Raw genomic sequence first — 57,671 nt, 5'->3', positions numbered from 1 at the left:
CATTCTTTGTGACAACGTCCGCTGCAAACACCCGATTTCCACTCTCGGTTGGGCGCCAATATCGGTCGCGTATCCAACTGTCGTTTTTCTTCGGATGCCTGCGCATGGCCCAGCGACGAAGCCGCCAGTACAGCAGCGACTCCATCGTCGAAAACGCCTCCTTGGCGACTACAGGGCTGTGATATTGCGCCCAGCCCCGCAGCATGGGGTTTAGCAATCGAATGAGATTCTCCTGCTTCGCCCCGATGTTTTCGCTGATCGTCTTCCTCAGCTTTTCATAGAACGTTTTCATGTTCTTCTTACTTGGCTTGATGAGTAGTGTCCCGGAATATTTTCGGAAGTTCCACCCCAGGAAGTCGAAGCCCTCATCGATGTGCACGAGCTTGGTTTTGGCACTGGACAGTCGCAATCCCCTGACTGCAAGGAATGCTTCGATCCATGGCCTAATTTCCGTTTCCAGCAATTCCTTCGATCCACTGGTAACGACAAAATCGTCCGCATATCGCACGACACCGACTTTGAGCTTGCCTGCCTTTGACTTGCCGAATTTCGCACCGAGGTGCGCAATCAGTTGAGTCTCCAGCCCGTTCAACGTCCAATTCGCAAGGGCAGGGCTGATGATGCCGCCCTGTGGCGTTCCAGCTGTGGTTGCCATCAATTGCTTCCGGTCAATTACCCCGGATTTCAGCCATTTAGACAGGATCGACTTATCAATGAAGACATTGTCGACCAGCCATTGATGGTTGATATTGTCGAAAAAACCTTCGATATCCGCATCCAACACCCAGGTTGCCGAGACTTTCCGGCAGGTCTGGAGAAAAATTTGCGACATCGCATCGGCCGTTGAGCGATTTCTGCGAAACCCGTATGAGTTGGGATCACTCAGCGTTTCCAAGACCGGATCCAATGCCAGCAGGTGAAGCGCCTGCATCGCCCGGTCCCGCATGGTAGGGATGCCCAGTGGGCGCATCTTTCCATTTGACTTGGGAATAAAGACCCTCCGTAATGGCAGGGGCCGATAGCCTTGTTTCTTCAACTGCGCAATGGCAGCGAACTTCTGCGTTGCTGAGTCCCACAACTGCTGGTCCACGCCTGCGGTTCGTTTGCCTTGATTCTCTGTCACTCGTTTGACTGCCAGCGCTTTCGCGCTGAACGAGTGGGTTAGCCACCTTTGCAGCGCTTTCGCCCTGCGCCAGTCGCCTTCCTGTGTAGCCTTCGTTAATCGATGCTGCATGGCTCTCACGTTGCGTTGTACGAGCCGCCAGTTGATGGCGACCCATTCAGTTGGCACGTGCGAGGACGCAGAACCGGCAAGACTGCTAGCGGTTACTTTCATGCTGAACCTCGTGTAGTTGTTCCGACGAGACACAGCGCATCCCCGAAGGGTGAGCTGCATCCCTTCGGGGTGGTTGAAAATGATGACTGCCTGGAGCCAGTACAGTCGTATGACGACTATTACACCAGATGGAAGTGGGCACCCTTTCAGGCCGGGACAAATCTTGAATCCCTATCCGGACCATTACAGCCCGGCATTCGCTTTCTCCATCCTCCTCTACCCGCTCCCCCAAGGGCGTGCCTTGCGGTTTGCTTGCCGCTATCTCGGTTCTTTGATCGAGCGGCAGGGAATCGGGCTTACCACGTTCCCAACGATATCGACGCGACAGCTACATCGCGACTGGCTGTTTAGGGCCCATCTTTCCCCCGGTGGCTGAATGACGACGTATCCCCAGAATCCACGGAGATAACCAGCCACGTACCGTTTGGTTTAGGCCTGCCAGCAGCTTTGGCCTATTAATATTTACGAGGGTTCAAACGATGGTTCACATAACATTGCCCTTGCAGCACTCACCTAGCCCCTGGACCGCATCGCTGCTCGCAGTCTCCAGCCAAGCGTTCGCACGCCTGGCTGCCGAAAAAGAATGGGGGTACGTTGTCCCTGAGGCTTTGCACCCCGCCGTTACCGGCGACGCACACTCAAGTAGGTGACAGATGGTCGTACATCCGGTCATGGCAGCAGTTGCAACACTGAAGCATGACAAGATATCGAAGAGTTTCACTCGGGTATGACTCGGTTGAGAGAAAACCGAGTCTTGCAGAAAACTGTTGAAATATAGAAAATTGTAAGCAAATGTAAAATATCCACAAGCTTTGCAAATAAACTACAGTTCCAATGTTTTGTGTAAACAAAAACAGGCAAAGGGATAGCTACTCGCCGGTGATACGGCGGGCGTATAAGACTGACAAGCCACGTTCTCGCAGCGTGTCTTGTCTTGCCAAGAATGGGTACTCCGGGGAGCCCCTCACTGTTTTATCACTGGTAAACCAGTGATTTGCCTGCGCAGTTCCTGCGCTGCTAGCCGTTACTGCTACGTTGCGACCGGGGCCAGCTACCCGAGCTTTAAGGCGTGTCGCACAGATTCCCATATAATAAGGGATTCAAATCAAAAAATCGCCTGTCAATGGTGCTTGCCCCTTCCAATTCATGAGCTGGTTTTCGGCCTCCCCCCCTTCGCAGCGCTGGGCTTTCGCCATCAGCGCGCTCGTCGCCGCCACGACGGTGCCTGTCCACGCCCAGAAAGCGCCGCGTCCGGTTCATGTGGAAGATCCCGACGCGCCCACCGTCATGACGGCAAACAGCATGAAGGGACGCCCCGAAAGGGAGCTCAATCTCGATCAGAATGTCGTGATTGAGCGCGGAAAAACCACAAAAATGACGGCCGATACAGCTTGTTACAAACAAGTTGAAGATGAGTTCGACGCCGAGGGCCATATCAAGATGTGGCGTTTCGGCGATTACTACACGGGCGACGTCCTGAAGCTGAACATGGAGACCGGCAAGGGTTTCCTGCTCAACCCGACATACCGCTTCGAAGTGGGCGGCGGCCAGGGCAAGGCCGAGCGCGTCGACTTCATCAACCCCGATGAAGCCAATGTCATCGACGGTACCTACAGTACCTGCGAAGGGCCGAATCCGGACTGGTACCTGAAATCGAGCACCTTGAACCTCGATACGGGCCGCGACGTGGGTACCGGCAGCAAAACCATCATCTATTTCAAGGACGTGCCGATCCTGGGCACGCCGGGCATCTCGTTTTCGCTGTCGGGCGCGCGCCGCTCGGGCTGGCTGGCGCCCACGCCGGGCTTTGCCTCGAAGAACGGTTTCGAGCTGCTGATGCCGTATTACCTGAATATCGCGCCGAACCGCGACCTGACCCTGTACCCGCGCTACATCCAGCGGCGCGGCATCCAGCTCGGTGCGACGGGTCGCTACATGGGCGAAACGGATGCCGGCCTGTACCAGGGCGAAACGTCGTTTGAATTCTTGCCTAACGACAAGCAAACCAAGACCAACCGCTACATGATCAAGTCCAAGCATGAGCAGGCGCTGGCCAAGGGCTGGAGTTACAGCTGGGATTTGCGCGAGGCGTCCGACAATAATTACCCGAACGATTTTTCGAAAACCGTCGCCACCGCCACCGAGCGCCAGTTGCTGCGCGAATTGCGCACCGATTACCGCACCGAGGACTGGAGTCTGACGGCGCGCGTGCAGAATTACCAAGTGCTGCAGGATCCCGATCCCACGGCGACCGTGCCGCGCCCGTATGACCGCTTGCCGGCGGTGAACTTCCACGCTGGAAAATATGACGTCTGGGGCGGCTTCGACTGGACCTTCGACGCGGAAGCGACGCGTTTCGCCCATCCGACCCAGGTGCAAGGGTCGCGCCTCGTGGCCGTGCCGCAGGTGAGTTTCCCCATCGTGCGCCCTGGCTACTTCGTCACGCCCAAGCTGATGCTCAATGCCAGCGCATATCAGCTTGATAACGATGCCAGGACCAAGGCGCTGCTGTTCAATACGACCTCGTTTACGCGCGCCGTGCCCACTTTCTCGGTCGACAGCGGCCTGGTGTTCGAACGCGACACGAATCTGTTTGGCGCCAAGGGCGGCACGCAAACTCTGGAACCGCGCCTGTTCTATGTCTATACGCCGTACCGCGACCAGTCGCAGTTCCCGAAATTCGATACGGCCGACGGCACCTTCAACCTGACGCAAATCTTCACGGAAAACCGGTTTGTCGGCAGCGACCGCATCGGCGACGCCAACCAGGTCACGGCCGCCCTGGTATCGCGCTTCCTGCAGGCGGACGGTACGGAACGCATGCGCCTGACCTTCGGCCAGCGTTTCTATTTTGCCGACCAGCGCGTGCAACTCAATTCGACCACGCCCGTCAACCAGTCGCGTTCGGACATCCTGCTGGCCGCGACGGGCCGCGTGTCCGAGACTTGGACCGCCGACAGCCTGGTGCAGTACAATCCCAGCGATCGCCAGTTGATGAACTACAACTACACCTTGCAATATCAGCCAGGTGCCAAGAAAGTATTGAATTTCAGCAATCGTTTCCAGCGTGGGGATGCTGGTTGGCGCAATGCGGAAGTATCGACGCAATGGCCGTTGACGGACCGCCTGTATGGCGTGGGCCGCATCAGTTACTCCTTGAAGAACCGCAGCATGCTGGAAAGCCTGGTCGGCCTGGAATACAAGGGCGATTGCTGGGTGTTCCGCATGGGCGCCCAGCGTTTCGTGACGACGTCCAATACCGTTTCGACGCCGATCTTCTTCCAGCTGGAATTGACGGGCTTGTCGAATGGCCTGGGCCTGGGCGCGAATGGCTTGGAAACTTTTACAAAAACCATCCCTGGTTACCAGACACTGAGCCAGCCACTCCGTTAAGATAGGCACCGTTGCCGCCGCCGGTGTTCCCGGCGCTGGCACAAACCGGTTTTTTTATTCACCTGAACTCATGAGCGCTCTACACATTATGCGTAATGCCAGTATGCACCAACTCAAAATTGCAACGGTTTTGCTGTGCGCCATTTCCGGCGCCACGACCAGTAGTGTCTGGGCGCAACAGGCTGCGTCAGCGCCTGTCGCCACGCCCGCCGCCGCGGCACCGGCCAAGGGGTTCACGCCACCGGCCTCGAGCAGTGGCCAGACCATCGACTCCATCGCCGTCGTCGTCAATGACGAGGTGATTACGCGTAATGAAGTGGCGGCCCGCATCACGAGCGTGGAGCAGCGCATGAAGGCGCAGAACGTGCCCTTGCCCGATCCTGCCGACCTGCGTCGTCAATTGCTGGAGCGCATGATTGTCGAGCGCGCCCAAATGCAGCTGGCCAAGGAAATGGGCGTGCGCGTGGATGACCTGACCCTGGACCGCGCGATTAGCCGTATTGCTGAACAGCAAAAAATGACGGTACAGGAACTGCGCAACCAGATGGAAAAGGAAGGCACGCCGTTTGCGACTTTCCGCGAACAAATCCGCGATGAAATCATCATGCAGCGCCTGCGCGAGCATGAAGTCGATGCCAAGATCCAGATTTCCGATTCCGAAGTGGATAACTTCCTGGAAGCGGAAAAAGCGGCCGCCAGCGAACAGGTGGAACTGAACCTGGCGCAGATTCTCGTGCGCATTCCGGAAAATTCCAGCCCCGAACAGATCGCCGCGCGCCGCGCGCGCGCCGAAGAAGTCAGCCGCCAGCTGCGCACGGGCGCCGATTTCGCCAAGATGGCCGCCACCTATTCCGATGCCAGCGATGCGCTGAGCGGCGGCGATATCGGCTGGCGCCATAGCGACCGCGTGCCGCCCCTGTTCACGGAACAGCTGCTGAAACTGAAGCCGGGCCAGATCACGCCTATCATCAAGAGCAACACCGGTTTCCACATCCTCAAGCTGGTGGACCGCCGCAGCGCGGCCGAAGCGCAAGCCGTCGCTGCCGTGCAGCAGACGCATGCCCGCCATATCTTGCTGAAAGTAACCCCGACCTTGTCGGCTGCCGAAGCCAAGCGCAAATTGCTGGAATTGAAAGAGCGTCTCGATAACAAGGCCGCCAAGTTCGAAGACCTGGCCCGCTTGTTCTCGAACGACGGTTCCGCGGCCAAGGGCGGCGACCTGGGCTGGCTGTATCCAGGCGACACCGTGCCGGAATTTGAAACGGCGATGAATGCGCTGAAACCGGGCGAAGTGAGCCAGCCGATCGAGTCGAGCTTTGGCTTCCACCTGATCGAAGTGCTGGAACGCAAGAGCGATGACGTTTCGAAAGAGAAACAGCGCGCCGCCGCGCGCAATGCCTTGCGCGAACGCAAGCTGGAAGAAGCGACGGAAAACTGGGCGCGCGAAGTGCGCGACCGTGCCTACGTCGAATTCCGCGCGGACGACCAGTAATGCTGCTGATTCATTGCGCATGAGTAACTTGCCCCTTGCACGCCGCCCGGCCATCGCCATCACTTGTGGCGAACCGGCCGGTGTCGGCCCGGAAATCTCCATACGCGCGGCCTGGGCCATGCGCAATGAAGTCAACTGCATCCTGCTGGGCGACGCCGCCTTCCTGGCGCTGACGGCCAGCCTGATCGACCCGGACATCCGCCTGGCGGCGCTGTCGCTGCAAGCCGTGCGCAACAGCGGCCTGCCGCAGTTCGGACCGGGCCGCCTGGCCGTGATCGATATTCCCACTGTGAACAATGTCATCCCCGGCGTGCTGGACAAGGAAAACGGGCGCTCCGTGCTCGCCACCCTGGACGCAGCCGTGGAAGGTATCCAGGCCGGCTGGTTTGGCGCCATGGTCACGGCACCCTTGCAAAAGAGCACGATCAACGACGCCGGCGTGGCTTTTTCCGGCCATACGGAATACCTGGCAGAAAAAACCGATACGCCGCAGGTGGTGATGATGCTGGCCGGCGAACCCGGCCATGGCGAACCGACCCTGCGCGTGGCGCTGGCCACCACGCATCTGCCCTTGAAGGACGTGTCCGCCGCCATCACGATGGACAGCCTGGCCGTCATCCTGGACATTCTCCAGCGCGACCTGCAACAGAAATTCGGCATCGCCGCGCCACGCATCCTGGTGACCGGCCTGAACCCGCACGCGGGCGAGGGCGGCTACTTGGGACGCGAGGAAATCGATGTCATCGCTCCGGCGATTGCCGCGGCGCAAGCGCGTGGCATCGATGCGCGCGGACCGTATCCGGCCGACACCTTGTTCCAGCACAAATACCTGGCCGATGCCGATTGCGTGCTGGCCATGTACCACGACCAGGGCTTGCCCGTGCTGAAATACGCGACCTTCGGGCGCGGCATCAATGTCACGCTGGGCTTGCCGCTGATCCGCACCTCGGTCGACCATGGCACGGCGCTGGACCTGGCCGCGCAAGGGCTGGGGCTGGCTGATTGCCACAGCATGGAGCAAGCCCTGCAAACGGCGCTCGCCATGCTGCGCGCCAGCACCCGCGCCTGACCGCCCACCGGTTTTACCCCGCTACACCGCCTCTAGAATAGAAAAACAGAATATGAAACACGTTGCCCGCAAACGCTTTGGCCAGAACTTCCTGCATGACCGCTTCGTCCTCGACGACATCACGGCCGCCATCGCGCCGCAGGCGGACGATGCCATGGTCGAGATCGGCCCCGGCCTGGGCGCCATGACGGAGCAGCTGCTGCGCCATTTGAAACAGATGCATGTGGTCGAGCTGGACCGCGACCTGATCGTGCGCCTGGAAAAGACCTTCAATCCGGCCAAGCTGACGATCCACTCGGGCGATGCGCTGAAGTTTGATTTCGCGCAAATTCCCGTGCCGGCCGGCCAGAAGCTGCGTATCGTGGGCAACTTGCCGTACAACATCTCCAGCCCGCTGCTGTTCCACCTGGCGGACTTCGCGCCGCTGGTGCAGGACCAGCATTTCATGCTGCAAAAGGAAGTCGTCGAGCGCATGGTGGCCGAACCGGGCAGCAAGGCGTATGGCCGTTTGTCCGTGATGCTGCAATGGCGCTATGACATGTCGCTGCTGTTCATCGTGCCGCCGACGGCGTTCGACCCGCCGCCGAAAGTGGAATCGGCCATCGTGCGCATGATTCCCGTGGCCGAGCGCCTGGTGTGCGACCAGGCCACTCTGGAAGCGGTGGTCATGAAGGCCTTCTCGCAGCGCCGCAAGGTGATCCGCAACTGCCTGGCCGGGATGTTTACGGAAGAACAGATCAAGGCGGCCGGCATCGACCCGACCCTGCGTCCGGAAACCGTGGGCCTGGAGCAATATGTTGCTTTGGCGAACTTGCTGAAGGCGCCAGCCTAAGCCCCCGGTTTAACTTAAAACCACTGGTCGACCTGTTGCAGATCTTGCCGCAACGCTGAAAAGCAGTCGTCGACATGGTGGTTGCGGCTGATTTCATTGCGCCGCATCAAGGCGATCTTGCGCTTGCAGGTGGGCTGGCGCAGCGGCGCCACGTGCAAGTCCTCGTCATTGAGGAAAGTCGTGTACAGGCTGGGCATGATGCCCACGGCGATGCCGGCGCGCACCACGCCATACAGCGACTCGCTGTGGATCATCTGGTACAGGCTCGACGGACTCAAGCCATGCTGGCGCAGGGCGCTCGAGGCGAACTCCCAGATGCTGCCCTTGGTAAACACGACGATTTCCTGCCCCGCAAGCTGTTCCCAGCGCACTTCCTTGAGCGGCGCCAGCGCATGGCGTCCCGCCGTCACCAGCACCAGCTCGTCCTCGAACAGGCCCACGCTTTCCAGCGACACGGAGCCGGGCACCTCGATGCCCACGCAAAAGTCCAGCTGGCCCGAATGCAGCGCGTGCAGCAAGCCATCGTTGGGCATGTCCGACAGGACGATTTCCACTTCATCGCCATGTTGCTCGCAGTAGCGCGCCACCACCACGGCCGTCATCGCCATGGCCGAGGGGATGGCGCCGATGCGGATGCGGTGGCGGCCGCTGCCGATGGCGCGCTGGATGTCGGCAAAGGTATTGCTCGCCGTATTCAATAAATGCGTGGCGTAATCGAGCGCCAGCTTGCCTTCGCGCGTCAGTTCCAGCTGGTGGGTTGTGCGGTTAAACAACTTTTTTCCCAGTTGATTTTCCAGCAGCTTGATCGAGGCGCTGAGGGCCGGCTGGGTCACGCACAATTCCTGTGCAGCCTTGCTGAAGCTGTTTACCCGGGCTAAGGTGGCAAACGCTTGCAAATGTCGTAAGGAAATCTTCTTGCTCAACTCATGCATGGTTTTGCTTATTAGAAAAAGTAATGGATTTATAAAAATAAACAAATTTTCTTATCCCGCAATTTACCATATTCTGGACTGGTCTTTACTTGTCTTGAATGCAACAATATTCGGGAGAAGAGCCTGGAATGCGGCGCCGGCACTTGCGGCGGTGCGCCAGGCAAGGGACGCATCAATAAAATAATTCCAAAAAAACTCAGGGTTTATTCTTTTTAGGGCGGCGGCGATGAACAAATGGATGACTGGAACGATGGTAGTTGGGGGCTTGCTGGCGGCGCAGGGCGCGGCGCAGGCGCAAAGCAGCGTGCAAGTGTATGGCTTGCTGTCGGCCGGTATCGGCTATGTATCGGATGAGGGTAACGGCAGCCGCACGCATGCGCTGAGCGGCACGAACCAGAATCCCCGCATCGGTTTCCGCGGCCAGGAAGACCTGGGCAACGGCACCAAGGCCATCTTCGCGCTGGAAAACGGTTTTAACGTGATGACGGGCACGGCCTCGCAAAGCGGCCGTCTGTTCGGCCGCCAGTCGTATGTGGGCCTGTCGAGCAACGACAAGGGCACCCTGACCCTGGGCCGCCAGTATGAAGCCGTCAAGGACCTGCTGGGTCCGGTGGTCATCGCCAGTAACGGCGTGCACATCGGCGACAACGACAATGGCTACAACAACCTGCGCGTGCAAAATGCCGTCAAGTATGTCAGCCCGAACATCAGCAACCTGTCGTTTACGGGTTTGTACGGTTTCAGCGAAAATCCGGCAGATTCCAACCGCAACCGCGTCTACAGCATGGGCGCCGGCTACAAAGTCGATGCCTTCAGCTGGGCCGTCGCCTACACCAAGATGGATCGCCCGAACAGCCCGGACGCGCCGAATGGCGCCATTGGCAATGACTACGGCAGCTCCCTGTTGATCTTCAACAAAAGCGCCGTCAAGGGCGCGGGCGTGGACAGCCAGGCCATCGCCGGCACAGGAGGCTTTTATAATGTGGGCAGGACCAAGTTTGGCGCGCTGTACACCAACGTGCGCTACCACTACCTGGATCAAAGCAATCTGACCCTGCAAAACGTGGACTTGAACGTGAACCACAAGCTGACGGAAGCGTTGAACCTGGGCGCGTCGTATTTCTTTACCACCGGAAAATATGATGTGATCAACAAGACGCCGAAATGGCATCAGGTCAACTTCCAGGCCGATTACTTCCTGTCCAAGCGCACCGATGTCGCCATCACCTGGAGCTACCAGAAAGCGGCCGGCGATGCGACGTTCGCGCGCGTGTTCGGCTTCGGCGCCTCGGGCGGCAAGACGCAAAGCGTGCTGATCGTCGGCATGCGACATTATTTCTGAGTCTGATTCATCTTTACAGGCGCTGTCCCGCAGCGCCGTCCCCTGAAAGGAAGCATCTTGAAAAAGCACCTCATGTTGGCGTTGAGCCTAGGCTTGCTGGCCAACGCCGCCCACGCGGAAAAACGCGAGCTGGTCATTTCGGCCTACCCGATTGCCCAGCCCTTGTTCATGAAGTATGTGTACGAGCCGTTCAAGGCCAAATGCGGTTGCGATATCAAGGTGGAAACGGGGAATAATGCGGACCGCATCGCCAAGCTGGTGGTGCACGCCAAGAATCCGGTGATCGACCTGGTGCTGCTGTCCGATTCCGGCATGCTGGAAGCGGCGCAAAAGGGCGTGATCCAGCCCATGGATTACTCCAAACTGAGCAATTACAAGGCCCTGTACGACGTGGCGAAAAACCCCGTCGGCGGCAATTTCGCCGTCGGCTACACCCTGTATTCGGTCGGCCTGGTGTACCGCAGCGACAAGATCGCCCCGCTGACGTCCTGGAAGGACCTGTGGCGCCCCGAACTGAAGGGCCGCGTGGCCTTCCCCGACGTGAGCACCACGCAGGGCCCGTTGATGCTGCGCATGGCCGATGCGGCCTGGGGCGGCAAGACGGACGATTACGCCACCGGCTTTGCGAAAATCGTCGGCATGAAGGGCAACGTCGTCACGTTCTCGAAAAACAGCGCGCAGCTGGCCGCCCTGTTTGCCCAAGATGAAATCTGGGCCGCGCCCGTGGCGCGCTTCACCTGGTCGCAAATGCTCAAGACGGGCCTGCCCCTGAAATGGAGCATTCCGACCGAAGGCCAGGCGGCAGGCATGAACGTGATGGGCATCGTTGCCGGCTCGAAGAATGCGGACCTGGCGTACCAGCTGATGGATTTCTGGCTGTCCAAGGAAGTGCAGACGCAGCTGGCGACCAACCTGGTCGATTCGCCCGTCAACAAGGACGTGCGCCTGTCGGTGGCCGCCGCCCAATTCAACACCTATGGCGCCGACCAGATCAATTCGCTGAAATTCGTCAAACCGGAAACCATCATCAAGCAGCGCAGCAACTGGATGACGCAGTGGAACAAGGCCATGAGCAAATAGTGGTGACGAGGAGAAAACACCATGTTTGCTGATCCAAAAAAGCGCCTGGGACTGCTGCTGGTCCTGCCGGCGCTGATCTTTATCGTTGTCTGCTTCCTGCTGCCCGTGCTGGCCTTGCTGGTCGACGCCTTCCGCGTCGGCGACGGCATGCAGTGGGGCTTCGACCGCTTCATCGAATTCTTTTCGCAAGAGTTCAACCGCACCATCTTCTGGCGCACGCTGCGCATCGCCGCGTTGGTGACGCTCGCTTCCATCATCCTCGGCTACCCGGCCGCGCAAGCCGTGGCGCGCGTGTCGCCGAAGTGGCGCGGCCTGGTGGTGGGCATGATGATCCTGCCGCTGATGGTCTCGCCGATTGCGCGTACCTACGCCTGGATCGTGCTGCTGGGCCGCAATGGCGCCGTCAACGCGGCGCTCGTCAACATGGGCTTGACGGAAGAGCCCCTGCGCCTGCTGTTCAGCGAGTTCGCCGTGTTTGTCGGCCTGCTGCAACTGCTGCTGCCGCTGATGCTGATGTCGCTGGCGGGCGCGCTGGAAAACCTGCCGCGCGACGTGGAACCGGCCGCCGCCACCCTGGGCGCCAATCCATGGCAAGTGTTTTGCAAGGTCACCCTGCCGCTGACGCAGGAAGGCCTGGTCGTCGGCGGCACCCTGGTGTTTACGGGCTGCGTGACGGCCTATGTGACGCCGGCCCTGCTGGGCGGCACCAAGGTGCTGATGCTGGAGACCCTGCTGTACCAAAAGGTCAGCGTGGAGAGCGATTTCGGCGCGGCGAACGTCATCGCCGTCATCCTCGTCTGCATGACCTTGCTGGTGAATGCCGGCCTTAAACGTATTTCCTCGAGCCGGAGTTCCGTATGAAAGAAAGCCTGTTTTCACGTGCCGTTTTATGGCTGGTATTCCTGTTCCTGCTGGGGCCTTTCGCCATCGTCGTGCTGGCCGGTTTTTCCGGCGGCGAAACCCTGGCGTTCCCGCCCGAGTCGTATTCGCTGCGCTGGATTCTTGAAGTGTGGTCGGCGCCCGAGTTCCGCCGCGCCTTCCAGACCAGTCTGGAAATCGGCCTGATCGCCACGGTCATCGCGCTGTTGCTGGGCATTCCCGTCGCGTACGCGTTTTCGCGCATGCCGCCGCCGGGCATCGGCGCCATCCGGCAGATACTGACGTCGCCGCTGATCATTCCCGCCATCCTCGTGGGCCTGGGCTTGCTGCACCACCTGGTCCTGACGATCAATGCGCCCGTCTACGTGGGCCTCTTGATCGGCCATATCGCGCTGCTGATTCCGTACTCGGTGCGCGTCGTGTACGCCAGCCTGGTGAACCTGCGCGTCGATATCGAGGATGCCGCCATTACGCTGGGCGCGTCGCGCCTGCGCGCGTTCTTCATGATCGTGCTGCCGAATATCCGCAACGCCGTGATCGCCGCCTTCTTCCTCGCCTTCGTCACCTCGTTCAACCAGGTGCCCGTCTCGCTGTTCTTGACGGGCCCGGGCATCAGCACCTTGCCGATCGAGATGCTGGGGCATATGGAAAACAGCTTCGACCCGTCGATCGCTGCCCTGTCGACCTTGCTGGTCTTGTTCACCATGGCCTTCGTGATGGTGACCGAGAAGGTGCTGGGCATTTCTAAATACATGTAAGAGGCAACACACCATGAGTTATCTGGAACTGCACAAGCTGAACCTCGGCTACGCCAAGAACACGACGTCCGTGAAAGACCTGGACCTGCACGTCGAGCAGGGCGAGCTGATTTCCCTGCTGGGCCCCAGCGGCTGCGGCAAGACCACCACCATGCGCGCCATCGCCGGCCTGATGCCGCTGCAGTCGGGCCGCATCGTGCTCGACGGCCGCGAAATCGGCAAGCTGGCGCCGAACAAGCGCAATATCGGCATGGTCTTCCAGTCGTATGCGCTGTTCCCGCACTTGAATGTATACGACAACATCGCGTTCGGTTTGCGCTTGCGCAAGGTCGCGCCAGCTTTGCTGAAAACGAAGGTGGAAGCGGTGATCGCCGCCGTCGGCCTGACGGGTTTTGAAACGCGCCTGCCGGCGCAGATGTCCGGTGGCCAGCAGCAGCGCGTGGCGCTGGCGCGCGCCATCGTCGTCGAACCGGCCCTGCTGCTGCTCGACGAGCCGCTGTCGAACCTGGACGCCAAGCTGCGCGTGCAGATGCGCGCCGAACTGCGCCGCATCCAGCGCGAGCTGGGCATCACCATGCTGTATGTCACGCACGATCAGGAAGAAGCGCTGGCCCTGTCCGACCGCATCGTCGTCATGAATGGCGGGCGCATCGAGCAATTGGCCGCGCCGGAAGCCGTCTTCAATACACCGTCGACGCGCTTCGTGGCCAACTTCATGGGCTTCGAGAACCTGTTCGACTACCGCGACGGCGCGCTGCACCACGCAGGCGCCAGCCTGCCGTACACGTCGCCCGTCGCGGCCGGCACCACGGTGCTGGGCTGGCGTCCGGATAAGGTGCGCGTCTGCGCGCCCGACGACGCGGCGGGCCAGTATCCGGGTACCGTGCTGGCGCGTGGCTTCCTCGGCGACACCGTCGAATACCTGCTGCAAACGCCGCTGGGCCAGGTCAAGGGCATTTGCGCGGCCGGCGGCGCCGCCTGGCGCGAAGGCACGGCCGTCTCCTTCGTGCTGCCGTCCGACAGCGCCCTGTGGCTGGGCGCGTAATTTCTTAATGGAAAGCATCATGACCCAACCCTTGAAAAAGATCTGGCTCGATACCGATCCCGGTTTCGACGACTGGCTGACGATGTTGCTCTTGGGCAGCAATCCCGATATCGAGTGGCTGGGTGTGAGCGTGGTGGCGGGCAATGCGCCCGTCGACATCACCTACGACAACGCCTTGCGCATCAAGGCCCATGATGGCTTGACGGTGCCGATCTACCGCGGCTGCGAAGAGCCGCTGGCCGGCGTCATCGAAACGGCGCAGCGCATCCTCGGCGACAGCGGCATGCCGACGACGGGCGAGATCCTGCCGCCCGGCGCCGCCACGGATGCTGCCGGCCACGCCGTCGACGCGCTGATCGCCGCCGTGCGCAAGTATCCTGGCCAGATCACCATCATGGCGATTGCGCCGATGACGAACCTGGCCACGGCCTTGAGCCGCGCGCCCGACATCGCGGAAAAAATCGTCGAAATTATCCTGATGGGCGGCTCGACCGACCAGGGCAACCACACGGCGGCGGCGGAATTCAATATCTATGCGGATCCGGAAGCGGCCGCCCAGGTCTTCCAGGCCGGCATCCCGCTGCGCATGTTCGGCTTGAACCTGTGCCGCCAGTTGCTGGTGACAAACGTGGAAGTGGAGCAGCTGCGCGCCATCGGCACGCCGCGCGCGCAGCGTCTGGCCGGCTACCTGGAAGCGTATGTGCGCATCCGTAGTGCCGACGGTTCCGTGCCCATGCCCATGTACGACCCCGTGGTGGCCCTGTACCTGGAAGCGCCGCAGCTGTTCCAGTTCCAGAGCGCCCACGTGGCCATCGAATTGACGGGCGAACTGACGCGCGGCATGACGGTGTGCGAATTCCGCGTGCCGCGCCGCGCACCCATCAACACGCAAGTGGCGATGCTGGCCGACGGCCCGGCCGCCATCGAGCGCTTGATGCGCCGCCTGGCCGCCATTCTCGTCTGACCCTTTTTCCACTAACGAAGCGAGCTTCATGAGTCATCCTGCCGACACCCTGCCTGCCCTGAGCATCGAACAGTTTTTACGCGCCATGCCGAAAGTGGAGCTGCATTGCCACCTGTTCGGCACGGTGCGGCAAGCCACTTTCCGTGCGCTGGCCGCCAAGACGGGCAATGTCGTCACTCCCGAGGAAATCGACGCGTTTTACACGCGCGGCGACAAGCCCGTCGGCGTGCTGCGCGTGCTGCGCGCGCTCGACGCGCACCTGATCGTCTCGCCGACGGACCTGTATTGCCTCGCCTACGAATACCTGGAAGACGTGCATGGCCACGGCGTGCGCTACGCGGAATTCTTTTGGAACCCCACCGGCACCGTGCGCGTGTCGGGCATCCGCTATGACGCGGCGCAAGACGCCATCGTGGCCGCCATCCGCGACGCGCAGCGCGATTTCGGCGTGATCGGCCGTCTGATCCCCAGCATCGACCGCGAAGCGAGTCCCGCCGAAGCCGTGCAGATGGTGGAATGGATGAAGGCTTACCGCGCGCCGGAAGTCATCGGCATCGGCATCGATTACCGCGAAAACGACCGCCCGCCAGAACTCTTCATCGAAGCCTACCGCGCCGCGCGCGAGGCCGGCTTCAAGTGCACGGCGCACGCGGGCGAATTCGGCATGCCGTGGATGAACGTGGAGACGGCCATCGAGCAGTTGCAGGTGGACCGGGTCGACCATGGCTACACGATTGTTGATAATCCTCAATTGGCGCAGCGCTGCGTGGAGCGCGGCCTCGTATTTACGGTCGTGCCGACCAATTCCTACTATCTGCGCACCCTGGCGCCCGAGCGCTGGGCATTGGACCACCCGATCCGCGCCATGGCCAAGCTGGGCCTGAAACTGCATCCGAACACGGACGACCCGACCCTGCACCACGTGACGCCGACGGGTGCCTGGATGATGATGCGCGAATTCGGTTTCGGCCTCGATGACATGCGCGGCTTCATGCTCAATGGCCTGGACGCGGCCTGGATAGCCGAATCCACGCGGCGCGACTGGCGCGCGCAATTTGCGCGCGAGTTCGACGCGCTGCGCGCCCGGGTCGTCGAGTAAGTCAGGCGGACGGTGGCGGCGGTGCCAGCAGCGATGGAAACGCCCGCTGCGGGCAGCTTTGGCGCTCGCACACCTTGCAGCCCGTGCCGATGGGCGTGGCGCTGGTGGGGTCGTGCAAATCGAGTCCCTTCGAATAGATCAGCCGGTGCGCCTGCGAGATATCGCAGCCCAGCGCCACGGCAAAGGTCTTGCCCGGCGCCCGGAAGCCCGGCGACGCCGTGCTGACCTGGCGCGCGATCCACAGATAGGTGCAGCCGTCGGGCATGCTGGCCACCTGCGTCAGTACCTGTCCCGGATGGCTGAAGGCGTCGTAGACGATCCACAGCGGACACGTGCCGCCCACCCTGGAAAAATGGAAGTCCGTGGCCGACTGGCGCTTCGAGACATTGCCGGCGCGGTCGACGCGCACGAAGAAAAACGGCAGTCCCGCCGCCTCGGGACGCTGCATGGTGCTCAGGCGGTGGCATACGGCTTCGAAACCCACGCCGAACTGGTGCGCCAGCCGCTCGATATCGTAGGCGCGCGTTTCCGCCGCCTGCAGGAAGCGCTGGTAAGGCATCAGCAGGGCGCCGGCGAAATAATTGGAAAAGGCCAGGCGCGCGCTCGTTTGCGCGGCCGCGCCGGAGAATCCCGCCGTCAGCACGAGGGCGTCGATCAGCTCGCTGTGCTCGAGCAGGCTGATCTGCGCCGCCATCTGGAAGGCGCGCTGGCCGCCCGTCAGGGTGTCGGGCAGCCACAATATGTGTTGCTGGGCATCATAGCGGTGCTTGCGCACCATGCCCGCGTCGCCATCGGACAGTTGCACCCGGATGCCGTGGCGCTCCAGCAAGCGGCCTTGCAGCGCGTCGAGCGTGCGCAGGGATGGATCGAGTTCGCCCGCCACGCTTTCCGCCGCCCGGTCCAGTTCATCGATGTAATTTTGCCGCCGGTTCAGGTATTCGCGCACTTCCTCGTCCGTGGACGGCGCCGCCGAACTGGCGCCGCGGCTGCCATCGTCGAGGCGCGCGGCCAGCGTGTCGGCCCGCTCCGCCATCACCCGGTAGCGCCGCTGCAGCAGCAAAATCGAGCGGGCCAGTTCCGGCATGTTTTCCACCAGCATTTTGAGTTCCGCCATCGAGGTGGGCGGCGCGTCGGGCAATTCGCCGAACACGTCGCGCACGTCGGCCACCAGGCTGGCGCTGTCGTGTTCGGAAAAGATTTGCGGATCGACCCCCAGCACGCTGCCGATGCGCAGCAAAATGGGCACCGTCAGCGGGCGCTGGTTGCGCTCCATCTGATTCAGGTAGCTGGGTGAAATGCCCAGGGACTTGGCCAGCGCCACCTGCGTCATGCGCCGTTCCTCGCGCAGGCGCTGCAGGCGCACGCCCATGAAAACCTTCGCCATCGCGCTTCTCCTTCCCCGGTTTGTGGAGTCTGCAAATTTACAATCTTTGCAGATTAACAGATTCATCTTTGCATTATCTCGCATTTTCACGCCTTGTTTGCGGCCCGTATTGTGCGAATAATGCAAACAGACCTATACCCCCAATGAGGAGACACCGAGTGACCACGCAAACTTCCATCCCTACCGTTCCACTGCTGATCAACGGCGAGTGGGTTGAATCGACCACCACCGTCTGGCGCGACGTCGTCAACCCTGCCACGCAGGAAGTCCTGGCCCGTGTGCCGTTCGCCACGCCGGAGGAAGTCAATGCCGCCATCGCCTCGGCCCAGCGCGCCTTCAAGACCTGGCGCAAGACGCCGATCGGCGCCCGTGCCCGCATCTTCCTCAAATTGCAGCAATTGATCCGTGAAAACATGGCCGATCTGGCCGCCACCCTGACGATGGAACAGGGCAAGACCCTGCTCGACGCGGAAGGCGACGTCTTCCGCGGCCTGGAAGTGGTGGAACATGCCGCCAATATCGGCACCCTGCAAATGGGTGAATACGCGCAAAACGTGGCCGGCGGCGTCGATACCTACAGCGTGATGCAGCCGCTGGGCGTGTGCGCGGGCATTACCCCGTTCAATTTCCCCGCCATGATCCCCCTGTGGATGTTCCCGATGGCAATTGCCTGCGGCAATACTTTCGTGCTGAAACCGTCGGAGCAAGACCCGCTGGTGACGGAAAAACTCGTGCGCCTGGCCTTGCAGGCGGGCATCCCGGCCGGCGTGCTGAACGTGATTCATGGCGGCGAAGACGTGGTCAACGCCCTGTGCGACCATCCGGACATCAAGGCGATTTCGTTCGTGGGTTCGAGCAAGGTGGGCACGCATGTGTACCAGCGCGCCAGCCTGAACGGCAAGCGCGCGCAATGCATGATGGGCGCCAAGAACCACGCCGTCGTCTTGCCTGACGCAAACAAGGAACAGACCCTGAACCAGTTGCTGGGCGCGGGCTTCGGCGCGGCCGGCCAGCGCTGCATGGCCGCGTCCGTCGCCGTGCTGGTGGGCGAAGCGCGCGACTGGCTGCCGGAACTGGCGGCCAAGGCGCAAACCCTGACCGTGGGCGCGGGCAAGGACAATCCGGACCTGGGCCCTGTCATTTCCTGCGCAGCCAAGGATCGCGTCCACAGCCTGGTCGCCAAGGGCATCGAGCAGGGCGCCGTGCTGACCCTGGACGGCCGCGACGTGAAGGTCGATGGCTATCCGAACGGCAACTTCGTCGGACCGACGATTCTGTCCGGCGTGAAACCCGGCATGGTCGTATATGACCAGGAAATCTTTGGCCCCGTCCTGATCGTCGTCGAAGTCGATACCCTGGATGAAGCGATTGCCCTGGTGAACGCAAATCCGAATGGCAACGGCACGGCCCTGTTTACGCAAAGCGGCGCGGCCGCGCGTTATTTCCAAGAAGAAATCGACGTGGGCCAGGTGGGCATCAACGTGCCCATCCCCGTGCCCGTTCCCCTGTTCAGCTTTACGGGGTCGCGCGGCTCGAAACTGGGCGACCTGGGCCCGTTCGGCAAGCAGGTCGTGCTGTTCTACACGCAGACGCAGACGATCACCCAGCGCTGGTTCACGGACGCGGCCTCGGTGGGCAAGGTCAACACCACCATCAGCCTCAAATAAGGAGCTAGCATGGACTTTGAACTGAGCGACGAGCAGCGCGAGTTCCAGCAGGCGGCGCGCGCGTTTGCCGAAGGCGAACTGGCGCCGCACGCGGCGCATTGGGATGCGGAATCGATTTTCCCGGTGGAAACCATCGCCAAGGCGGGCGAGATGGGCTTTTGCGGCCTGTACACGCCGCAGCGCTGGGGCGGCCTGGGCCTGTCGCGCCAGGATGCGGCCATCGTCTTCGAGGAGCTGGCCGGCGGCTGCACCTCGACCACGGCCTACATCACGATCCACAACATGGCCACCTGGATGCTGTCGCGCTGGGGGCAGGAAGCCCTGTGCGACGAGTGGGTGCCGGCCCTGGCGGCCGGCCAGAAGCTGGCCAGCTATTGCCTGACGGAACCGCAATCGGGCTCCGACGCGGCCTCCCTGCGCACCAAGGCAGTGAAGGAGGGCGATTTTTATGTGCTCGACGGCACGAAGGCCTTCATTTCCGGCGCGGGCCAGACGGACATGCTGATCGTCATGGCGCGCACGGGCGGCGAGGGCGCGGCCGGCATTTCCGCGTTTGCCGTGCCGGCGAACCTGCCCGGCATCGTGTATGGCAAGAAAGAAGAAAAGATGGGCTGGAACAGCCAGCCCACGCGCATCATCAGCTTCGACCAGGTGAAAGTGCCTGTTGGCAACTTGCTGGGCGCGGAAGGCGAAGGCTTTGCCATCGCCATGAAGGGCATCGATGGCGGACGTATCAATATCGCCGTGTGCTCGGTGGGCACGGCGCAGGCGGCCCTGACGCGGGCGCAGGCGTACATGAAGGAGCGCACGCAGTTCGGCCGCGAGCTGGCCCAGTTCCAGGCCCTGCAATTCAAGCTGGCCGACATGCTGACGGAGCTGGTGGCGGCGCGCCAGATGGTGCGCCTGGCGGCCTGGAAACTGGACCAGGAAAGCCCGGACGCCACGGCATATTGCGCTATGGCAAAACGTTTCGCCACGGATGTAGGTTTCAATGTGGCCAACGATGCGCTGCAATTGCATGGCGGCTACGGCTACATCCGCGAGTATCCGCTCGAGCGCCACGTGCGCGACACGCGGGTGCACCAGATCCTGGAAGGGACGAATGAAATCATGCGCCTGATCGTCGCGCGAGCGATTTTGAAAGACGGCGCTACGGAGACCTTACGATGACCAAAGTGTATACCAATCTGCTGCTGGAACGCCGTGGCCATACGGCCCTGGTGACCCTCGACAACCCGCCCGCCCACACGTGGACCCTGGCCAGCCTGAACGCGCTGAGGGACCTGGTGGCCGACCTGAATCTTGATCCGGACGTGTATGCGCTGGTGATCACGGGCGGCGGCGCCAAGTTCTTTTCGGCCGGCGCCGATTTGAAAGTGTTTGCCGACGGCAACAAGGACACGGCGTTCGCCATGGCCGCCGCGTTTGGCGAGGCGTTCGAGGCGCTGTCCGCGTTTCGCGGCGTCAGCATCGCCGCCATCAATGGCTACGCCATGGGCGGCGGCCTGGAATGCGCGCTGGCGTGCGATATCCGCATTGCCGAGGAACATGCGCAGATGGCCCTGCCTGAAGCGTCCGTCGGCTTGCTGCCGTGCGCGGGCGGCACGCAGCATTTGCCGTGGCTGGTGGGCGAAGGCTGGGCCAAGCGCATGATTCTGTGCGGCGAGCGGGTCGATGCGGCCAAGGCCCTGGCCATCGGCCTCGTCGAGGAAGTCGTGCCAACCGGCAAGGCTGCCGCCACGGCGCTGGCGCTGGCCGCCAAGGTGGCCCGCCAAAGCCCCAGCAGCGTGACGGCGTGCAAGACCCTGATCCAGGGCGCGCGCAGCCATCCGCTGGTCGCGTCCCTGCCCGATGAACGCACCCTGTTCCTCGGCCTGTTCGATACGCAAGACCAGAAAGAAGGCGTGCAAGCGTTCCTGGAAAAACGTCCGGCGGAGTGGAAGAATGGCTGAAAATACTGTGGCTGAAACCTTGGTTGAGACCGTCAAGATAGAAGAGCGGGAATGTCCCGGCGGCATGAAGCTGGGCGTCATCACCCTCGATGCGCCAAAGTCCTTGCACGCGCTGACCCTGGACATGATACGCGCCATCGATGGCGCCCTCGTGCGCTGGGCCGGTGACGAGGCCATCGCCTGCGTGGTGCTGCAATCGTCGACCGACAAGGCCTTCTGCGCGGGCGGCGACGTGCGCAGCCTGCGTTCGGCCGTCGTCGAGCAAGCGGGTGTCGTGCCGAACCCGCAGGCGCTGGCCTTTTTTGCCGAGGAATACCGGCTCGACCACCGCATCCACACGTATGCGAAACCGCTGCTGGTGTGGGGCGGCGGCATCGTCATGGGCGGCGGCCTGGGGCTGATGGCGGGCGCCAGCCACCGCGTCGTGACGGAAGGCACGCGCATCGCCATGCCGGAAATCACGATCGGCTTGTTCCCGGACGTGGGCGGCAGCTGGTTCCTGGGCCGCATGCCGGGTCGCAGCGGCCTGTTCCTGGGGCTGACGGGCGCGCCGATGAACGCGGCTGACGCCTTGTTTGCGGGCCTGGGCGACTATTTCCTGCGCCAGGAAGAGCGGAACATGGTGCTGGACGCGCTGGCGCTGGCGCAATGGCAAGCCAGCCCGCAGGCGAACAGCGAGCAGCTGGACCGCCTGCTGCGCGGCTTCTCGGCTCCCGCGTCCTTGCTGCCCGTGTCCGAAGTGCGCGCCAACTTCGACGCCATCGCCGCGCTGACGCAAGCGCCCACCTTGCCCGAAGTGGTGGCCGCCATCGCCGCGTATGACGGCGATTCGGCCTGGCTGCAAAAGGCGGCCCACTCGCTGCACAAGGGCGCGCCCAGTTCCGCCGCTCTGGTCTGGGCCATGCGCGAACGCACGCGCCATATGAGTTTGGCGCAAGTGTTCCAGCTGGAATTGATCGTTGCCGTGCAGTGCTGCGCCCATGCGGACTTCAGCGAAGGCGTGCGCGCCTTGCTGATCGACAAGGACAACGCGCCGCAGTGGCAGCCGGCCAGCCTGGCCGACGTCGGCGACGCGTATCTCAATGGATATTTCACGGCGCCGTGGGATAGCCATCCTTTGCGCGACCTACATTAAAAGAACAACAGGAGACTTTAAAAATGCAACATATCGCTTTCATCGGCTTGGGCAACATGGGCGCGCCGATGGCCCGCAACCTGGTGGCCGCCGGCTTCCACGTATCCGTATTCGACCTGACGCCGGCGGCCGTGGCGTCGCTCGTCGAGGCGGGCGCCACGGCGGCAGCGTCCGCCAGCGCGGCCGTGCAGACGGCTGACGCCGTCATCACCATGTTGCCAGCCAACAAGCACGTGCAGGAGCTGTACCTGGCGGCGGGCGGCGTGCTGGACTCGGCCAAGCCGGGCGCCCTGTTCATCGATTGCAGCACCATCGCCGCCGATGTGGCGCGGCAAGTGGCGCAGGCGGCCAGCGAGCGGGGCTTTACCATGATCGATGCGCCCGTCTCGGGCGGCACGGCGGGCGCGGCGGCCGGCACCCTGACCTTTATCGTCGGCGGCAGCGAAGCAGGCTTGCAGCAGGCGCGTCCCTTGCTGGAAAAGATGGGCAAGAACATCTTCCATGCGGGCGAGGCGGGCGCGGGCCAGGTGGCGAAGATTTGTAACAACATGCTGCTAGGCATCTTGATGGCCGGGACGGCCGAAGCGCTGAACCTGGGCGTGGCGCATGGCCTGGACCCGAAAGTGTTGTCCGACATCATGGCCAAGAGTTCGGGCCGCAACTGGACTCTGGAAGTGTACAACCCGTGGCCAGGCGTCATGGACGGTACGCCCGCGTCGCGCAATTACACGGGCGGCTTTGGCACGGCGCTGATGCTGAAAGACCTGGGCCTGGCGCAGCAATCGGCCCTGTCGGCGAACGCGCCCACGCCCTTGGGCGGCCTGGTGCGGCAGATGTACCAGATGCATGCACAAGCCGGGTATGCGCAGCAGGATTTCTCCAGCATCGTGCAGATGTTGCAGCCGGGCTTGAATAAACCCGCGTGAGAAATTCTGGGCAAAAAAAAGCCCGCTGGTAAAAGCGGGCTAAATCCAATTCTTGGAAGAGTTGGAGGAGACAGATGCATTATGCTGCATCGCCACATATAACTCCAATTTATCTTTGGAATATCAACTATAGATTTCCATGATATCTCTTCCCGGTAGCCGCCTGGCGGCTACCGTTGCCGCAACTCAGACGGGTTTGCAGGCGATCTTCACCGCCGTTACATTCCCTTCGCCCATGGTGCCTTTTTCGGTACCTGGGGCCAGGTCGCACTGCAGACCCTTCGGCTGAACGGAGACGCTGACGGCGTAGGTGTCGCCATAGTCGACAGGGCCGGCCATGGTAAACGTCGTGGTGTCCTTGGCCACTGTTGTTATTGTACTACCGTTAATCAGCACCAGGCCATCCACGGTCAGGCCGGAAATCGTGCCGCCCACGGTATATTTGTTTTGCAAGCAAGTAACAGCGGCGCTGATATTGATGTAATGACCAGCCGAGCCGGAACCGCCGCTGATGCTGCAAGTCATGTGGGCCGGTTGTTTGTTGAAGGTGATGTTGTAGTCGGTGCCATAGTCGATGCGCTTGATAAAAGTGAACGACGTTTTGCCCGCAGGAACCGGGAGGGTGTCGCTGCCATTTGCCAGGATCAGCCCTTCATTGGTCAAGCCAAAGATCGTTCCGCCGACCTCATACGAGGCCTTGCCGCCGCAAGCGGCCAGTCCCAGGGTCAGCAGCAGCGCGGCGAGTGGGCGCAAGCAGGATAACTTCATGTATTTCTCCAAAAAATAGGTGACGGATCGCAAGGATTACTGCGGCGTGCAGTCAAGTGTGGCCGCGGTCGTGGCGGCAGAGCCCATCGTGCCGACCGTATCGCTGGCGTCGGTACTCTTTGAACCCTGGAAGCGGCACGTCAGGCCCGTTGGCTGAGCCAGTATGGAAATACCGTACGGGGCGCCGTCAGCTACCGAAGTGAATGTGTAGGCGGTGGCGCCAGCCGACAGGGTGATGCCTTTGGGGCCCATCACCAGGCGCAAGCCATCGGCGGTCAGGCCTGTGATCGTGCCATTCAGCGGGTAGCTGTTGGTTGTGCAGCTCACCAAGGCCGTGTTCACGGAATAGCTCGATGCCTTGCCGGCGCCATTGGCGATGGTGCAAACGGCGCCCTTGGGCTGTTCCGCGATGGTAATATTGTAGCGGTCATCGTTCTTGACCAGCTTGGTGAAGACGACGGTGCCCTGGCCCACAGGAACCGGCAAGCGTTCCCCGTCATTCAGGAGAATCAGGCCATCCTTGGCCAGGCCGCTGACTGAGACTTGCAGATACAGGTTGCCGCCGCTGCCGCCGCAGGCTGCCAGGGTGACGGCGCAAGCCGCCGCCAGCATCGAGCGCAGGTACAAATTTTTCATACATTCTCCAAAACGAATTAAGTTGGGTAGCGCAACGCGGACGCTGGCGCCGCATTGGAATGGCGCCTATTTTAGTCTATCTGGCAAGCTGGATGACCTTGCCTTGTATCACCCTGTAACAATTTTTCGCCGGGAAGCGCTGGCCCGGCCCCATTTCACGGGGGCGCAGCCATGCCGGCGGCGTCGATCGGTGCGACAATAGACGCATCCTGCGCAGCGTGACGCAGCATCCCATTGTGAGTCCCATGTCCCTTGCCCCCGTAAAACCCGCCGTGCCGCCCAAGGCCATCCTGTTCGACCTCGACGATACCTTGTGGCCCATCGCGCCCGTGATCGCCGCCGCGGAAACCCTGCTGCACGACTGGCTGGCCACGCATGCGCCCAAGGTGGCGCGGCAGTTTTCCATCGAGGTGCTGCGCCAGCACCGCCTGGCCATGCTCAAGGAACAACCGCATTTCCATGGCAACCTGATCGAGTTGCGCCGCGCGGGCTTGCTGGCCGCCTTCGAGGCTGCCGGCGAGGATCCCGCCCTGGTCGACGGCGCCATCCTGCAATTCCTGGCCGCGCGCAACCGCGTCCAGCCGTATGACGACGTCTTGCCGGGCCTGGCCTGGATGCGCCAGCGCATGCTGGTCGGTTCGATCTCGAATGGCAATGCGGACCTTGACATTATCGGCCTGGCGCAGCATTTCAAGGTATCGATCGCCGCCAGCGATTTTGGCGTGGCCAAGCCCGACGCCAGCATCTTCCTGGCAGCTTGCGCCGCGCTGGACGTCGCGCCCCATGAAGCCGTGTATGTCGGCGACGACCTGTATTTCGACGTGACGGGAGCGCAGGGGGCGGGCATGCGCGCCGTCTGGATGAACCGCAAGGGCAGCGATGCGCACCTGGCGGCCGGCGTGCAGCCCGACGCCATCTGCGCCAACTTTGATGAATTGTTGCTGTGGCTGCAAGGGCAACTGGAAGATTGATCGCCGCAGGCCGGGCGAACGTGCATAATAGGCGCTGTTGACGCACGTTCGGCCGCTTTCGTTGCCGCTTGCTTAACAAAATACTTGCCTAAATAAAACACCATGCAACTCGATACACGTGCCCAAACACTGCTGAAAGCCCTGGTCGAGCGATATATCGCCGACGGCCTGCCGGTCGGTTCGCGCGCCTTGTCGAAAATTTCCGGCCTGGACCTGTCGCCGGCCACGATCCGCAACATCATGGCCGACCTGGAAGAGCTCGGTTATGTGTCCAGTCCGCACACCTCGGCCGGACGCATCCCCACGCCGCGCGGCTACCGCATCTTTGTCGACACCTTGCTGACCGTGCGGCACCTGGACGAGCACCTGGTGGAATCGCGCATGCGCCTGCAGACGCCGCAACCGCAAAAAACCATCGCCAACGCGGCGCAGATGCTGTCGTCGCTGTCGCAGTTTGCCGGCGTCGTGCTCAGTCCGCGCCGCGAATCCGTGTTCCAGCAAATCGAATTCCTGCGCCTGTCGGAAAAACGCATCCTGCTCGTCATCGTTGCGCCCGGCGGCGACGTGCAGAACCGTTTATTGCTGACGGAGGCCGACTATACGCCGGCGCAACTGGTGCAATCGGCCAATTACATCAATCAGAATTATGGCGGCCTGTCCTTCGATGCCGTGCGCGTGCGCCTGCAGGGCGAATTGCGCCAGTTGCGCGACGATATGGGCAGTTTGATGCAGGCGGCCGTGGAAGCGGGCAGCGAAGCGATGGCCGACCATAGCGACGACATGGTGATTTCCGGCGAGCGCAACTTGCTCAGCGTGAGCGATCTGTCGTCGAACATGCATTCGCTGCGCCAGATGTTCGACATGTTCGAGCAAAAAACGGGCTTGATGCAGCTGCTCGACGTGTCGAGCAAGGCGACGGGCGTGCAGATTTTTATCGGCGGCGAATCGAACCTGGTGCCGATGGATGAGATGAGCGTGGTGACGGCGCCGTATGAAGTCAACGGCAAGATCGTGGGAACGTTGGGAGTGATCGGGCCGACGCGCATGGCTTACGAGCGCGTCATCCCGATCGTCGATATCACGGCCAAGCTGCTGTCAAGCGCACTGAGCCATCATTGATCGTACTGCCTGGCGCGCCGGCCGTTCCCTTGCGGAAACGGCCGGCTTGGGTCAGGCTGTTTTGTGCGGGCAAGCCGTCTTGATGCAGTTGCCGTAGATGGCCAAAGCGTGTTCGGCGATCTTGAAGCCGCGTTCTTCGGCCACTTTTTGCTGGCGTACTTCGATGTCTTCGTCGAAGAATTCTTCGACCCGGCCACAGTCGAGGCACACCAGGTGGTCATGGTGGGAGCCTTCGTTGAGCTCGAAAATCGCCTTGCCGGTTTCAAAATGGTTGCGATTGAGCAAGCCGGCCTGTTCGAATTGCGTGAGGACGCGGTAGACAGTTGCCAAACCGACATCCATATTGTCGGCCAGCAGAATCTTGTAGACGTCTTCCGCGGTCAGGTGGCGTACCGGGCTACTCTGGAAGATATCGAGTATCTTCAGCCGTGGCAGGGTGGCTTTCAGGCCGCTTGCCTTGAGATCACTAGGATTGTTACTCATGTTTGTTGCTCGTATGTGGGTCAGGTGCTTTATCATATAGCGTTTTGTCGGGGAGTGCCAAAATATGCTTTTTTTTGGCGGGCCGGTCACTCCTGGCGTTTTGTTCATCCAATTGAGGTCATTTATGCGCGTAACACCGGCTGTATTGCCATCTCTCTGGCACCGTATTCCATTTCGAGCACCAGTCTTGGCAGGCATGGTCTGTGTCGCGCTGGCCATGTCCGGCTGCGCCAACCGTGGCATCCTGGGCGAAAAGCCGGCAGCTGCTCAAAAAGAAGGCAAGGAACTGGTTCCCGAACAGGGCGCACAAACGACCACCATTACGCCGCTGCAAAAATTCATGTGGTTTTTCTCGCCCTACCGTCCTGACATTCAACAAGGCAACTTTGTCTCCGAAGAGATGCTGGCCCAGTTGAAAGTGGGCATGACGCGCGACCAGGTGCGTTTCGTCCTCGGCACCTCGCTGCTGACCGATATCTTCCATGCCGACCGCTGGGATTATCCATTCCGCCTGGCACGGGGCAGTGGCGAAACCACCAGCAGCCGCGTGGTCGTGTACTTCGGCAAGGATGGCAAGGTTGAACGTTTCGAAGGCGGTAACTTGCCGACGGAGAAAGAATACATCGACCGCATCGCCGGCCCGTCGCCGTTCGCCAAGGTCGCCAAGGCCGATGCGCCAGCCGCCGCCGTGCCGTCGCCCGTGGCGCCGAGCGCCGTGCCCGTGCCGGCCGATGCCGCCCCTGCCATTCCTGTGAGCAAGCCGGAAGTGACGCCTGCACCTGCCGCCGAGCCTGCACCTGCACCTGCTGCCGAACCCACCAAATAAGTTGCTGTAAGAGAATAAAATGACTGAACTGAAAATTGCCATCGCTGGCGCCAGCGGCCGCATGGGCCATATCCTGATCGAAGCGGTCAGCAATGCGCCCGACGCCGTGCTGGCCGGCGCGCTCGACCGTGCCAGTTCGCCGTCGATCGGACAGGATGCGGCCGCCTTCCTCGGCAAGCCTGCCGGCGTGTTGACGCAGTCCGACCTGGCGAAGGGCCTGGCGAACGCCGACTTCCTGATCGATTTCACGCGTCCGGAAGGCACTTTGCAGCACCTGGCGTATTGCGCCGAGCACGGCATCAAGATGATCATCGGCACCACCGGTTTCGATGACGCTGGCAAGGCCGCCATTGCCGCCGCCGCCGAAAAGACGGCCATCATGTTCGCGCCGAACATGAGCGTGGGCGTGAATGTCACCATGAAATTGCTGGAACTGGCCGCGAAAAGCCTGTCCGAAGGCTACGACATTGAAATTATCGAAGCCCATCACCGCTTCAAGGTCGATGCGCCGTCGGGCACGGCCCTGCAAATGGGTGAAGTGGTGGCCGGTGCCCTGGGGCGCGACTTGAAGGAATGCGCCGTGTACGGCCGCGAAGGCGTGACGGGCGAACGCGACCCGTCGACCATCGGCTTTGCCACCATCCGCGGCGGCGATATCGTGGGCGACCATACGGTGTTGTTTGCCGGTATCGGCGAGCGCATCGAGATCAGCCACAAGTCGAGCAGCCGCGTCACTTACGCCCACGGCGCCCTGCGCGCCGCGCGTTTCCTGGCCGACAAGCCCACCGGCCTGTTCGACATGCAGGATGTGCTGTCGCTGAAGAACTGAGGAAGACCATGGCCACTGCCATCCTGAATGGAAAAGACATCACCGACGCAGCGAGCTTCCACACGCAATGCGTGCAAGCCTTCGGTTTCCCCGAGTTTTACGGCAACAGCATGGATGCCTGGGTCGATTGCCTCAGCTATCTGCGCGATGACGAAAACATGACGCAGTTCCGTTTGAAGCCGAACGAAGTGCTCGACATCGTCGTGCAGGACGCCGAAAGCATGAAGGCGCAAGTGCCTGATTTACTGGAAGAAATCACGTTCTGTATCGCCGGCATCAACGAGCGCTATGAAGATTACGGTGAAAAGCCGGCGTTGAAACTGGTGCTGAAATAAGGCTGAATCGATAAAAAACGCCGGACAGTGTTGCCACTGCCCGGCGTTTTTCTTTAGACGACCTTGCGTTCGCGCAAGCCGTCGATCTGGCCGCCATCAAGGCCCAGCCATTGCTGCAGCACCTCCTGGGTATGCTGTCCCAGCAATGGCGGCGGCAAGCGGTACTGCACCGGCGAGCCCGACAGGCGCACGGGATTGGCCACCAGCGCCACCGTGCCCGCCGTCGGATGCGGCATCTCCACTTTCAAGCCGCGCGCCACCACTTGCGGGTCGGCAAAGACCTGGTCGATGCGGTTGACGGGGCCGCACGGCACGGCTTGCGCCTCGAAGGCGCTGATCCACTCGGCCGTCGTGCGCATGACCGTGGCCTGGCGCATCAGCGGAATCAGGATCGCCCGGTGCGCCACGCGCTGCGGATTGGTGGCGAAACGTTCGTCCTGCGCCCATTCCGGATGGCCAGCGACGGCGCAGAAGCGCGAGAATTGTCCATCGTTGCCGATCGCCAGAATCATGTCGCCGTCGGCCGTGGGGAAGTCTTGATATGGAACAATGTTCGGATGCGCATTGCCCATGCGTTGGGGCACCTTGCCGCCGCACAGGTAATTGGCGGCCTGGTTGCCTAGCGCCGCCACTTGCACGTCGAGCAAGGCCAGGTCGATATGCTGGCCCAGGCCCGAGCGTTCGCGTTCGGCCAGCGCCGCCTGCACGGCGATGGTGGCGTACAGGCCCGTCAGGATGTCCGTCTGCGCCACGCCCACTTTTTGCGGCCCGGCGCCCGGCTGGCCGTCGGGCACGCCCGTGATGCTCATCAAGCCGCCCATGCCCTGGATCAAAAAGTCATAGCCGGCGCGCGCCGCGTACGGCCCATCCTGGCCGAAACCTGTGATGGAGCAGTAGACGAGGCGCGGGTTGAGTTCCAGCAAGCTGGCCGCATCCAGGCCGTATTGCTTCAAGCCATCCAGCTTGAAATTTTCCAGCAAGACATCCGCCTCGGCCGCCAGCCGGCGCACCAGGGCTTGCCCTTCCGGGGCGGCCAGGTCGATGCACAGGGAGCGCTTGTTGCGGTTGGCGCACTGGAAATAGGCGGCCTCGGCGGTGTCGCGGCCATCCTCGTCTTTCAGATACGGCGGCCCCCAGGAGCGCGTGTCGTCGCCGCGGCCCGGCTGTTCAACCTTGACCACGTCGGCGCCCAGGTCGGCCAGCATTTGCCCGGCCCACGGGCCGGCCAGCACGCGCGACAGGTCGAGCACGCGCAAGCCGCTCAAAGGCGCGGGCCGCAGGGTGGAAGCCAAGGCGTCCATTAGTTGAACGCGGCGATGCCGGTGATGGCGCGGCCGATGATCAGCGCGTGCACATCGTGCGTGCCTTCGTAGGTGTTGACCACTTCCAGGTTGACCAGGTGGCGGATGACGCCGAACTCGTCGGAAATGCCATTGCCACCCATCATGTCGCGCGCCACGCGGGCGATGTCCAGCGCCTTGCCGCAGCTGTTGCGTTTCATGATGGAGGTGATTTCCACGGCGGGCGAGCCTTCATCCTTCATGCGACCGAGGCGCAAACAGCCTTGCAAGCCCATGGTGATTTCCGTCAACATGTCGGCCAGTTTCTTTTGCACCAGTTGATTTGCAGCAAGAGGGCGGCCGAATTGCTGGCGGTCCATCGTGTACTGGCGTGCTTTCAGGTAGCAGTCTTCTGCCGCGCCCAGTGCGCCCCAGGCGATGCCGTAGCGGGCGCTGTTCAGGCAAGTGAACGGGCCTTTCAAGCCGCGCACGTCCGGGAAGGCGTTTTCTTCCGGGCAAAATACTTCATCCATGACGATTTCGCCCGTGATGCTGGTGCGCAAGCCGACCTTGCCGTGGATTTCCGGCGCCGACAGGCCTTTCCAGCCTTTTTCCAGTACGAAGCCGCGGATCGCGCCTTCATCGTCCTTGGCCCAGACGACGAACACGTCGGCAATCGGGCTGTTGGTGATCCACATCTTCGCGCCGGAGAGACTGTAGCCGCCCGGCACCTTGCGCGCGCGCGTGACCATGCTGCCTGGGTCGGAGCCGTGGTTCGGTTCCGTCAGGCCGAAGCAGCCGATGTATTCGCCCGTGGCCAGTTTCGGCAGGTATTTCTGTTTGGTTTCTTCGTTGCCGAAAGCGTTGATCGGCACCATCACCAAGGAGGATTGCACGCTCATCATCGAGCGGTAGCCCGAATCGACGCGCTCGACTTCGCGCGCGGCCAGGCCGTAGCAGACGTAGTTCAGGCCGGCGCCGCCGTATTCTTCGGGAATGGTGGTGCCCAGCAAGCCCAGCTCTCCCATTTCGCGGAAGATGGCGGCGTCCGTGCGGCCATGGCGGAACGATTCGAGCACGCGCGGCACCAGGCTGCCCTGGCAATAGTCGCGGGCCGCTTCCAGCACGGCGCGTTCGTCGCCCGTCAGTTGTTCTTCCAGCAGCAGGGGGGAATTCCAGTCGAATACAGTTTTGCTCATCACAGGCCTCGCAGGTGAGCGCCGGTGATCGGCGCAAGATTGAATATGGCTCATGGTAGGTTTTTGCCTAGCCTTGCGCAAACGATTTATTTGCACCCAGACATGCGTGTCACGCATATCTTGCGGCATACTGGGGTCTTTACTCCTTTGCTGGTGTACCGATGACACGCAAGATTCCCATGCTGCAAGCGCTGAACTGCTTCGAGGCGGCCGCGCGGCACCAGAGCTACACGCACGCGGCGCGCGAACTGTCGCTGACGCAAAGCGCCGTGTCGCGCCAGATTTCATCCTTGGAAACTTTTCTTGGCGTGCAACTGTTCCAGCGCACGCGCCACGGCGTGCTGCTGACCAGCGCCGGCGCCGCGTATGCGCGGCAGATCGCCGCCCGCCTCGATGGCCTGGAGCGCGACACGCTCGACACCATGGCGCGCCAGGGCGGCGGCGGTGCCTTGCAGCTCGCTTCCGTGCCCACGTTTGCCACGCGCTGGCTGATGCCGCGGCTGTCTTCGCTGGCAGGCTTGCATCCGGACATCGTCGTGCATATCGACGCGTATACAAAACCGTTCATGTTTGCCGATACGGAATACGACGGCGCCCTGTACGCGGGCACGCCCGAGCAACTGGCGCGCTGGCCGGGCACGCGCGCCACCTTGCTCATGCACGAAGAAATCGTGCCCGTCGCCAGCCCCCGCCTTCTGGCGGCGCGCAGCGACTGGCAGCCGCAGGATTTATTGGAATTGACCTTGTTGCAACAAAGTACGCGCCCGGGCGCCTGGCGCCAGTGGTTTGATGCCATGCAGGTCGAGGGCGAGGGGCGCGACGGGGTGCACTACGGCGCCCGCTACGAACTGTTTTCCATGCTGGCCATGGCGGCCGTGCAAGGGCAGGGCGTGGTCTTGCTGCCACGCATGCTGGTCGAAGCGGAACTGGCGCGTGGCGAATTGCAGATCGCATGCGAGCGCCCACTGCGCGGTCAGCGCGCGTATTACCTGATCACGCCTGAAACGGCGCATGAAAAGACGGCCTTGCAGCAGTTCCGGCTATGGCTGCAGGGCGAAGCGGCCTAGAGCACCTTGGCCGTATCGAAATGCGGATTGTCGATCAGGCCGATCTGGTTGCCGTACGGGTCGAGCAATTCCACCGTGCGGATGCCGTCGCCCACGTCCGTGATCGGGTGGTGCAGGGTGCCGCCCAGCGCAACGATGCGCTCGACTTCCTGTTCGATGCCGTCCACGCCCCAATACGTCACGCTGCCCTGCGTGCCCGCTTCGCCGCCCGGCAGCAAGCCCAGCTCGAAGCCGCCGATGGCAAAGCCGACATAGAACGGCTGGTCGAAATACGGCGCCGTGCCAAATACCTGGCTGTACCAGGCCTTGGCCTTGTCCAGGTCGGGGACGGGATAGGTGACGGTGCGCAAGCCCTTGATCATGTTCTGCTCCTGTTGGTTGAAATAGTCGGCGAAGTACCTGGCACCATGATGCCACCGGTGCGCGCCGCGCGATTGGAAAAATGGAAGGTGGTCACGCGCGCCGGCCCGTCAGCCACGCCTCGGGTGAGCTGCGGGCGAAATCCTGGAAGTCGTGGATCAGGTGCGACTGGTCGAAATAACCATATTGCAAGGCCACTTGCGCCCAGTCCGGCTGTCCCGCCAGGCTTGTCAGGCCCTGGCTGGCGGCACGGAAGCGGCAGATGCGGGCAAACAGCTTCGGGCTGATGCCGACTTGCTGGCGAAATTGCAGCGCCAGGTGCTGGCGCGACACGCCCAGTTGCTGCGCCAGACCCTCCACGCGCACCTGGCCGGATGCGCGCTCGATGGCCGCGATGGCATGTTCGGCCGCGCCGGCCTGGCGCCGTGGCGGCGCGGTGCGCAGGCGCAGCAGCAGATAATCTTGCAAAATAGAAATTCTTTGCGCATTGGACAAGGGCTCGCTCCACAACGCGTCACCGAGGCGCGCCGCCAGCTCGCGGCCCCACAGTTGCTGCAAGCCCGTGCGGCCATCGTTGAGTTCGCACAAGGGCAGCTGGAAAAAGTGTGCCGCCGCGCCCGGCTTGAAGCGGGCAGCCACCGTCTGCACGAGACCCTGGCTGAGGACGGCAATCGGCGCCGTCATCATGCCTACGGCAAAGCTGGCGTCCTGCTGGTCCTGGCACAGGATGTCGATGCAATTGTCTGGCAAGACCTGGTGCGTCAGGGGCGTGGCGCCCGTTTGCACGCGACACGTCCAGACGCAGTCCAGCCATGGCCACAGGGCGGGGATGGGCGGATATTCCTGGTAGACGATCATGGTCGGCGTTGATGCAAAGAACAAGATTGTGGCATATGTATTGTTGCATACGGCATAGCATAATTGTGCGCCGGCCGAAATATGCGAGACCGGGCCGCCGGCGCGCCGCGCTATCGGGCGGCGACAACCAGTATAATGCTCGGTTCATATCCACTATTGGCCGCACATCATGCAAGATAAATATAGTCCCGCCGACGTCGAACAAGCCGCCCAATCGCACTGGAAGGCGATCGACGCCTATAAAGCCGTCGAACACGACCCGCGTTTCCCAAAAGGCAAGTATTTTGCCTGCTCGATGCTGCCTTACCCTTCGGGCAAGCTGCACATGGGTCACGTGCGCAACTATACGATCAATGACGTGATGTACCGCTACCTGCGCATGAATGGCTACAACGTGCTCATGCCGATGGGCTGGGATGCGTTCGGCATGCCGGCGGAAAACGCGGCCATGGCCAACAACGTGCCGCCCGCGCAATGGACGTATTCGAACATCGCCCACATGAAGCAGCAGATGGAATCGATGGGCCTGGCCATCGACTGGTCGCGCGAAATGACCGCCTGCAAGCCTGAATACTACAAATGGAACCAGTGGATGTTCCTGAAGATGCTGGAAAAAGGCATCATCTACAAGAAAACCGGTACCGTGAACTGGGACCCGATCGACCAGACCGTGCTGGCCAACGAACAAGTCGTCGACGGCCGCGGCTGGCGTTCGGGCGCGCTGATCGAAAAGCGCGAAATCCCCATGTACTACGCGCGCATCACCGATTACGCGGAAGAGTTGCTGGCATATGTGGATGACAAGCTGCCGGGCTGGCCCGAGCGCGTGCGCACCATGCAGACCAACTGGATCGGCAAGTCGACGGGCGTGCGCTTCGCCTTCCCGCATGACATCAAGGACGCGAATGGCGCCCTGATCGGCGACGGCAAGCTGTATGTGTTTACCACCCGTCCGGACACCGTCATGGGCGTGACCTTCTGCGCCGTGGCCGCCGAGCACCCGCTGGCCATCCACGCCGCGCAAAGCAATCCTGCGCTGGCCGCCTTCAACGCCGAATGCAAGCTCGGTTCCGTGATCGAAGCGGACATGGCAACGATGGAGAAGAAGGGCATGCCGACCGGCCTGTTCGTCACCCATCCGCTGACGGGCGCGCAAGTGGAGGTCTGGGTCGGCAACTACGTGCTGATCACCTACGGCGATGGCGCCGTGATGGGTGTGCCGGCGCACGACGAACGCGATTTCGGCTTTGCCAAGAAATACGACCTGCCGATCAAGCAAGTCATCGAAGTCAAGGGCCAGGAATTCTCGACGGACGCCTGGCAGGAATCGTATGGCAGCAAGGACGGCGTTTGCGTCGCTTCCGGCAAATACGACGGCCTGCATTTCGCGTCCGCCGTCGATGCGGTGGCCGCCGACTTGGCCGAACTGGGCCTGGGTGAAAAGAAAACCACGTTCCGCCTGCGCGACTGGGGCATTTCGCGTCAGCGCTACTGGGGTACGCCGATCCCGATGATCCATTGCGCCGATTGCGGCGTGGTGCCGGTGCCGGAAAAAGACTTGCCGGTGGTGCTGCCGGAAGACTGCGTGCCGGACGGCACGGGCAATCCGCTGAACAAATACGAAGCCTTCCTGCAGTGCGACTGCCCGCAGTGCGGCAAGCCGGCGCGCCGCGAGACGGACACTATGGATACCTTCGTCGATTCGTCGTGGTATTACATGCGCTATACCTCGCCAGGCTCGAACGACGCGATGGTCGACGCGCGCAACGATTACTGGATGCCGATGGACCAGTACATCGGCGGCATCGAACACGCCGTCATGCACTTGCTGTACGCGCGCTTCTGGACCAAGATCATGCGCGACTTCGGCCTGGTCAAGTTCGACGAGCCATTCGTCAACCTGCTGACGCAAGGCATGGTGCTCAACGAAACATATTATCGCAAGGACGCGGTGGGCAAGACCACCTGGTTCAACCCGGACGACGTGCGCCTGTCGCTCGATGACAAGGGCCGTCCGCAAAGCGCCGTCCTGGTGGCCGACGGCCAGCCGGTAGAAATCGGCGGCACGGAAAAAATGTCGAAGTCGAAGAACAACGGCATCGACCCGCAAGCGCAGATCGAGCAGTACGGCGCCGACACGGCCCGCCTGTTCACCATGTTCGCTTCGCCGCCGGAACAGACGCTGGAATGGTCGGGCAGCGGCGTCGAAGGCGCGAACCGCTTCCTGCGCCGCGTGTGGAACTTCGGCTACGCCCAGTCGGCGACGATTCAAGCCGCGCTGGCCGGCGGCGCCGCACCGGCCACGGGCGACGCGCAGAAAAACCTGCGCCGCGAATTGCACAAGCTGCTGCAGCAAGCCGATTACGACTTGAAGCGCATCCAGTACAACACCGTGGTATCGGCCTGCATGAAGATGCTCAACACGCTGGAATCGGCCAAGCTGGACGATAGCGCGCAGTCGAAGGCGCTGATCGCCGAAGGCTTCTCCATCTTCCTGCGCCTGCTCAACCCCGTCGCGCCGCACATCACCCACGTGCTGTGGCAGGAACTGGGCTACGCGGGCGTGCACGGCGACCTGCTCAACGTCGCCTGGCCGCAGGTCGACCCGCAAGCATTGGAACAGTCCGAGATCGAGATGATGATCCAGGTGAACGGCAAGCTGCGCGGCTCGATCACCGTGTCCAAGGATGCGGACAAGGCCAGCATCGAAGCGGCTGCGCTGGCGTGCGAAAGTGTGCAGAAGTACGTCGAGACCACGCCGAAGAAGATCATCGTCGTGCCAGGCAAGTTAATCAGCATCGTGGTGTAATCATGACGACTTCCTCTTCTGTATCGCTGTTGGGCCGCCGCGCCGTGCTGGCCTTGGGCCTGACTGTTTTGCTGTCGGCCTGCGGCTTCCATTTGCGCGGTTCGAATGGCAGTTTCATGCTGCCGTTCGCGACGATGTACATCGGCTTGCCCGACACGTCGCCGCTGGCGATCGGCCTGAAGCGCTATATCCGCGCCATTGGCAGCACGGAAGTGGTGAATACCAGGGATGGCGCCGACGCCGTCCTTGAAGTGCTCAGCGACCCGGAGAGGAATCAGACCAAGACCATTTTGTCGCTGAACAAAAATGGCCGGGTACAAGAGTATCAACTCGGCTACTCGATCAATTTCCGCGTGGTGGACAAGGCCGGCAACCAGTTGCTGGCGCCGACGACCATCAGCCTGGTGCGTCCGATCACCTTCGACGACTCGCAGGTACTGGCCAAGGAAACGGAAGAAGCGGCGCTGTACCGCGACATGCGCAATGACCTGGTGCAGCAGATCATGCGCCGCCTGGCCGCCATCAAGCCGGTGCTGCCGGCCATGTCGGTGGCGCCAGTGGCGCCCGTGACGCCGGTTGCGCCGGCAGCCCCGCAGCAGTAACGGGGACGCCATGCAATTGCGGATAGACGCGCTCGATGGGCATGTGGCCAAGCCGCTGGCGCAGCTGTATGTGATCACCAGCGACGAACACCTGCTGGCGCTGGAAGCGGCCGACAAGATCCGCCGCGCGGCGCGTGCGCAGGGATACTCCGAGCGCGACGTGCTGACGGTGGAGCGCAGCTTCAAGTGGGGCGAGCTGCTGGCGGCGAACCAGGAGCTGTCGCTATTCGGTGACAAGAAAATGATCGAGTTGCGCATCCCCACCGGCAAGCCGGGCAAGGATGGCGGCGCGGCGCTGCAAAGCTACGCGAAAAACCTCAGTCCCGACAACCTGACCCTGATTACCTTGCCCAAGCTGGATTGGGCCACGCAGAAGGCGGCCTGGGTCGCCAGCCTGCAGCAGGCGGCCGTGTATATCGACATTCCGAATGTGGAACGGGCGCAGTTGCCGGCGTGGATAGGCCAGCGCCTGGCCGCGCAGGGACAAAGCGCCGAACGGGCCAGCATCGACTTCATCGCCGAACGGGTGGAAGGTAACTTGCTGGCGGCGCACCAGGAAATCCAGAAACTGGGCTTGCTGCACGCCGCGGGCAAGCTGACGTATGAACAAGTGCAGGACGCGGTGTTGAACGTGGCCCGCTATGATGTCTTCAAGCTGTCCGAAGCCATGCTGGCCGGCGACCCGGCGCGCCTGGTGCGCATGCTCGAGGGCTTGAAAGGCGAGGGCGAGGCGCTGCCGCTGGTCTTGTGGGCCGTCTCCGAAGAAATCCGCACGCTGTTAAAATTGAAGGCGGGCATGGCGCAAGGGCGTCCATTGGGCGCGCTGCTGAAGGAATACCGCATCTGGGGGCCGCGCGAGCGGATGATGGAACCGGCCCTGCGGCGCATTTCGCTACCCGTGCTGGAAGCGGCGCTGCAGCAGGCGGCGCAGGTGGACAAGATGATCAAGGGCTTGCGCGCCAAGGGCTACGCGGGCGATGCCTGGGATGCCATGCTGCAGTTGGGCCTGAAGATCGCCCGAGGCTAGTTTTTTACTATATGGATACGAGCATGGACATCACAGAATATATGCAGGACGTGGGCACGCGCGCGCGCGCCGCCTCGCGCGCCATGGCGCGTGCCGACAGCGCCACGCGTAACCGCGCCTTGAGCCTGATTGCCGCCGCCATCGTGCGCGATGCCGACCTGCTGCGCGCGGCGAACCAGCGCGACCTCGATGCGGCTGCCGCCGCCGGCCTGGCGCCGGCCATGCTCGACCGCCTGACGCTATCCGACGCTGCCATTGCCACCATGGTCGAAGGCTTGACGCAGATCGTGTCGCTGGCCGATCCGATCGGCGAAATCTCGAACATGAAGTTCCGCCCGACGGGCATCCAGGTGGGGCAGATGCGCGTGCCGCTGGGCGTCATCGGCATCATCTATGAAGCGCGTCCGAACGTGACGGTGGATGCCGCCGGCCTGTGCATCAAGAGCGGCAACGCGACGATCTTGCGCGGCGGCTCGGAAGCGATTCACTGCAACCGCGCGCTGGCCAAGCTGGTGGCCGAGGGCTTGCAGGGAGCCGGCTTGCCGGCCGATGCCGTGCAAGTCATCGACACCACCGACCGCGCCGCCGTCGGCGCCTTGATCACCATGCCGCAGTACGTGGACGTCATCGTGCCGCGCGGCGGCAAGGGCCTGATCGCGCGCCTGATGGACGAGGCCACCGTGCCGATGATCAAGCACCTCGATGGCATTTGCCACGTCTATATCGACGCCAAGGCCGATATCAGGAAGGCGATCGATATCGGCTTCAACGCGAAGTGCCACCGCTACGGCACCTGCAACACCATGGAAACGCTGCTGGTGTCGCGCGCCGTCGCCGCGACCGTGCTGCCGCAGCTGGCCGAACTGTACCTGACCAAGCAGGTGGAACTGCGCGCCGATCCGGAAAGCCATGCGATCCTGGCCGCCGCTGCCTATCCTCACCTGGTGGCCGCCACAGAGGAAGACTGGCGCACCGAATACCTGGCGGCGATCCTGTCGGTGAAGGTCGTCGACGGCATCGACGAAGCGATGGATCACATCAACCAGTATTCGTCCAAGCATACGGAATCGATCATCACGGAAGACTACAGCGATGCGCTGCGCTTCCTGCGCGAAGTCGATTCCGCTTCCGTGATGGTGAACGCGTCGACGCGTTTCGCCGACGGCTTCGAATATGGCCTGGGCGCCGAGATCGGCATCTCGAACGACAAGCTGCATGCACGCGGCCCGGTGGGACTGGAAGGCCTGACCTCGCTCAAGTACGTGGTCTTTGGCCATGGCGAAGTACGCAAATAGTCTCTTTCGCGGGCTGCCCACAAGGCGGCCCGTGCTCTCGTTTCTCTCCACTTCTGACACTGGGAACCCCATGCTCTTTCTCTGGACCAAAGCCTTCCACATCATCTTCGTCATGTCCTGGTTTGCCGGCCTGTTTTATTTGCCGCGCATCTTCGTGAACCTAGCGATGGAGACGGAAACGGTGGCCACCGAGCGCCTGCTGCTGATGGCGCGCAAGCTGTACCGCTTCATGTCCCTGCTGGCGCTGCCGGCCATGGTGCTGGGGTTGGCGTTGGTGTGGATGCTGTACGGTGGGGGCGAAGGCCGCATGAAGATGCCGGGCTGGATGCACGCCAAGCTGACGTTCGTGGTGCTGCTGCTCGGTTATCACCATGCCTGCGGCGCCATCCTGCGCAAGTTTGAAAAAGGTCTCAACAAGCGCAGCCACACCTGGTTCCGCTGGTTTAATGAAGTGCCGGTGGTGATGCTGCTGGCCGTCGTCGTGCTGGTCGTGGTCAAGCCTTTCTAAGGGAGTCGAGATGAGTGCAAGTCAGAGCAAAGTCGTGCAGTATTTCTTCGCGCCCCACTCTCCATGGACTTACCTGGGGCACGCACGCCTGATGGCCATCGCCGCGAAGACGGGCGCACAGATCGACGTGCGACCCTTCGACCTGGGCAAGGTTTTCAGCGTCTCGGGCGGCCTGCCGCTGGCCAAGCGCGCACCGCAGCGCCAGGCGTATCGCCTGGCCGAACTGGCGCGCTGGTCGGCCTTTTTGCAAGTTCCCCTGACCTTGCAGCCCAAGTTTTTTCCCGTGTCGCCGGAAGCGTCGGCCAAGCTGATCATCGCCACGCGCCTGGCGCACGGCGTGGAGGCATCGCTGAACCTGGCGCACGCCATCATGCGCGGCTTGTGGGCGGAAGAGCGCAACATCGGCGACGAGGAAACACTGGTGCAGATCGCGCTCGACGCCGGTTTCGATGGCCGCCAGTTGCTGAAAACGTCGGAAACGGCCAGCGTGCAGGCCGAATACGACGCCAACACGGAGGCAGCGACCGCCGCTTCCGTGTTCGGCTCGCCGTGGTACATCGTCGATGGCGAAGGGTACTGGGGCCAGGACCGCCTCGATTTTGTCGAACGGGCGCTGGCAGGGTAGTCAAGCAAAAGCAGTTTTTTTAAACGTAGTAAGCAGCGCCTGTAATTTAGCGGGCGTTCAACACAATGGAATAAGGGTACACCAACCATGGCTTCATATTTTTGCCCATGCCCGCGCGGCATGGAAGCGGCGCTGGCCGAGGAACTGGGCGAGATTGCCCACGATAGTTCGACCATGAAGGTCCACAATCAGGTGCCGGGCGGCGTACATTGCTCGGGCGACCTGCTGGACTCCTACCGCATCAACCTGCATTCGCGCATCGCTTCGCGCGTGCTGATGCGCATGGCCCATTCCGGCTACAAGACGGAAAACGATATTTATGACCTGACCCTGGCGCAATCCTGGGAAGACTGGTTCGGCGTGCACCACACGATCCGCGTCGACGTCACGGCCGTGAAATCGCCGCTGCGCAGCCTGGAGTTCACGACCCTGAAAATCAAGGATGCGATCTGCGACCGCTTCCGCGACCAGTTCAACGAGCGTCCATCGGTCAACACCAAGACGCCGGACATGCGCATCGTCGGCTTCCTCGACGCGCATACGTTTACCGTGTACCTCGACACCTCAGGCGAAGCCCTGTTCAAGCGCGGCTGGCGCGAAGAGACGGGCGACGCGCCGCTGCGCGAAAACCTGGCCGCCGGCCTGCTGCGCGTGTCGGGCTGGAAGCCAGGCATGGTGCTGTTCGACCCGATGTGCGGTTCCGGCACCATCCTGGCCGAAGCGGCGCAGATGCTGCAGGGGATTCCGCCGGGCGCCTCGCGCCAGTTCGCGTTTGAAAACTTCCACGACTTCGATCCCGCGCCGTGGAATGCCATGAAAAACGCCATCAAGGTCAATCCGCTGCCCGCCGAACCGACCATTTTCGGCAGCGACATCTCGGGCGACATGGTCGCCATGACGCGCCACAACCTGCGTTGCGCCGGTGTGCGCTTCGACGTGCCCTTGAAACAGATCGAGGCGCAGGAAGTCAAACCGCCAAGCGACGTGCCGGGCATCATGCTGACCAACCCGCCGTACGGCGAGCGTATCGGTGTGCGCGGCGACAGCACCATCCCGGAAGACGAACTGTCGACGTCCTTCTATTCGGCCATGGGCACGACCCTGAAGCAGCGTTTCGCCGGCTGGACCGTGTTCCTGTTCACGGCCGACCTGGGCCTGCCCAAGCTGCTGCGTTTGAAAGAAGCGCGCAAGACGCCGTTCTTCAACGGCGCGCTGGAATGCCGTCTGTTCCGCTTTGATATGGTCGCCGGCTACAACCGTAGAGAAGAAGCCAAACCGAAAAGCATCTGATTAAACCTACTGCGCGTTGCCACTTGCGGCTTGCGATGCTCACCGTACTTTTGTACGGTTGCGCTTCTCGGCCACAATTGGCGGCCGCTCGCTACGGTTTCCTCAGGTGTTTTACGCGCTAAAAAATGCAGTATCACGCGCGCGGACCGTAACCGGTCCGCGCGCCACTTTGGATCCGCCATGTTTCCCACCCCTCCGGCCGATGTGCCGCCCGACCCGGTTACCCCCGTTCCTCCTCCCACGCCGAGCCACATGGCGCCGCTGAGCCGCGGTGCGCTGGCGATGATGCTGGCCGGGCTGTCGATGCTGGGGCCCCTGTCGATCGACACGTATCTGCCCGCGTTTGGCGCGATCCAGGGTTCGCTGCAAGCGTCGCCGCTGGAAGTGCAGCAGTCGCTGACGTTCTACATGCTGGCTTTTGCCGGCATGGTGCTGTGGCATGGTGCGATCTCGGATACTTTTGGCAGGCGCAACGTCATTCTCGTTTCGCTGCTGATGTTTGCCATCGGTTCGCTCGGCTGCGCTTCGGCGCACACGGTGCACTACCTGTGGTTCTTCCGCATCATGCAGGGCGTCTCGGCCGGCGCCGGCGTGGTGATCAGCCGCGCCATCATCCGCGACCTGTATGCCGATGCGGCAGCGGCGCGGCTGCTGTCGCTGGTGACGATGATCTTTTCCATCGCCCCGGCGGTGGCGCCGATTCTCGGTGGCTGGATCGTCATCTGGTTCGACTGGCGCTCGATCTTCCTGTTCCTCGCCTTCTACACGCTGGTGCTGCTGGCGTTCTGCTACTGGCGCCTGCCCGAGACCCTGCCGATGGAAAAGCGCCAGCCGTTCAATCCGCGCTTTCTCGCCTCGAGCTATGGCCAGATCCTGCGCTCGCCCCTGTTCCACATCAAGGCTGGCATCGTCGCCCTCAATTTCGCGGGCCTGTTCCTGTTCATCACGGCCGCGCCGGAAATGCTGCCCAGGCAGCTGGGCCTGGGGCCATCGCAATTCGGCTGGCTGTTCATTCCCTGCGTGAGCGGCATCTTCATGGGCGCCGCGGCGGCTAACCGCATCGCCGGCAAGGTGACGTTCGCGCGCCAGATCGGCATCGGCTTTGCTTTCCTGCTGTGCGCCGCCAGCGTCAATGTCGTGTATCACCTGTTCCTGCCGCCCTCCTTGCCCTGGTCGGTGCTGCCCCTGTTCTTCTACACTTTCGGCATGTCGCTGGTGGGGCCGGGCGCGACCTTGCTGGCGCTCGACCTGTTCCCGCATATCCGCGGCACGGTGGCCTCGTGCCAGTCGTTTGCCAGCACCTTGCTGGGCGCCGTGGTGGCTGGCGTGATCTCGCCGCTGCTGTCCGGATCCGTGCTGTGGCTGGCGTCGGGCCAACTGGCGTTTACGGGCCTGGCGCTGGCGCTGTGGCTGATCTCGCGGCGCTTTCGTCACCGTTTGCTGGGTTCCTTCAAGGCATAAGTTTCCACTGCAGAACGCTAGATTTATTTCAACTTAATTTTCTATATTGCAAGTAATATTCGGCGCTTATGATAAGATGACTTCTTTTCCCGGCATCCTCTCAGGCGACATTTTTTGGGTTACAGGAGTAGAGGATTCCTCTGACGTGGCCGCGCTTCGCTGCTAAGCGCTCATCCTTTTCGAACCGGCAATGCCTGATACGATGCATCAATCTGATCAAGATATTCGCAATCGCCTGCTGATTGCCCGCCTGCCGGCCATGCCGCAGATTCTCATCAAGCTGATCGCCCACCTGCAGGCCGACGATGCCGGCATGCCGGAGCTGGCCGCCCTGATCGCCAAGGATGCGGGCATGACCAGCAAGATCCTCGGCGTGGCCAACAGCTCGGCCTACCATCGCCAGGGCAAGGTCGTCAGCCTGGAGCAATCGCTCGTGTCGCTGGGCACGGACATGATCAAGACCTTGGTCATCAGCGAATCCGTCTTCCAGACCTTCAACAGCTTTCCCCATTCCGGCAGCACGGATTTGCGCGCCTTCTGGAAAAGTTCGCTGTCGGCCGCCGTCATGGCGCGCGCGCTGGCCAAGGCCATGGCCTATCCGCATGTCGAGGAAGCGTATCTGGCCGGCTTGCTGCACAACGTGGGCCGCCTGGCCTTGCTGGCCACGGCGCCGAAGGAATACGCGTTCAATTTCACGGCGCGCGACGATGCCGCCCTGTGCGCGGTGGAGCAGCGCACCTTGCAGATCACGCATGCTGAAGCGGGGGCCTGGCTGATCGAGCGCTGGCATCTCGATTCCTTCCTGGCCGACAGCGTGCTGTATCACCACGAACCGCTGGCGCGCCTGGAAGCGAGCCATCCCCTGATCCGCATCGTGCGCCTGGCGCACCTGCTGTGCTGCCATACCGACGATGCGGAATCGATCACGCAGGCGGCAAGCCTGTGCGCGCTGGATGTCGACGTACTGCAAGACCTGGCCGGCAGCGTCGTGCGCCAGGTGGCGCAGGCGGCGCAGCACCTGGGCATCGACCTGGCCGGCGCGGACGACATCGCCACGCCGCCCGCGTATGCGCCGCCATCCGTCGATCCGGTGCAACTGCGCCTGTCCGATGAAGTGCGCAATATGGTGCTGGTGTCCGAAGTGGGCCAGACCTTCTCCCGCCAGCAGGGAGAAAGCAGCCTGCTGGAAGCCATCACGCGCTCGGCGCGCATCCTGTTCGATTTCGACACCGCCGTCATCCTGCTGCAAAACCCCACCGGCCATGCGCTCGTCGGCGTGGAGGCGGGCGAACATCAGCAGCGTCTGGCCGGCTTCTCGATCCCGCTGGCCAAGGGCGGGCCCCTGGCCGCTTCGGCGCTGGAGTGCCAACTGGCGTTCCTGAAGCGCGACATGCCGGCGCTGGGCATCGTCGAAGAGCAGTTGTTCCGCATTCTCGGTACCGACAGCCTGGTTTGCGTGCCGCTAGTGGCGGGCCAGCGCAGCCTGGGCGTGTTGATTGGCGGCGTGGCGGCGTGGCAGATTCCCGCGTGCCAGAAGCGCGAGGGTTTCCTGCGCGCCTATGCCAACCAGGCCGCCACGGCGCTGGAAACGGCCATCAGCGCGCGCGGCCTGGCACGGCGCCAGCTCGATCACGTGGCCGAGGAATACCGCGCCGCGTCGCGTCGCGTCGTGCATGAAGTGAATAACCCGCTGTCCATCATCAAGAACTACCTGAGCGTGCTCGATCACAAGCTGGAGAAGCAGGAGCCGGTCACGGGCGAGATGTCGATCCTGAACGAGGAAATCGACAGGGTCGGCCAGTTGATCAGCGGCCTGGCCGACCTGCAGCCGGTGGCGGCCAGCGGCGTGACCGATTGCGCGCGCGTGGTCGACGATGTGCTGCGGCTGTTCCGCGCCACCGACTTCCTGCCGCCGAAGATCGAGGTGGTCACGCGCATGCAGGATGCACCATGCGAGGTGGAGGCCGATGCCGACATGCTCAAGCAAATCCTGCTCAACCTGCTGAAAAATGCCGTCGAAGCCTTGCCCGATGGCGGACGCATCGAAGTGGCGAACCGTGGCCACGTCAACCGCGACCGTCGCCTGTACCTGGAATTGTGCGTCAGCGACAATGGCGCCGGCCTGGCGCCGGAAGTGCTGGCCAATCTGTTTTCCCCTGTGCGCAGCAGCAAGGAAGGGGCGCATCACGGCCTGGGCCTGTCCATCGTGCATGACCTGGTCACCCGCCTGCATGGCGTGATCGGCTGCCGCAGCAGCAAGTCCGGCACCTCGTTTGAAATTCTGCTGCCCATTCCCTTGCCAGCGAGTGCTGCAGCCGCGCTGCCCGCGCCCGGCAATACCGCTTTGTCTTCGTAACGTCCATGAACTCCTCCGCCATTCCGTTTGACCTGGAAAACAGCCCGCGCATCCTGCTGGTCGACGACGAGCCCCGTTTGCTCGCCTCCCTTCACGAATTGCTGAAGGACCGCGGCTACCAGCTGTACACGGCCACCTGCGGCAGCGAGGCGCTGGCGCAGTTGTCGAAACTGCGCTTCGACCTGATCCTGCTCGACTTGCGCCTGCCCGACATGAGCGGCCATGAAATCATGGACCACATCAACCGGCGCGGCATCGAGGGCGACGTGATCGTCATGAGCGGCGACGTCGGCATCGAGGCGGCCATCGGCGCCCTGAAGCGTGGCGCCTACGATTATCTGCGCAAGCCGTACAGCCGCGAGGAGCTGCTCAAGACGGTGGAGAATGCGCTGCAAAAGCGCAAGCTGGCGCTGGAGAACGAGCGCATCGCGCTGCAGCTGGAAAACTCGGAAAAGATGTACCGCTACCTGGTCGACAGCTCGCCCGACATCATCTATACCCTGAACCACGAAGGCCGTATCACTTTCATCAACGACAGGGTGCATCAGTTGCTGGGCTTTAGCCGCGAAGAGCTGATCGGCAGCCATTATTCCATCCTCGTGCACGATGAAGACCAGGAGCGGGCGCGCTATGCCTTCAATGAGCGCCGCCTCGACGAGCGGGCCTCGCGCAATGTGGAACTGCGCCTGAAGTGCCATAGCGGCAGCGGCAGCGACCGTACCTTCAATAACACGCTGATGACGATTCCGCTCAATTCGATCGGCATGCACAGCCACGATCAGGAAGCGAAAAAGCAGGAGTACTTCGGCACCTACGGCGTGGCGCGCGACATCACAGACCGCAAGCGTGCCGAGGAAGTCATCTCCTACCAGGCCTACCACGACATCCTGACGGACCTGCCGAACCGCATGCTGTTCAAGGACCGCCTGGGCCTGGCCGTGATCCAGGCGCGGCGCAAGCTGACGGAACTGGCCGTGATGTTCATCGACCTCGATCGTTTTAAACTGGTCAACGATACCCTGGGCCATGTGAAGGGCGACGAACTGCTGCAGCAGGTGGCGCTGCGCCTGAAGGATTGTTTGCGCCGCGGCGATACCCTGGCGCGCCAGGGCGGCGATGAATTTACCATCGTGCTGCCGGAACTGCGCGACCGCCAGGATGCGCGCCTGATCGCCGACAAATTCCTCGAATGCCTGCACCAGCCGTTCGACCTCGATGGCAACCAGGTGCATATCTCGGCTTCGATCGGTATCGCCATCTATCCGGGCGACGGCGAGACCATCGACGAGCTGCTGCGCCACGCCGACATCGCCATGTACCAGGTCAAGGCGCTGGGCAAGAATGGCCACAGTTTTTATCACGAGTCCATGCTCGACGTGTCGCACCAGAAGATCGCCCTCGAGCAGAGCCTGCGCAAGGCGCTGGAGCTGAACCAGCTGGAGATGTATTACCAGCCGCAGGTGGACGTGATGACGGGCCGCATCGTTGGCGCCGAAGGCCTGATGCGCTGGAACCACCCGCAGCGGGGCTTGCTGACGGCCGGCGAATTTTTGCCGTTCGCCGAGGAAAACGGCTTGATGCTGCCGATCTCGGACTGGATGCTGGGCGCCCTGTGCCGCGACCTGGTGCAGTGGAACGCGGCTGGCGGCGAGGCCGTGCGCCTGTCGCTCAATTTGTCGCCGCAATACCTGGACCGGGGCGACTTTTTCGAGAAGATGCGCGGCGCCCTGACGCGCTATGGCATCGCGCCTGAAAAGATCGAAGTGGAAATCACGGAAAACATCTGCATCCGCAACCCGCAGTATGCGATCGAGCAGTTGAACAAGCTGTGCCAGCTGGGCGTGTCGGTCGCCATCGACGATTTCGGCACCGGCTATTCCTCGCTGTCGTACCTGCACCGCTTCCCTATCCACACCATCAAGATCGACCAGTCGTTTGTGAAGGAAATCCACGACGAGCACGGACACTACCCTGTCATCCTTGCCATCATCTCGATCGCGCGCGGCCTGGGCCTGCACCTGATCGCCGAGGGTGTGGAAACGGAAGGACAGGCGCGCTACCTGCAGGACAAGGGCTGCACCACGATGCAGGGCTATCTGTACCACCGGCCCATTTCTCTGGGCAGTTTCATCGGCGTGCTGCAGGAACAGAACCGCCTGATCGCTGATGCGGCCCCCGCGCTGTCCCAGACGCTGGCCATCGAGGCTTGACCGTGCCGCTTGCCGACCCCCGCTACACGGCTGCTCATTACACGGCTGACTACCTGCGCCTGAAAGGACTGGCCGAGAAGGGCAATGCGAACGCCCAGCACAGCCTGGGTTTCATGCATTTCAATGGCCAGGGGATCGAACAAAGCTATGCGCTGGCGCTGCACTGGTATGGCCTGGCCGCCGCGCAGGGGCTCGAACACGCGCAATACAACCTGGGCGTGATGTGCCAGAAGGGGCAGGGCGTGCCACAGGATTTTGCGCAGGCGGCGCACTGGTACCAGCAGGCGGCCGAGCAGGGCTACGCGGCGGCGCAATACAACCTGGGCTGGCTGTATGCCAAGGGCCAGGGGCTCGCGCAAGATAGCGGACAAGCCATGCTGTGGTTCAGCCGCGCGGCGGAACAGGGTGACGCGGGCGCGCAGAATAATCTGGGCATGATGTATGACAATGGCAAGGGCGTGCCGCAGGACTTTGTGCAAGCCATCGCCTGGTACCGCAAGGCGGCCGACCAGGGTTATGCGCGCGCGCAGTTCAACCTGGGCCTGCGCTACGACAATGGCCAGGGCGTGCGCCAGGACCGCCAGCAAGCGACGGCCTGGATGCGCAAGGCGGCCGAGCAAGGCTATGCGCCGGCCCAGTTCAACCTGGCGCTGCGCTATGAAAATGGCGACGTGCTGCCGCAGGACAGCAGGCAGGCGATCACCTGGTACCGGCGAGCGGCCGAGCAGGGCCACGCCAGTTCGCAGTTCAATCTGGGACTGATCTACGACAATGGCCAGGGCGTGCCCTGCGATAAGCAGGCGGCACTCGAGTGGTACGTGAAGGCGGCTGACCAGGGGCACGCGGCGGCCCAGCACAACCTGGGCCTGCACCATGAGCATGGCGCGCAGGACTATACCCAGGCACAAGTGTTCTACCGCCAGGCGGCAGGGCAGGGCTTTCCCGCCGCGCAGTACCAGCTGGGACTGTTGCATGAGCACGGGCAGGGCATGCCTGCCGATGCGCAGGAAGCCATCTTCTGGTATCGCAAGGCGGCCGACCAGGGACATGTGCGGGCGCAGTTCGACCTGGGTTTGCGTTATGAACATGGCCAGGGCGTGCCGCAGGATCTGTCGCTGGCGCTGGAGTGGTACCACCGCGCCGCCGAGCAGGATTACGCGCCGGCGCAATACATGCAGGGCGTGTTGCACGACCGCGACGATGGTCCTGCGCCCGACAGCCAGCTGGCCTGCGCCTGTTATTGTCGCGCCGCAGCACAAGGCCACAGCCTGGCCCAGTTTGCGCTGGGGCTGCGGCATGACAATGGCCAGGACGTGCCGCAGGACTATGCCGCCGCCTGGGACTGGTATGCACTGGCCGCGCGCCAGGGCCATGCGCGGGCACAAATGAATCTGGGCCTGATGGCGGCCAGCGGCCAGGGCGGCCCGCTCGATTTGCAGCAGGCCTACATCTGGCTGTCGATGGCGGCGGCGGCCGGCGTGTCGGGCGCGGAAAAATCCTTGCGCCAGACGGCGGCGCGCATGCGCGAGACGGATCTGGCGCGGGTGCGCGAACAGCTGGCGGCGATAGCAGGCTGAACCTATCCCGGTAGGGAGCGTCTTCTGCTGGCAGCGTATTCGGGAGCGCGGACAAGGCGTGAGGAGGATGCGTGGCGAGCCACGCGACGACGATCAACGCAGTCCCCGCTTCCGAGGCGCGCCAGCAGGAGATGTATTCATCTGCTGGGATAGGTTCTAAACTATGCCGCCGGCGTTAGCGTGCGCGGATACAACAGCCGGTGTTGTATAGTCCTTTCCCTTCGCCATCTGTGGCACCCCTTGTTTCCCCCAACACGCAAAAAATTGCTGCAGTATTTGCAGTTTTGATGTGCTAAGGTTCCAGCAGAAGGTAGTCTGTCTATTCTTTAGAAAAGGAAAACTATGCGCCTGAACCCTTTCCCTGGCCGTTCGGCCGTCCTCCTGTGCACGTTGGTGTTGCTGTCGTCCGGTGCAGGTGCCGCCGGTCCCCTGGATGCCCTCAGTAACCAGGATGCGAGCAATGGCTTGAAGGCGGCGCTGGAAGCCGGATCGGCCGCCGCCGTTGCCAAGTTGGGCATCGAAAATGGTTTTCTCAATAACGACAAGGTGAAGATCAAGTTGCCCAGCATCCTGGAACAAGCCAAGCCCTTGCTGAAAATGACGGGCCGCGGCCAGCAACTGGACGATCTGGTGGTGTCGATGAACCGTGCCGCCGAATCGGCCGTGCCCATGGCCAAGCCATTGTTGCTCGACGCTGTCAAATCGATGAGCGTGAGCGATGCAAAAAATATCCTGTCCGGTGGCGATACCTCCGTCACGGATTTCTTCCGCCAGAAGACATCGGCACCCCTGGCCGTCAAATTCCTGCCCATCGTGAAATCCGTTACCGACCGTTCCGGCCTGGCCAGCAAGTACAACAGCACCATGAGCCAGATCGGCAAGACGGGACTGGTGCCGCAGCAGCAATCGACGGTGGAAGGCTATGTCACGGACCGTGCGCTTGACGGCCTGTACCTGATGATCGGCGAGGAAGAAAAAGCCATCCGCAGCAATCCGCTCGCATATGGCAGCAAGATTATCGGCAAAGTATTTGGCAGTTTGAAGTGACCTTTCCCGCCTGCCGCAGCGCCGCAGGCGGCGTTTGCGGTGCAGGGACAGGTGTGGCGCTAGGGAAACAAGTTAAGCATTTGCTACAAGAAAACAATGTTAAAATTCTGCGACATATATTCCTGAGGCATGATTAAGCAACGATCTGTTGCCCGGGAGTGCCTAGTTTTAGTGGCGAACTGATACGTGGCATTGCAAGATGCCCGTGGGTTGGCCTTTTTTCGTTTCATTCACTTTTCCCCAAGCTCATTGATTTTCTGAAGACATTGTCAGGAATTCCAGGTGCAGGATCTTTAGGTAGCCGGATTTGTTAAGCGTACTCAGAAAATCAATCAAATATACCTGGTGTGGCTGTCTGGTGCTTGGCGCGCCTTCGGTGATGGCCGCGACCCCGAATCATGGTGGCCAGTCCGGGTATATCAATATGCCCAGCGCCGTGGTGGAAACGGATGGTACCTTCAGCGTCGGCTACAGCTACGACAGCCCGTATGGCCAGTTATGGGCGACGGCGAATATCCTGCCTTTCCTGCAAATGACGGGACGTTATGTGTCGATAACGGGCATACCCGGTTTTACCAATGTGCCCGGTGAATATGGCAGTGGCTATGGCCGCTACAAGGATAAAGTCGTCGACGGCAAATTGCGCCTGTGGACAGAAACGGAGTGGATGCCGTCCGTTGCCGTCGGCATGACGGATTTGTTCGGTACCGAGCTGTTCAAGGGCCAATATGTGGTTGCCACCAAGACATTTGGCGTCAGCAAGAATATCGAAGCGAGCCTCGGCTATGCTCATAAACGCCCGGACGGGGTGTTCGCCGGCGCGCGCTGGACACCGGCCGCGCTGCCACGCTGGTCGGTGGTGGCCGAATACGATACAACGAATTACTTGCGCGACTTCCGTGCCAGCGAAACGGACGCCGGCAAGCGCCGCAAAGGCGCGTCCGTGGGCCTGGAGTACCGCTGGGGCTGGCTTGCCTTGCAAGCGGCCCGTAACCGCGACCAGTTCAGCGTGAACGCCTATATCAGCATTCCGTTTGGCGAACGCGAGTTTGTCCCCAAGGTGTACGAACCGCCGTATTTCGTGGATGACAAGAATCCGCCACCGCTGCCAAGCAAGGAAGAATGGCACCGCGACGCCGTGTATGGCGCCGACCTGGTCAATGCCCTGGTGAAGCAGGACTACAAGAACATCCGTGTCGAGCAGGAAGGCAATGTCCTGAGCCTGAGTCTGACTAACAGCCGGATTTCGAACATGGGTCGCGCCGTTGGCCGTGCCGCGCGCACGGCTGTCGCCTTCGCGCCAAAGGGCGTGACGACCTTGCGCATCACGTATACCAAGCTGGACCAGCCAATCGCCACCTACGAATTCTTTGATTTGCCAAAACTGAATGACTATTTGGCAGGCAAGATCGACCGCAAGGCCTTCCTCGACGTCGTGCTGCTGCGCTACCCTGAAAAAAGCGATGTCATCCGGGACGATCAGCAAGGCTGGCTGCAGGAATTCCTCGACAAGCCGGCCCCCGTCGTTGCCGCAGCACCTGCACCAGTACCTGCGCCCGCGCCGGTACTTGCCACCGCTTCCGCGACTGCCATGGCGCCCGCGGCGTCTGCTCCTGCCGTTTCCGCACCGGCTCCCGCCAACGCCGCCAATGTCCTGCAGGACGATGGCAAGCTGGCCGTCGGCGTTGGCGTTGATGGCGACGTGGTGCAAATCAAATCGCTGGACCGGGAAGCGAACCGTTTCAAGGTCGCTCCCAAGGTGGGCTTCTTCTTCAATGACCCGAGCGGTGCCTTCCGTTATTCGATCTCGGCCGTGGCCAACTACGACCGCCGCCTCGGCGACGGCCTGTACCTGAATAGCGCCGCCAGCCTGCAGTTGCTGGAAACCGTATCGGGCGTCAAGCAGCCATCGAACAGCAATTTGCCGCACGTGCGTACCGATATCGCGGAGTATTTGCGCGGCGGGCGGTTCTCGCTGAGCCGCGTCTTGCTGAACAAATACAACAATCCCGCCGAGCGCGTATATACCCGCATGTCGGCCGGCCTGTATGAAGACATGTTCCGCGGCGTGGGCGGCCAGGTGCTGTACCTGCCGAAGGATAGCCGCTGGGCGGCCGACGTGGCTGTCGATGCCTTGCAGCAGCGTGGCTACAAGGGCTTGCTCGATTCGCGCGACTACAAGACGGTGACGGCGATCGGTTCCCTGCATTACCGCTTGCCGCACGATATTACCGTGACGGCGCGCGCCGGCCGCTTCCTGGCCAAAGACACGGGCGTGCGCGTGGAGTTCAAGCGCCGCTTCCAGTCCGGCATCGAAGTCGGCGCGTGGTACACGCATACGAACGGCAACGACATCACCAGCCCTGGCACGCCGTCGAAGCCGTATCAGGACCGTGGCATCTTCCTGTCCGTGCCGCTGAACAGTATGTTGCCGATGGATACGCAATCAACGGCCGGCTTTGCCATTGCGCCATGGACGCGCGACGTGGGGCAGATGGTGGCCTCGCCTGGCGACCTGTACGACATGTTCGAGCGCCCGCGTGCCGACATGCACAGCTACGATGGCCTGGGCAACTTTGCCGAGCGCCCGGACGAACAGCACCTGCCTGCCGTCAATCCGCCAGACCGGCCGTTTGTCAGTCCATGGCCCGCCATGCGCGCGCGCCTGGAGCAATCGTCTTCCGCCTTGCCGCAACCGGCCGAGTGGGTCAAGGCCACGGCCCTGATCGGCGGCGTGGTGCTGGCCTCCGCCTTGAGCGACAAGCCCGTCGACCGTTTCGTCAAGAAGCACGAGGATTCCAAGGTCTACCGCAACTGGGACAAGCTGGGCAAGGCCATGCCATACGCGTCAGTGGGCGCCGCTGCCGCCGCCTTCGCCTTGGGCGATGAGCGCATGCAAAATACGGGACTCATTTCCCTGCAATCGGTTGCCGCGGCAACGGGCGTGGCAGTGGCCGGAAAATATGCGTTTGGCCGCGCCCGACCAGAGGAAGACCTCGGAGCGTGGAGCCGCGTCGGCAGCGGCAGTTCCCGTTCAAACTCGTCGTTCCCTTCCGCGCATGCCGCGATCGGCTTTGCTGCCGTGACGCCATTTGCCAAGGAGTACGATGCGCCCTGGCTGTACAGCGTGGCCGCCGTGGGTTCCGCCGGCCGCGTGTTCGGCCGCAAGCACTGGGTGTCCGACACGGTCGCCGGCGGCATCCTGGGCTACGCCATGGGCAGCTGGCTGTGGCACGCGCAGCGCGACCAGAGCAAATCGGGTTTGTCGATCAATCCCGGCCCGAAAGAAATCAGCGTGACCTGGCAGGGCAAGTATTAAGCGCGCATGGCGCTCCCTTTACTCATACAACATTCATCCAGACAAAGACCAGCATGAAAAAGCAATTTCGTACTCCCCCGCCTTTCGTGAAACACATGATTTTCTCGGCTTTCCTGCTGGGTGCAACTTCGGCCTATGCCGTCGAACAGGAACTTGGCGTAACTGACATGCCCCGCACGGATATTTCTCGTGCACAGGCGAATGAAATGGGCGGCAGCAGTTTGCCCAGTATTCGCAGCGGACGCGGTGAGCAGCGTCAGGCAAAAAAAGTCCCCGTCAACAGTAACGGCAAACGGAGCATTGTGGGTACTGGTACTGATGTTGATGCGCCAGTCGGGGCTTTCGAAGAGTATGTCGATGGCGTGACCGGTAAGAAATTGAGTATCTTTGGCCAGGATCTGTTCGGTGACGTGCCGTCCACCTTTGCGCCGCTCGATGGTGTCCAGGTGAACCAGGAATACGTGATTGGCACGGGTGACGAGTTGCAGGTACGCGGCTGGGGCATGGTTGACATTGACGTCAGCGCCACGGTTGACCGCAGCGGTGCGATTTTCATCCCACGCGTCGGCTCCATCAAGGTCAGCGGCGTGCAGTACAAGGATTTGCAGGGCTATTTGAAAAAGGCCATCGGCAAGATATACACCAATTTCGACTTGACTGCGAGCATTGCGCAAACGCGTGCCGTGCAGGTCTACGTGGTTGGCCATGCCGTTCGTCCCGGTACGTATACCCTCAATTCCATGAGCACCCTGCTCAACGCCCTGTTTACCTCGGGCGGTCCGGACGCTACCGGCAGCATGCGCAGTATTCAGCTCAAGCGCGGCAAGGATACCGTCACCACGTTCGACCTGTATGACATGCTGGTCAACGGCGACAAGAGCCGTGACGTCACCTTGCGCGACGGCGACGTGATCTATATTCCTGAGGTGGGCCCGCTGGTGGCCTTGACGGGCAGCGTGAAGCAACCGGCCATCTTCGAGTTGAAAGGCAACGCGACACTGGCTGATGTACTGAGCTGGGCCGGCGGTTTTGATTCGGCGGCGGAAACCAAGCAGATCGTGGTCGAAAAGAACATCGACAATCAATATAAAACCGTGCTGGAACTGGTAGCCGACAAAGGCGTTTCCAGCAGCCAGTTGGCCGGCATTGCCGTCAAGCCTACCGATATTCTGCGCGTGTTCGCACCAGGCGCTGTACCCGTCCAGGCACAAATCCAGAATGAATACGTGCGCGTGGCTGGCGAAGCAAAGCAGAGCGGTATTTTCTTGCTGAAAAAAGGTGAAACCTTGCGCGAACTGATCGCCCGTGTCGGTGGTGCCAATGAAAACGGCTACCTGTACGCCACCCAATTGAACCGCGAATCCGTACGCCGCGCCCAGCAAATCAAATTGAACCAGGTGGCCGACCGCTTTGAGCGCGACCTGGAATCGAATGCGACCCAGCGCATCTCCTCGAGTGGCGACAAGGAGAATGCGGCAAAAACGGCTGCTGAAGTCGAGCAGCAGCGCCGCATCGTGCAAAAACTGCGCACCGTCAAGGCAGAAGGCCGCATTGTGCTCGATTTGCCTGGCGTCGATACGCAAGTGAAAAACCTGCCCGATTTGCCCTTGCAGGACGGCGACTCGATCCTGATCCCGCGCCGCCCCGGCACCGTGGATGTGCTGGGTTCTGTCTTCCAGCAAAACGCGTTCGTTTATCGCTCACAGCGCACGGTCAACGACTATGTACAGCAAGCTGGTGGCATCACCGCGAATGCGGATAAATCCGAAATGTACGTGATTCGTGCGGATGGCACGGCGAAAAGCGGCCAAGGCACCGGCTGGTTCGGTGGCCTTGGCGGCACGGCGTTGAATCCGGGTGATACCGTCGTGGTGCCTGAAAAAATCGAACGCAGCACGTTCATGCAGAGCTTGAAGGAATGGACAGCTATTTTTTATCAGTTTGGTTTGGGTGCGGCTGGTTTGAAGGTGCTGAAAGACTAATGTCAAGTAGATGCCAGGGTATCTTGATAGTTATGCGATATGCGTAAGACAAACGAACCTTGGTGACGCTGAAAATATGACGGGTTATCAACCGAGAGAAAAAGATGTCTGAGCAATTAAAAAATAGAGAGCAGAGCGTACCGATGAATGAAAATAATGATGAAATTCACTTATTGGATATATTGACTGCACTTGCCCGGCAAAAAAAAATATTGTTTATGGTACCGTTGGTAACGGGAGTGTTGGCAATCGCTGTTGCATTCCTGATTAAGCCGACTTTTTTATCGACAGCAGTCATTTTACCTCCTCAGCAGCAAAGCTCGGGAGTCTCTGCCATGTTGGGACAGCTTGGCGGGCTGGCTGGAGCCGCCGGCGGCATTGCAGGGTTGAAAAATCCTAATGATTTGTATGTTGCTATGTTGCAAAGTCGAACCATCGCAGACAAACTGATAAGTCAATTTGATTTGAAAACACGCTTTGATGTGGAAACATTAGACGAGGCGCGCAAGAAATTGGACGGCATGGCGACTGTCGTTAATGATAAAGCCGGAACTATTTCTGTGCTGGTCGAAGATAAAGATCCGAAATTTGCGGCCCAAATAGCCAATGCCTTTGTCATTGAGCTGTCGAATTTGACCAAGGGCCTTGCGATAACCGATGCTGCGCAGCGCCGCCTGTTTTTTGAAAAACAGTTAGTCGCGGTTAAAGACGACTTGGCGAATGCCGAAATTGCTTTGCGCAAGACACAGGAAAGTACTGGCATGCTGCAATTGGATGGACAAGTCGAGGGCATTATCCGTAACGTTGCCCAGTTGGAAGGAACGATTGCAGCCAAAGAAGTGCAACTGAATGCAATGCGGAGCTTTGCAACAAATAACAATCCAGATCTTATGCGTTTGCAGGGGGAAATACAAGGATATCAAGCTCAACTTGGTAGATTGAAAACAGGGAAATCATCCAAGGACGGCGATTTGATGGTGCCAACCGGAAAGATTCCTGAGGTGGGGGTTGAATATATACGAAGCTTGCGTAATGTTAAATATCAGGAAACCATATTTGAATTGCTGTCAAAACAGTATGAGTTGGCAAAAATAGACGAGGCCAAAGAATCGTCGAACATACAAATTCTCGATAGTGCAGTACCGGCAGAAAAAAAATCAAAACCGAAAAAAATGATTATTATTATTTTGGGATTTGTCGGTGGTGGATTCTTGGCATTGTTTTTGGCATTGATGCGTGATGCATATTTGCGGTCTGCTCATGATGAGGGCAGCAAATATCGTTGGAGCGCTCTGAAAAATGCTTGGGCGGGAAAAAATAATTGAATAGCGGGTATACCTGGGCCTGCCTGCGGGTAGTAAATTGAAGAGTAAGGGAATTAAATGAAAGCTGTTATTCTGGCGGGAGGATTGGGAACCCGTATTAGTGAGGAAACATCAACAAAGCCCAAGCCGATGGTGGAAATTGGTGGCAAACCGATCCTCTGGCATATCATGAAGTCCTATTCTGCACATGGTGTTAATGATTTCATCATCTGTTGCGGCTAT

The 57,671-nt window shown here is 61.4% G+C and carries 47 protein-coding genes and 1 pseudogene (1 of these 48 running past the window's edge); 38 read left to right on the top strand and 10 right to left on the bottom strand.

Features of this window, described 5'->3' with window-relative positions; all coding sequences use genetic code 11:
• Positions 1–1,336, bottom strand: the 5' portion of a protein-coding gene (gene ltrA, locus NCG91_RS22740) for a group II intron reverse transcriptase/maturase (protein WP_251351311.1). It extends 368 nt beyond the left edge of the window; the window shows 1,336 of its 1,704 coding nt (coding positions 1–1,336); it begins with the start codon at positions 1,334–1,336; its stop codon lies off the left edge, out of view.
• Between the two features lie 1,146 nt (positions 1,337–2,482).
• Between ltrA and NCG91_RS22735 the strand changes: the two genes are divergently transcribed.
• From NCG91_RS22735 to rsmA, 4 genes are all read left to right on the top strand, one after another.
• Positions 2,483–4,729 (top strand): LPS-assembly protein LptD, encoded by a 2,247-nt coding sequence (locus tag NCG91_RS22735; protein ID WP_251351310.1) that lies wholly within the window; start codon positions 2,483–2,485, stop codon positions 4,727–4,729.
• Between the two features lie 103 nt (positions 4,730–4,832).
• Entirely contained in the window at positions 4,833–6,221 is a 1,389-nt protein-coding gene (locus tag NCG91_RS22730; protein ID WP_251351309.1) for a peptidylprolyl isomerase, read from the top strand.
• Between the two features lie 19 nt (positions 6,222–6,240).
• Positions 6,241–7,290, top strand: a complete 1,050-nt coding sequence (gene pdxA, locus NCG91_RS22725) for a 4-hydroxythreonine-4-phosphate dehydrogenase PdxA (protein WP_251351308.1) — start codon at positions 6,241–6,243, stop codon at positions 7,288–7,290.
• Positions 7,291–7,342: 52 nt separating this feature from the next.
• Positions 7,343–8,122, top strand: coding sequence for a 16S rRNA (adenine(1518)-N(6)/adenine(1519)-N(6))-dimethyltransferase RsmA (gene rsmA, locus NCG91_RS22720; protein ID WP_251351307.1), 780 nt, complete (start codon positions 7,343–7,345; stop codon positions 8,120–8,122).
• A gap of 14 nt (positions 8,123–8,136) precedes the next feature.
• Here the strand turns inward: rsmA and NCG91_RS22715 are convergent, their stop codons facing one another.
• Positions 8,137–9,054 (bottom strand): LysR family transcriptional regulator, encoded by a 918-nt coding sequence (locus tag NCG91_RS22715; protein WP_034778821.1) that lies wholly within the window; start codon positions 9,052–9,054, stop codon positions 8,137–8,139.
• 238 nt (positions 9,055–9,292) lie between these two features.
• Between NCG91_RS22715 and NCG91_RS22710 the strand changes: the two genes are divergently transcribed.
• From NCG91_RS22710 to NCG91_RS22680, 7 genes are read left to right on the top strand one after another with little or no spacing between them, the layout of a single operon-like run.
• Positions 9,293–10,396, top strand: a complete 1,104-nt coding sequence (locus NCG91_RS22710; protein ID WP_099666255.1) for a porin — start codon at positions 9,293–9,295, stop codon at positions 10,394–10,396.
• Between the two features lie 57 nt (positions 10,397–10,453).
• The gene (locus tag NCG91_RS22705; protein ID WP_251351306.1) at positions 10,454–11,476 is read left to right on the top strand and encodes an ABC transporter substrate-binding protein; all 1,023 of its coding nucleotides are present in this window, start codon (positions 10,454–10,456) and stop codon (positions 11,474–11,476) included.
• 21 nt (positions 11,477–11,497) lie between these two features.
• A complete protein-coding gene (locus NCG91_RS22700) occupies positions 11,498–12,337 on the top strand; it encodes an ABC transporter permease (RefSeq protein ID WP_099389214.1) in 840 nt (279 codons plus the stop codon).
• Positions 12,334–13,113: an ABC transporter permease gene (locus NCG91_RS22695; protein ID WP_035822719.1), complete on the top strand. Its 780-nt coding sequence runs from the start codon at positions 12,334–12,336 to the stop codon at positions 13,111–13,113. Before NCG91_RS22700 ends, NCG91_RS22695 begins: the two co-directional genes overlap by 4 nt.
• 13 nt (positions 13,114–13,126) lie before the next feature.
• Positions 13,127–14,158, top strand: coding sequence for an ABC transporter ATP-binding protein (locus tag NCG91_RS22690; protein ID WP_099666258.1), 1,032 nt, complete (start codon positions 13,127–13,129; stop codon positions 14,156–14,158).
• A 19-nt stretch (positions 14,159–14,177) separates the two neighbouring features.
• Complete coding sequence (locus NCG91_RS22685; protein ID WP_251351305.1) at positions 14,178–15,122, top strand: nucleoside hydrolase; 945 nt, start codon at positions 14,178–14,180, stop codon at positions 15,120–15,122.
• A gap of 28 nt (positions 15,123–15,150) precedes the next feature.
• Complete coding sequence (locus NCG91_RS22680) at positions 15,151–16,221, top strand: adenosine deaminase family protein (RefSeq protein WP_251351304.1); 1,071 nt, start codon at positions 15,151–15,153, stop codon at positions 16,219–16,221.
• A gap of 1 nt (position 16,222) precedes the next feature.
• Here the strand turns inward: NCG91_RS22680 and NCG91_RS22675 are convergent, their stop codons facing one another.
• Complete coding sequence (locus NCG91_RS22675) at positions 16,223–17,605, bottom strand: short-chain fatty acyl-CoA regulator family protein (protein WP_251351303.1); 1,383 nt, start codon at positions 17,603–17,605, stop codon at positions 16,223–16,225.
• A gap of 158 nt (positions 17,606–17,763) precedes the next feature.
• Here NCG91_RS22675 and NCG91_RS22670 point away from each other — a divergent pair, with 158 nt between their 5' ends.
• From NCG91_RS22670 to mmsB, 5 genes and pseudogenes are all read left to right on the top strand, one after another.
• Complete coding sequence (locus NCG91_RS22670) at positions 17,764–19,272, top strand: CoA-acylating methylmalonate-semialdehyde dehydrogenase (RefSeq protein ID WP_251351302.1); 1,509 nt, start codon at positions 17,764–17,766, stop codon at positions 19,270–19,272.
• A gap of 9 nt (positions 19,273–19,281) precedes the next feature.
• Positions 19,282–20,442, top strand: a complete 1,161-nt coding sequence (locus tag NCG91_RS22665; RefSeq protein WP_251351301.1) for an acyl-CoA dehydrogenase family protein — start codon at positions 19,282–19,284, stop codon at positions 20,440–20,442.
• Positions 20,439–21,224, top strand: a complete 786-nt coding sequence (locus tag NCG91_RS22660) for an enoyl-CoA hydratase (RefSeq protein WP_251351300.1) — start codon at positions 20,439–20,441, stop codon at positions 21,222–21,224. The genes NCG91_RS22665 and NCG91_RS22660 overlap by 4 nt, the downstream gene beginning before the upstream one ends.
• Entirely contained in the window at positions 21,217–22,359 is a 1,143-nt protein-coding gene (locus NCG91_RS22655; protein WP_251351299.1) for an enoyl-CoA hydratase/isomerase family protein, read from the top strand. The genes NCG91_RS22660 and NCG91_RS22655 overlap by 8 nt, the downstream gene beginning before the upstream one ends.
• A gap of 17 nt (positions 22,360–22,376) precedes the next feature.
• Positions 22,377–23,285 (top strand): annotated as a pseudogene (mmsB, locus tag NCG91_RS22650) (3-hydroxyisobutyrate dehydrogenase); the annotation flags it as partial.
• 186 nt (positions 23,286–23,471) lie between these two features.
• Here the strand turns inward: mmsB and NCG91_RS22645 are convergent.
• Positions 23,472–24,086 carry a hypothetical protein gene (locus NCG91_RS22645; RefSeq protein WP_251351298.1) on the bottom strand — a complete coding sequence of 205 codons (615 nt, stop codon included), beginning with the start codon at positions 24,084–24,086 and terminating at the stop codon, positions 23,472–23,474.
• Positions 24,087–24,089: 3 nt separating this feature from the next.
• Entirely contained in the window at positions 24,090–24,689 is a 600-nt protein-coding gene (locus tag NCG91_RS22640; protein WP_251351297.1) for a hypothetical protein, read from the bottom strand.
• A gap of 245 nt (positions 24,690–24,934) precedes the next feature.
• Here NCG91_RS22640 and NCG91_RS22635 point away from each other — a divergent pair, with 245 nt between their 5' ends.
• Together NCG91_RS22635 and hrcA are read left to right on the top strand one after the other, a co-directional pair.
• Positions 24,935–25,660, top strand: a complete 726-nt coding sequence (locus NCG91_RS22635; RefSeq protein WP_251351296.1) for an HAD family hydrolase — start codon at positions 24,935–24,937, stop codon at positions 25,658–25,660.
• A gap of 102 nt (positions 25,661–25,762) precedes the next feature.
• On the top strand, positions 25,763–26,779 hold the full coding sequence (gene hrcA / locus NCG91_RS22630) for a heat-inducible transcriptional repressor HrcA (RefSeq protein ID WP_034745713.1): 1,017 nt from the start codon (positions 25,763–25,765) through the stop codon (positions 26,777–26,779).
• A gap of 51 nt (positions 26,780–26,830) precedes the next feature.
• Here hrcA and fur read toward each other — a convergent pair whose 3' ends face one another.
• On the bottom strand, positions 26,831–27,262 hold the full coding sequence (gene fur / locus NCG91_RS22625; RefSeq protein WP_034778781.1) for a ferric iron uptake transcriptional regulator: 432 nt from the start codon (positions 27,260–27,262) through the stop codon (positions 26,831–26,833).
• 196 nt (positions 27,263–27,458) lie between these two features.
• On the opposite strand from fur, the gene NCG91_RS22620 reads away from it, so the two are divergent.
• The 3 genes from NCG91_RS22620 to NCG91_RS22610 are packed head-to-tail and all read left to right on the top strand — an operon-like array spanning position 27,459 to position 29,252.
• Complete coding sequence (locus NCG91_RS22620) at positions 27,459–28,088, top strand: outer membrane protein assembly factor BamE (RefSeq protein WP_099666269.1); 630 nt, start codon at positions 27,459–27,461, stop codon at positions 28,086–28,088.
• A gap of 19 nt (positions 28,089–28,107) precedes the next feature.
• Positions 28,108–28,917, top strand: coding sequence for a 4-hydroxy-tetrahydrodipicolinate reductase (gene dapB / locus NCG91_RS22615; RefSeq protein ID WP_251351295.1), 810 nt, complete (start codon positions 28,108–28,110; stop codon positions 28,915–28,917).
• Between the two features lie 8 nt (positions 28,918–28,925).
• The gene (locus tag NCG91_RS22610) at positions 28,926–29,252 is read left to right on the top strand and encodes a barstar family protein (RefSeq protein WP_251351294.1); all 327 of its coding nucleotides are present in this window, start codon (positions 28,926–28,928) and stop codon (positions 29,250–29,252) included.
• Positions 29,253–29,305: 53 nt separating this feature from the next.
• Here NCG91_RS22610 and NCG91_RS22605 read toward each other — a convergent pair whose 3' ends face one another.
• Together NCG91_RS22605 and NCG91_RS22600 are read right to left on the bottom strand one after the other, a co-directional pair.
• Positions 29,306–30,553 carry a CaiB/BaiF CoA transferase family protein gene (locus tag NCG91_RS22605; RefSeq protein ID WP_251351293.1) on the bottom strand — a complete coding sequence of 416 codons (1,248 nt, stop codon included), beginning with the start codon at positions 30,551–30,553 and terminating at the stop codon, positions 29,306–29,308.
• The gene (locus NCG91_RS22600) at positions 30,553–31,731 is read right to left on the bottom strand and encodes an acyl-CoA dehydrogenase (RefSeq protein ID WP_034745726.1); all 1,179 of its coding nucleotides are present in this window, start codon (positions 31,729–31,731) and stop codon (positions 30,553–30,555) included. Before NCG91_RS22600 ends, NCG91_RS22605 begins: the two co-directional genes overlap by 1 nt.
• Before the next feature lie 161 nt (positions 31,732–31,892).
• On the opposite strand from NCG91_RS22600, the gene NCG91_RS22595 reads away from it, so the two are divergent.
• Entirely contained in the window at positions 31,893–32,798 is a 906-nt protein-coding gene (locus NCG91_RS22595) for a LysR substrate-binding domain-containing protein (RefSeq protein ID WP_251351292.1), read from the top strand.
• Here NCG91_RS22595 and NCG91_RS22590 read toward each other — a convergent pair.
• Both NCG91_RS22590 and NCG91_RS22585 read right to left on the bottom strand, forming a co-directional pair.
• Positions 32,795–33,160 (bottom strand): VOC family protein, encoded by a 366-nt coding sequence (locus tag NCG91_RS22590; RefSeq protein ID WP_251351291.1) that lies wholly within the window; start codon positions 33,158–33,160, stop codon positions 32,795–32,797. The genes NCG91_RS22595 and NCG91_RS22590 overlap by 4 nt on opposite strands.
• 91 nt (positions 33,161–33,251) lie before the next feature.
• Positions 33,252–34,040, bottom strand: a complete 789-nt coding sequence (locus NCG91_RS22585) for a helix-turn-helix domain-containing protein (RefSeq protein ID WP_251351290.1) — start codon at positions 34,038–34,040, stop codon at positions 33,252–33,254.
• 145 nt (positions 34,041–34,185) lie between these two features.
• Between NCG91_RS22585 and leuS the strand changes: the two genes are divergently transcribed.
• The 16 genes from leuS to NCG91_RS22505 form a co-directional block, all read left to right on the top strand.
• Positions 34,186–36,825: a leucine--tRNA ligase gene (gene leuS, locus NCG91_RS22580; RefSeq protein WP_251351289.1), complete on the top strand. Its 2,640-nt coding sequence runs from the start codon at positions 34,186–34,188 to the stop codon at positions 36,823–36,825.
• 2 nt (positions 36,826–36,827) lie between these two features.
• The gene (locus tag NCG91_RS22575; RefSeq protein WP_099666275.1) at positions 36,828–37,427 is read left to right on the top strand and encodes an LPS-assembly lipoprotein LptE; all 600 of its coding nucleotides are present in this window, start codon (positions 36,828–36,830) and stop codon (positions 37,425–37,427) included.
• Between the two features lie 10 nt (positions 37,428–37,437).
• On the top strand, positions 37,438–38,454 hold the full coding sequence (gene holA, locus NCG91_RS22570; RefSeq protein ID WP_251351288.1) for a DNA polymerase III subunit delta: 1,017 nt from the start codon (positions 37,438–37,440) through the stop codon (positions 38,452–38,454).
• Positions 38,455–38,477: 23 nt separating this feature from the next.
• Positions 38,478–39,749 carry a glutamate-5-semialdehyde dehydrogenase gene (locus NCG91_RS22565; protein WP_099666277.1) on the top strand — a complete coding sequence of 424 codons (1,272 nt, stop codon included), beginning with the start codon at positions 38,478–38,480 and terminating at the stop codon, positions 39,747–39,749.
• 70 nt (positions 39,750–39,819) lie between these two features.
• The gene (locus NCG91_RS22560) at positions 39,820–40,257 is read left to right on the top strand and encodes a CopD family protein (RefSeq protein WP_251351287.1); all 438 of its coding nucleotides are present in this window, start codon (positions 39,820–39,822) and stop codon (positions 40,255–40,257) included.
• A 10-nt stretch (positions 40,258–40,267) separates the two neighbouring features.
• On the top strand, positions 40,268–40,882 hold the full coding sequence (locus NCG91_RS22555; RefSeq protein WP_251351286.1) for a 2-hydroxychromene-2-carboxylate isomerase: 615 nt from the start codon (positions 40,268–40,270) through the stop codon (positions 40,880–40,882).
• Between the two features lie 87 nt (positions 40,883–40,969).
• Positions 40,970–42,172 (top strand): THUMP domain-containing class I SAM-dependent RNA methyltransferase, encoded by a 1,203-nt coding sequence (locus NCG91_RS22550; RefSeq protein ID WP_435526511.1) that lies wholly within the window; start codon positions 40,970–40,972, stop codon positions 42,170–42,172.
• A 180-nt stretch (positions 42,173–42,352) separates the two neighbouring features.
• Positions 42,353–43,633: a multidrug effflux MFS transporter gene (locus NCG91_RS22545; protein ID WP_251351285.1), complete on the top strand. Its 1,281-nt coding sequence runs from the start codon at positions 42,353–42,355 to the stop codon at positions 43,631–43,633.
• A gap of 202 nt (positions 43,634–43,835) precedes the next feature.
• The gene (locus tag NCG91_RS22540; RefSeq protein ID WP_251351284.1) at positions 43,836–45,989 is read left to right on the top strand and encodes an HDOD domain-containing protein; all 2,154 of its coding nucleotides are present in this window, start codon (positions 43,836–43,838) and stop codon (positions 45,987–45,989) included.
• 5 nt (positions 45,990–45,994) lie between these two features.
• Complete coding sequence (locus NCG91_RS22535) at positions 45,995–48,199, top strand: EAL domain-containing response regulator (RefSeq protein WP_251351283.1); 2,205 nt, start codon at positions 45,995–45,997, stop codon at positions 48,197–48,199.
• Positions 48,200–48,201: 2 nt separating this feature from the next.
• Positions 48,202–49,776, top strand: a complete 1,575-nt coding sequence (locus NCG91_RS22530; RefSeq protein ID WP_251351282.1) for a tetratricopeptide repeat protein — start codon at positions 48,202–48,204, stop codon at positions 49,774–49,776.
• A 342-nt stretch (positions 49,777–50,118) separates the two neighbouring features.
• Positions 50,119–50,823, top strand: a complete 705-nt coding sequence (locus NCG91_RS22525) for a DUF4197 domain-containing protein (RefSeq protein WP_251351281.1) — start codon at positions 50,119–50,121, stop codon at positions 50,821–50,823.
• 424 nt (positions 50,824–51,247) lie between these two features.
• Positions 51,248–54,142: a YjbH domain-containing protein gene (locus tag NCG91_RS22520; RefSeq protein ID WP_251351280.1), complete on the top strand. Its 2,895-nt coding sequence runs from the start codon at positions 51,248–51,250 to the stop codon at positions 54,140–54,142.
• 53 nt (positions 54,143–54,195) lie between these two features.
• On the top strand, positions 54,196–56,124 hold the full coding sequence (locus NCG91_RS22515) for an SLBB domain-containing protein (protein ID WP_251351279.1): 1,929 nt from the start codon (positions 54,196–54,198) through the stop codon (positions 56,122–56,124).
• Positions 56,125–56,228: 104 nt separating this feature from the next.
• Entirely contained in the window at positions 56,229–57,449 is a 1,221-nt protein-coding gene (locus NCG91_RS22510) for a GumC family protein (RefSeq protein ID WP_099666288.1), read from the top strand.
• A 57-nt stretch (positions 57,450–57,506) separates the two neighbouring features.
• A partial coding sequence (locus tag NCG91_RS22505) for a sugar phosphate nucleotidyltransferase (RefSeq protein WP_251351359.1) occupies positions 57,507–57,671 on the top strand: 165 nt, incomplete at its 3' end.

Origin of the sequence: Janthinobacterium kumbetense, assembly GCF_023703445.1 — a bacterium.
Lineage (GTDB): Bacteria > Pseudomonadota > Gammaproteobacteria > Burkholderiales > Burkholderiaceae_D > Janthinobacterium > Janthinobacterium kumbetense.
The sequence above is the reverse complement of the archived record's forward strand: the minus strand, read 5'-3'. Positions and strand labels throughout refer to the sequence as shown.

What these genes read in the sequence shown, in the direction of transcription:
- NCG91_RS22535 (WP_251351283.1), top strand. Translation starts at nt 45,995, where the DNA reads ATGAACTCCTCCGCCATTCCGTTTGACCTGGAAAACAGCCCGCGCATC.
- NCG91_RS22525 (WP_251351281.1), top strand. Translation starts at nt 50,119, where the DNA reads ATGCGCCTGAACCCTTTCCCTGGCCGTTCGGCCGTCCTCCTGTGCACG.
- leuS (WP_251351289.1), top strand. Translation starts at nt 34,186, where the DNA reads ATGCAAGATAAATATAGTCCCGCCGACGTCGAACAAGCCGCCCAATCG.
- holA (WP_251351288.1), top strand. Translation starts at nt 37,438, where the DNA reads ATGCAATTGCGGATAGACGCGCTCGATGGGCATGTGGCCAAGCCGCTG.
- NCG91_RS22700 (WP_099389214.1), top strand. Translation starts at nt 11,498, where the DNA reads ATGTTTGCTGATCCAAAAAAGCGCCTGGGACTGCTGCTGGTCCTGCCG.
- rsmA (WP_251351307.1), top strand. Translation starts at nt 7,343, where the DNA reads ATGAAACACGTTGCCCGCAAACGCTTTGGCCAGAACTTCCTGCATGAC.
- NCG91_RS22695 (WP_035822719.1), top strand. Translation starts at nt 12,334, where the DNA reads ATGAAAGAAAGCCTGTTTTCACGTGCCGTTTTATGGCTGGTATTCCTG.
- NCG91_RS22555 (WP_251351286.1), top strand. Translation starts at nt 40,268, where the DNA reads ATGAGTGCAAGTCAGAGCAAAGTCGTGCAGTATTTCTTCGCGCCCCAC.
- NCG91_RS22540 (WP_251351284.1), top strand. Translation starts at nt 43,836, where the DNA reads ATGCATCAATCTGATCAAGATATTCGCAATCGCCTGCTGATTGCCCGC.
- NCG91_RS22565 (WP_099666277.1), top strand. Translation starts at nt 38,478, where the DNA reads ATGGACATCACAGAATATATGCAGGACGTGGGCACGCGCGCGCGCGCC.
- NCG91_RS22560 (WP_251351287.1), top strand. Translation starts at nt 39,820, where the DNA reads ATGCTCTTTCTCTGGACCAAAGCCTTCCACATCATCTTCGTCATGTCC.
- fur (WP_034778781.1), bottom strand. Translation starts at nt 27,262, where the DNA reads ATGAGTAACAATCCTAGTGATCTCAAGGCAAGCGGCCTGAAAGCCACC.
- NCG91_RS22665 (WP_251351301.1), top strand. Translation starts at nt 19,282, where the DNA reads ATGGACTTTGAACTGAGCGACGAGCAGCGCGAGTTCCAGCAGGCGGCG.
- NCG91_RS22550 (WP_435526511.1), top strand. Translation starts at nt 40,970, where the DNA reads ATGGCTTCATATTTTTGCCCATGCCCGCGCGGCATGGAAGCGGCGCTG.
- NCG91_RS22680 (WP_251351304.1), top strand. Translation starts at nt 15,151, where the DNA reads ATGAGTCATCCTGCCGACACCCTGCCTGCCCTGAGCATCGAACAGTTT.
- NCG91_RS22640 (WP_251351297.1), bottom strand. Translation starts at nt 24,689, where the DNA reads ATGAAAAATTTGTACCTGCGCTCGATGCTGGCGGCGGCTTGCGCCGTC.
- NCG91_RS22520 (WP_251351280.1), top strand. Translation starts at nt 51,248, where the DNA reads ATGCCCAGCGCCGTGGTGGAAACGGATGGTACCTTCAGCGTCGGCTAC.
- NCG91_RS22510 (WP_099666288.1), top strand. Translation starts at nt 56,229, where the DNA reads ATGTCTGAGCAATTAAAAAATAGAGAGCAGAGCGTACCGATGAATGAA.
- NCG91_RS22685 (WP_251351305.1), top strand. Translation starts at nt 14,178, where the DNA reads ATGACCCAACCCTTGAAAAAGATCTGGCTCGATACCGATCCCGGTTTC.
- NCG91_RS22605 (WP_251351293.1), bottom strand. Translation starts at nt 30,553, where the DNA reads ATGGACGCCTTGGCTTCCACCCTGCGGCCCGCGCCTTTGAGCGGCTTG.
- NCG91_RS22690 (WP_099666258.1), top strand. Translation starts at nt 13,127, where the DNA reads ATGAGTTATCTGGAACTGCACAAGCTGAACCTCGGCTACGCCAAGAAC.
- NCG91_RS22715 (WP_034778821.1), bottom strand. Translation starts at nt 9,054, where the DNA reads ATGCATGAGTTGAGCAAGAAGATTTCCTTACGACATTTGCAAGCGTTT.
- NCG91_RS22730 (WP_251351309.1), top strand. Translation starts at nt 4,833, where the DNA reads ATGCACCAACTCAAAATTGCAACGGTTTTGCTGTGCGCCATTTCCGGC.
- dapB (WP_251351295.1), top strand. Translation starts at nt 28,108, where the DNA reads ATGACTGAACTGAAAATTGCCATCGCTGGCGCCAGCGGCCGCATGGGC.
- NCG91_RS22660 (WP_251351300.1), top strand. Translation starts at nt 20,439, where the DNA reads ATGACCAAAGTGTATACCAATCTGCTGCTGGAACGCCGTGGCCATACG.
- NCG91_RS22610 (WP_251351294.1), top strand. Translation starts at nt 28,926, where the DNA reads ATGGCCACTGCCATCCTGAATGGAAAAGACATCACCGACGCAGCGAGC.
- NCG91_RS22545 (WP_251351285.1), top strand. Translation starts at nt 42,353, where the DNA reads ATGTTTCCCACCCCTCCGGCCGATGTGCCGCCCGACCCGGTTACCCCC.
- NCG91_RS22655 (WP_251351299.1), top strand. Translation starts at nt 21,217, where the DNA reads ATGGCTGAAAATACTGTGGCTGAAACCTTGGTTGAGACCGTCAAGATA.
- NCG91_RS22620 (WP_099666269.1), top strand. Translation starts at nt 27,459, where the DNA reads ATGGTCTGTGTCGCGCTGGCCATGTCCGGCTGCGCCAACCGTGGCATC.
- pdxA (WP_251351308.1), top strand. Translation starts at nt 6,241, where the DNA reads ATGAGTAACTTGCCCCTTGCACGCCGCCCGGCCATCGCCATCACTTGT.
- NCG91_RS22675 (WP_251351303.1), bottom strand. Translation starts at nt 17,605, where the DNA reads ATGGCGAAGGTTTTCATGGGCGTGCGCCTGCAGCGCCTGCGCGAGGAA.
- NCG91_RS22575 (WP_099666275.1), top strand. Translation starts at nt 36,828, where the DNA reads ATGACGACTTCCTCTTCTGTATCGCTGTTGGGCCGCCGCGCCGTGCTG.
- NCG91_RS22710 (WP_099666255.1), top strand. Translation starts at nt 9,293, where the DNA reads ATGACTGGAACGATGGTAGTTGGGGGCTTGCTGGCGGCGCAGGGCGCG.
- hrcA (WP_034745713.1), top strand. Translation starts at nt 25,763, where the DNA reads ATGCAACTCGATACACGTGCCCAAACACTGCTGAAAGCCCTGGTCGAG.
- NCG91_RS22595 (WP_251351292.1), top strand. Translation starts at nt 31,893, where the DNA reads ATGACACGCAAGATTCCCATGCTGCAAGCGCTGAACTGCTTCGAGGCG.
- NCG91_RS22600 (WP_034745726.1), bottom strand. Translation starts at nt 31,731, where the DNA reads ATGAGCAAAACTGTATTCGACTGGAATTCCCCCCTGCTGCTGGAAGAA.
- NCG91_RS22735 (WP_251351310.1), top strand. Translation starts at nt 2,483, where the DNA reads ATGAGCTGGTTTTCGGCCTCCCCCCCTTCGCAGCGCTGGGCTTTCGCC.
- NCG91_RS22515 (WP_251351279.1), top strand. Translation starts at nt 54,196, where the DNA reads ATGAAAAAGCAATTTCGTACTCCCCCGCCTTTCGTGAAACACATGATT.
- NCG91_RS22635 (WP_251351296.1), top strand. Translation starts at nt 24,935, where the DNA reads ATGTCCCTTGCCCCCGTAAAACCCGCCGTGCCGCCCAAGGCCATCCTG.
- NCG91_RS22590 (WP_251351291.1), bottom strand. Translation starts at nt 33,160, where the DNA reads ATGATCAAGGGCTTGCGCACCGTCACCTATCCCGTCCCCGACCTGGAC.